The 43,829-nt window shown below is 64.3% G+C and carries 36 protein-coding genes; 27 read left to right on the top strand and 9 right to left on the bottom strand.

Going from position 1 to position 43,829, the window contains the following annotated elements; all coding sequences use genetic code 11:
• Positions 1-73: 73 nt before the first annotated feature.
• The 3 genes from RUW20_RS12450 to RUW20_RS12440 all read right to left on the bottom strand — a co-directional run bounded on the left by RUW20_RS12450 (position 74) and on the right by RUW20_RS12440 (position 4,898).
• Complete coding sequence (locus tag RUW20_RS12450; protein ID WP_313952551.1) at positions 74-1,411, bottom strand: TAXI family TRAP transporter solute-binding subunit; 1,338 nt, start codon at positions 1,409-1,411, stop codon at positions 74-76.
• Between the two features lie 121 nt (positions 1,412-1,532).
• Positions 1,533-2,507 carry a quinone oxidoreductase gene (locus RUW20_RS12445; RefSeq protein WP_313952550.1) on the bottom strand — a complete coding sequence of 325 codons (975 nt, stop codon included), beginning with the start codon at positions 2,505-2,507 and terminating at the stop codon, positions 1,533-1,535.
• A 207-nt stretch (positions 2,508-2,714) separates the two neighbouring features.
• On the bottom strand, positions 2,715-4,898 hold the full coding sequence (locus RUW20_RS12440) for a UvrD-helicase domain-containing protein (protein ID WP_313952549.1): 2,184 nt from the start codon (positions 4,896-4,898) through the stop codon (positions 2,715-2,717).
• 359 nt (positions 4,899-5,257) lie between these two features.
• Between RUW20_RS12440 and RUW20_RS12435 the strand changes: the two genes are divergently transcribed.
• The 8 genes from RUW20_RS12435 to RUW20_RS12400 all read left to right on the top strand — a co-directional run bounded on the left by RUW20_RS12435 (position 5,258) and on the right by RUW20_RS12400 (position 16,553).
• On the top strand, positions 5,258-6,037 hold the full coding sequence (locus tag RUW20_RS12435; RefSeq protein ID WP_313952548.1) for a FecR family protein: 780 nt from the start codon (positions 5,258-5,260) through the stop codon (positions 6,035-6,037).
• Positions 6,038-6,146: 109 nt separating this feature from the next.
• A complete protein-coding gene (locus tag RUW20_RS12430; protein WP_313952547.1) occupies positions 6,147-7,925 on the top strand; it encodes a CHASE2 domain-containing protein in 1,779 nt (592 codons plus the stop codon).
• 42 nt (positions 7,926-7,967) lie between these two features.
• Entirely contained in the window at positions 7,968-8,660 is a 693-nt protein-coding gene (locus tag RUW20_RS12425) for a DUF599 domain-containing protein (protein ID WP_313952546.1), read from the top strand.
• A 4-nt stretch (positions 8,661-8,664) separates the two neighbouring features.
• Positions 8,665-9,567: an EamA family transporter RarD gene (rarD, locus tag RUW20_RS12420; RefSeq protein ID WP_313952545.1), complete on the top strand. Its 903-nt coding sequence runs from the start codon at positions 8,665-8,667 to the stop codon at positions 9,565-9,567.
• A 194-nt stretch (positions 9,568-9,761) separates the two neighbouring features.
• Complete coding sequence (locus tag RUW20_RS12415; protein WP_313952544.1) at positions 9,762-10,379, top strand: MliC family protein; 618 nt, start codon at positions 9,762-9,764, stop codon at positions 10,377-10,379.
• 151 nt (positions 10,380-10,530) lie between these two features.
• Entirely contained in the window at positions 10,531-11,085 is a 555-nt protein-coding gene (locus tag RUW20_RS12410) for a plastocyanin/azurin family copper-binding protein (RefSeq protein ID WP_313952543.1), read from the top strand.
• 67 nt (positions 11,086-11,152) lie between these two features.
• Positions 11,153-11,779, top strand: a complete 627-nt coding sequence (locus RUW20_RS12405; RefSeq protein ID WP_313952542.1) for a LysE family translocator — start codon at positions 11,153-11,155, stop codon at positions 11,777-11,779.
• A gap of 73 nt (positions 11,780-11,852) precedes the next feature.
• Positions 11,853-16,553 (top strand): toll/interleukin-1 receptor domain-containing protein, encoded by a 4,701-nt coding sequence (locus tag RUW20_RS12400; RefSeq protein ID WP_313952541.1) that lies wholly within the window; start codon positions 11,853-11,855, stop codon positions 16,551-16,553.
• 66 nt (positions 16,554-16,619) lie between these two features.
• On the opposite strand, the gene nhaD is transcribed toward RUW20_RS12400, so the two are convergent.
• The gene (gene nhaD / locus RUW20_RS12395) at positions 16,620-18,080 is read right to left on the bottom strand and encodes a sodium:proton antiporter NhaD (protein WP_409559354.1); all 1,461 of its coding nucleotides are present in this window, start codon (positions 18,078-18,080) and stop codon (positions 16,620-16,622) included.
• 269 nt (positions 18,081-18,349) lie between these two features.
• On the opposite strand from nhaD, the gene RUW20_RS12390 reads away from it, so the two are divergent.
• Positions 18,350-18,496: a hypothetical protein gene (locus RUW20_RS12390; RefSeq protein ID WP_313952540.1), complete on the top strand. Its 147-nt coding sequence runs from the start codon at positions 18,350-18,352 to the stop codon at positions 18,494-18,496.
• Between the two features lie 221 nt (positions 18,497-18,717).
• Here the strand turns inward: RUW20_RS12390 and RUW20_RS12385 are convergent, their stop codons facing one another.
• Both RUW20_RS12385 and RUW20_RS12380 read right to left on the bottom strand, forming a co-directional pair.
• On the bottom strand, positions 18,718-19,320 hold the full coding sequence (locus RUW20_RS12385; protein ID WP_313952539.1) for a response regulator: 603 nt from the start codon (positions 19,318-19,320) through the stop codon (positions 18,718-18,720).
• On the bottom strand, positions 19,313-20,890 hold the full coding sequence (locus RUW20_RS12380; RefSeq protein WP_313952538.1) for an ATP-binding protein: 1,578 nt from the start codon (positions 20,888-20,890) through the stop codon (positions 19,313-19,315). Before RUW20_RS12380 ends, RUW20_RS12385 begins: the two co-directional genes overlap by 8 nt.
• A 267-nt stretch (positions 20,891-21,157) precedes the next feature.
• On the opposite strand from RUW20_RS12380, the gene RUW20_RS12375 reads away from it, so the two are divergent.
• From RUW20_RS12375 to RUW20_RS12325, 11 genes are read left to right on the top strand one after another with little or no spacing between them, the layout of a single operon-like run.
• Positions 21,158-21,637, top strand: a complete 480-nt coding sequence (locus RUW20_RS12375) for a Na+/H+ antiporter subunit E (protein ID WP_313952537.1) — start codon at positions 21,158-21,160, stop codon at positions 21,635-21,637.
• Complete coding sequence (locus RUW20_RS12370; protein WP_313952536.1) at positions 21,637-21,921, top strand: monovalent cation/H+ antiporter complex subunit F; 285 nt, start codon at positions 21,637-21,639, stop codon at positions 21,919-21,921. Before RUW20_RS12375 ends, RUW20_RS12370 begins: the two co-directional genes overlap by 1 nt.
• Complete coding sequence (gene mnhG, locus RUW20_RS12365; protein WP_313952535.1) at positions 21,918-22,313, top strand: monovalent cation/H(+) antiporter subunit G; 396 nt, start codon at positions 21,918-21,920, stop codon at positions 22,311-22,313. The genes RUW20_RS12370 and mnhG overlap by 4 nt, the downstream gene beginning before the upstream one ends.
• A gap of 8 nt (positions 22,314-22,321) precedes the next feature.
• On the top strand, positions 22,322-22,843 hold the full coding sequence (locus RUW20_RS12360; RefSeq protein WP_313952534.1) for a DUF4040 domain-containing protein: 522 nt from the start codon (positions 22,322-22,324) through the stop codon (positions 22,841-22,843).
• Complete coding sequence (locus RUW20_RS12355; RefSeq protein ID WP_313952533.1) at positions 22,840-23,265, top strand: Na(+)/H(+) antiporter subunit B; 426 nt, start codon at positions 22,840-22,842, stop codon at positions 23,263-23,265. Before RUW20_RS12360 ends, RUW20_RS12355 begins: the two co-directional genes overlap by 4 nt.
• A complete protein-coding gene (locus RUW20_RS12350; protein ID WP_313952532.1) occupies positions 23,262-23,636 on the top strand; it encodes a cation:proton antiporter subunit C in 375 nt (124 codons plus the stop codon). The genes RUW20_RS12355 and RUW20_RS12350 overlap by 4 nt, the downstream gene beginning before the upstream one ends.
• Positions 23,633-25,117, top strand: a complete 1,485-nt coding sequence (locus RUW20_RS12345; RefSeq protein ID WP_313952531.1) for a monovalent cation/H+ antiporter subunit D family protein — start codon at positions 23,633-23,635, stop codon at positions 25,115-25,117. The genes RUW20_RS12350 and RUW20_RS12345 overlap by 4 nt, the downstream gene beginning before the upstream one ends.
• Positions 25,114-26,586, top strand: a complete 1,473-nt coding sequence (locus tag RUW20_RS12340; protein ID WP_313952530.1) for a monovalent cation/H+ antiporter subunit D family protein — start codon at positions 25,114-25,116, stop codon at positions 26,584-26,586. Before RUW20_RS12345 ends, RUW20_RS12340 begins: the two co-directional genes overlap by 4 nt.
• 5 nt (positions 26,587-26,591) lie before the next feature.
• Entirely contained in the window at positions 26,592-26,846 is a 255-nt protein-coding gene (locus tag RUW20_RS12335; RefSeq protein ID WP_313952529.1) for a hypothetical protein, read from the top strand.
• Positions 26,843-28,525, top strand: coding sequence for a Na(+)/H(+) antiporter subunit D (locus RUW20_RS12330; RefSeq protein WP_313952528.1), 1,683 nt, complete (start codon positions 26,843-26,845; stop codon positions 28,523-28,525). Before RUW20_RS12335 ends, RUW20_RS12330 begins: the two co-directional genes overlap by 4 nt.
• A 52-nt stretch (positions 28,526-28,577) precedes the next feature.
• The gene (locus RUW20_RS12325; protein WP_313952527.1) at positions 28,578-29,087 is read left to right on the top strand and encodes a universal stress protein; all 510 of its coding nucleotides are present in this window, start codon (positions 28,578-28,580) and stop codon (positions 29,085-29,087) included.
• 137 nt (positions 29,088-29,224) lie between these two features.
• Here RUW20_RS12325 and RUW20_RS12320 read toward each other — a convergent pair whose 3' ends face one another.
• From RUW20_RS12320 to RUW20_RS12310, 3 genes are read right to left on the bottom strand one after another with little or no spacing between them, the layout of a single operon-like run.
• Entirely contained in the window at positions 29,225-29,530 is a 306-nt protein-coding gene (locus tag RUW20_RS12320; protein ID WP_313952526.1) for a hypothetical protein, read from the bottom strand.
• A gap of 13 nt (positions 29,531-29,543) precedes the next feature.
• Complete coding sequence (locus RUW20_RS12315) at positions 29,544-30,059, bottom strand: DNA mismatch endonuclease Vsr (protein ID WP_313952524.1); 516 nt, start codon at positions 30,057-30,059, stop codon at positions 29,544-29,546.
• Positions 30,053-31,645, bottom strand: a complete 1,593-nt coding sequence (locus tag RUW20_RS12310) for a DNA cytosine methyltransferase (RefSeq protein WP_313952523.1) — start codon at positions 31,643-31,645, stop codon at positions 30,053-30,055. Before RUW20_RS12310 ends, RUW20_RS12315 begins: the two co-directional genes overlap by 7 nt.
• A gap of 719 nt (positions 31,646-32,364) precedes the next feature.
• Between RUW20_RS12310 and RUW20_RS12305 the strand changes: the two genes are divergently transcribed.
• The 7 genes from RUW20_RS12305 to RUW20_RS12275 all read left to right on the top strand — a co-directional run.
• Entirely contained in the window at positions 32,365-34,791 is a 2,427-nt protein-coding gene (locus RUW20_RS12305; RefSeq protein WP_313952522.1) for a sigma-70 family RNA polymerase sigma factor, read from the top strand.
• Positions 34,788-36,293, top strand: coding sequence for an ATP-binding protein (locus RUW20_RS12300; protein ID WP_313952521.1), 1,506 nt, complete (start codon positions 34,788-34,790; stop codon positions 36,291-36,293). Before RUW20_RS12305 ends, RUW20_RS12300 begins: the two co-directional genes overlap by 4 nt.
• Before the next feature lie 11 nt (positions 36,294-36,304).
• Positions 36,305-39,172 (top strand): Z1 domain-containing protein, encoded by a 2,868-nt coding sequence (locus RUW20_RS12295; RefSeq protein ID WP_313952520.1) that lies wholly within the window; start codon positions 36,305-36,307, stop codon positions 39,170-39,172.
• Positions 39,156-40,160 (top strand): PD-(D/E)XK motif protein, encoded by a 1,005-nt coding sequence (locus RUW20_RS12290; protein WP_313952519.1) that lies wholly within the window; start codon positions 39,156-39,158, stop codon positions 40,158-40,160. Before RUW20_RS12295 ends, RUW20_RS12290 begins: the two co-directional genes overlap by 17 nt.
• Before the next feature lie 2 nt (positions 40,161-40,162).
• Positions 40,163-41,947 carry an AIPR family protein gene (locus RUW20_RS12285; protein ID WP_313952518.1) on the top strand — a complete coding sequence of 595 codons (1,785 nt, stop codon included), beginning with the start codon at positions 40,163-40,165 and terminating at the stop codon, positions 41,945-41,947.
• Between the two features lie 360 nt (positions 41,948-42,307).
• Positions 42,308-42,904 (top strand): DUF6088 family protein, encoded by a 597-nt coding sequence (locus RUW20_RS12280; protein ID WP_313952517.1) that lies wholly within the window; start codon positions 42,308-42,310, stop codon positions 42,902-42,904.
• The coding region (locus RUW20_RS12275) for a nucleotidyl transferase AbiEii/AbiGii toxin family protein (protein WP_313952516.1) at positions 42,897-43,829 on the top strand (933 nt) is incomplete at its 3' end. The genes RUW20_RS12280 and RUW20_RS12275, both read left to right, overlap by 8 nt.

Here is a 43,829-nt window from a genome sequence, read left to right as displayed (position 1 = left end):
AGGTGCCCGGCCAGATTGATCGCCAGTGTCGATTTTCCGGAACCCCCCTTGGGATTGGCAATCAGGAAGGATTTCATCCTCTATTTTCCTTGTCATGGGTCGTGTCAAGCTGTTGAAGCTTGTTGCGAACCAGGTTGATGTGCTCGCGCAAAGTGTAAAGCAGATCGGTGAAAGCCAGTGGGATGTTGCGTGTGTTGGCGTCGTCCTCGATGCGATCGAGGCGACCGACATACTCCGCGTGGCGTTGTCGATCGTACTCGTGGCGCAGATCGTTTTCGAGGAACTTCAGGTCACCATAGCAACGGAAAATCTTCGAGCGCACGCGCCACCTGTAGATCGCTGGCGCGAACTTCAGCAGCGGCAGCGACAGCATGACCAGCGGCAGGGCCATGACGAACAGTCGCTCGACCAGCACCGCCAGCCAGAAAGGCAGATAGCGCTGCAGCAACGGTGGCCCGGACTTGTAATAACGCTTGGCGTCGTCGGAGAGGGCCAGGCTCTGGTCCTTGTACGCCGGGAACTCGCCAGCCTGCTGGAAAAAGCCGCTCTTGCCGTTGACTTCGGTCATCGCCTGCAACAGCAGATTGGCCAGCGCCGGATGCAGGTCGTCGCGAACGACGACATTGGCGGTGGTCGCCAGCAACACGGTATCTTGCGGCGGCACATCCCGCACCAGATTCACCACTCCCTGCGGCAAGACGATCTTCGACAGGAAGGGAAACAGCCGCAGATAGGCATCGGCCTGGCCGAAACTGAGCACGCGCAGGCCAGGCGAACGCAGCAGTACCTGCACCACCGGCGCTTCCTGTGCGGCGACGATGAAGACGGCATCGATCTGGCCCTGCTGCAGGGCTTCGGCCGCGGCCAGGCTGCCCATCGACAGCAGCTTCGGGCTGCGCGGCGGAATGTCGTTGGCCGCGAGCAGCTGCAGTGCCAGCCCGCGGATGCCGCTCCCCTCCTCACCCACAGCGATGCGCTGCCCGGCAAGCTGATAGAGCTTGGTGATCGGCTGGGCAGCGCGATAGAAGACCCACACCGGCTCGTACGAAACGCTGCCCAGTGAGCGCAGATGACTCGAGTCGGGGTCGTTCGCCGGCGGCACGATACCGCCCTGGACGAAGGCGATATCGGCCTCACCCCGATCAAGCCGCGCGAGGTTCTCGAGCGAACCTGCCGAGGTCAGGATTTTGAGCGTGATTCCCTTTTCGGCCAGCAGCGGCGCGTAGCGCCTGGCATAGGCGTAGTAGGCGCCCGCTTCGCCGCCGGTGGTGATGGTCATCTCGCGCGGCGGCTCGGGCTCGACGAACTGATAGGCGACGACCAGGCCGATCGCCGTGATCAGGATGATCGGCCAGGCGGTGGCCAGCAGGTAGCGGACGGCAACCAGCCTCAGGCGCAGGCGCTCCATCATCCTGAAAACCGCTGCTGGAGGCAGTGCCGCTGCCGCCACCGTGGGCGCCGCAAGACCCCGAGACGCCAGCGAGTAGCCAGCTTGCCGCGCGCAAACGAGTGCTCAGATCTGGCCGCCAAAGTCACGGCTGCAGGATGGTCGACCCGGTAAGCTTTCGCGCTGCCAGGTCCCGGTGCGCGTCGGCCACCTCGGCCAGCGCGTAAGTCTGATTGATCTCGATCCGGACCTTGCCCGAGACCACGACTTCGAACAGCTCCGCGGCCAGCGCAACGAGTTCATCGCGCTTGGCCGTGTAGTGCATCAGGGTCGGCCGCGTCAGGAACAGCGAGCCTTTCTGCGACAGCAGCAGCGGGTCGAGCGGGGGCACCGGACCAGAGGCGTTACCGACGCAGACCATCATGCCGCGCGTGCGCAGGCTGTCGAGCGAACCGGCAAAGGTGTCCTTGCCGACGCCATCGTAGACCACCGCCACCCCGTCGCCGCCGGTAATCTCGCGCACCCGCGGGGCAACCTCCTCGCGCGTGTAATCAATCACCTGGTCGCAACCGTGGGCAGCGGCCAGCGCCGCCTTGGCGGCGCTCGAAACGGTGCCGATCACCGTCGCCCCCAGCGTCTTGGCCCACTGGCAGGCGATCATGCCGACGCCGCCGGCGGCGGCGTGGATCAGTACCGCATCACCGGCCTGCACGCGATAGGTTCGGCGCAGCAGATAGGCGCTGGTCAGTCCCTGCAGCATCATCGCCGCAGCAGTGCGAAAATCGATCGCCTCGGGCAATTTCAGCAGGCGATGGGCAGGCAGGCAACGCACCTGGCTGTAGGCGCCCACCGGGCCACCGGCGTAGGCGACCCGGTCGCCAGCGCGCAATTCCGTCACCCCGGCACCGACCGCTTCGACAACCCCCGCCGCCTCGAGACCGAGGCCGCTGGGCAGGGACAGCGGATAAAGGCCGCTGCGGTGATAGATGTCAATGTAGTTGAGGCCAACGGCCTGGTGACGCACGCGCGCCTCACCGGGCGCCGGATCGGCGTCCTGCACCTCCTCCCAGCGCATGGTTTCCGGCCCACCGGTCTGACGGATACGAATGGCAAAAGACATGACGATCTCCTTCCCTGACGTGGCCCGATAGTCTAGTGCGCTGCCCGCTTTTTGAGCAAGCGCAAAAAATAGTCGAACCACGCTGCGACTTGCCGCGTTGAGCGACAAACCGTCCACAGGCTTATCCACACAAACGGTGGGCAATTAACCATCGCGCCTGCGCGGCTGTGCACGGGGGCCGAAAACAGCCCCCGGCACACCGTCGTTTCAGGCCGGCGTCAGCTTGGCGTACTCCAGGGCCAGCCACTTCATGCCGCCACCGGAGCCAAAATTGACCTGCACCCGTGCTTCGGGTCCGGCACCTTCGGCCGCAACGATCACCCCGAGGCCGAAGCGTGCGTGGCGGACATTCTGGCCGATCCGCAGACCATTGGCCGACGGCGCCTGTTGCCAGCCACTGCCGGCCGCTGCCGGAGCCGTTGGCTCGCTGGCAACACCGCGGTTGATCCGGCGCAACAGTTCGGCCGGCAATTCCTCGAGAAAGCTCGACGGCAGGCAGTACCGCGTCTGTCCGTGCAACATCCGCGTCTGCGCGTGCGTCAGGTAAAGGCGCTGACGCGCACGCGTCACGGCGACGTACATCAGCCGCCGCTCCTCCTCGAGTCCTTCGCGTTCCTGTGCCGCATTTTCGTGCGGGAAAAGCCCCTGTTCGAGGCCGGTGATGAAAACGACGTCGAACTCGAGGCCCTTGGCGGCATGCACGGTCATCAACTGCACCGCCTCCTGCCCTTCGCCGGCCTGGTGCTCGCCGGCTTCGAGCGAAGCATGGGCGAGGAAAGCCGCCAGCGGCCCGCCATCCGGCACGCTATCGCCCTCGGCCAGGGGCTGGTCGTCCTCGTGCAGAAAACTGGTCGCGGCGTTGATCAGTTCGTCGAGGTTCTCCAGTCGATCCTGGCCTTCCTTGTCGACCAGGTAGTGCTGGCGCAGGCCGCTTTGCTCGATGATGCGGTCGATCACCTCCGGCAAGGGAAGGTCCCGGGTTTCGTTGCGCAAGGTTTCGATCAGGCGGATGAATTTCGCCACTGACGCGCCGGCCTTGCCGGCCAGACTGGCAGCCGCGTTATAGAGGCTCGAATTGACCTGTTGTGCCGCCTCCTGCAGCGCTTCGACGCTGCGCAGCCCGATCCCGCGCGTTGGGAAATTGACCACCCGCGCGAACGCCGTATCGTCGTCGGGGTTGGCGAGCAAACGAAGATAGGCCAGCGCGTGCTTGATTTCCTGTCGATCGAAGAAGCGCAACCCGCCGTGAACGCGATACGGCACGCCGAGCCGGAACAACTCGTGCTCGAGAACTCGCGACTGCGCGTTCGAGCGGTACAGCAGCGCCACCTGCTGGCGAGAAACCCCGTCGCGCAGCAGTTCGGAAATCTCCTCGACGATGAAGCGCGCTTCGGCGATGTCCGAATAGGCCTCGAAAACCCGGATCGGTTCGCCGGCGCCGGCTTCGGTCCACAGGTTCTTGCCAAGGCGACCGCGATTCTGCTTGATCAGCGCATTGGCGGCGTCGAGGATGTTGCCGTGCGAGCGATAGTTCTGCTCCAGGCGAATCACGTTCGGCAGTTCGAATTCACGCTGCAGATCACGCATGTTGCCGATCTCGGCGCCGCGAAAGGCGTAGATCGACTGGTCGTCGTCACCGACGGCAAAGAGGCAGGCACCGCCCGACTCCGACTTGACAGCAGCGTGTCCGGCGAGCAGCTTCAGCCAGGCATACTGCAGGCGGTTGGTGTCCTGGAACTCGTCGACCAGGATGTGCCGGAAGCGTGCCTGATAGTGATGGCGCAGCGGCTCGTTGCGTTGCAGCAGTTCGTACGAACGGAGCAGCAACTCGGCAAAGTCGACCACCCCTTCGCGCTGGCACTGCCCTTCGTACTCGGCATACAGTTCGACGCGGCGGCTGGTATAGCTGTCGAAAGCCTCGGCCTGCGCCGCACGAATTCCCTGCTCCTTGTGTGCGTTGATGAAGTGCATCAGCTCGCGCGGTGGATATTTCTCGTCGTCGATATTGAGATTCTTCAGCAGGCGCTTGATCGCCGCCAGCTGGTCCGACGAATCGAGAATCTGGAACTGTGCCGACAGCCCTGCCTCGCGGTGGTGGGCGCGCAGGAAGCGGTTGCACAGGCCGTGAAAGGTGCCGATCCACATACCGCGGGTATTGATCGGCAGCAGCGCCGCGAGGCGGGCCTGCATTTCCTTCGCTGCCTTGTTGGTGAAGGTCACCGCCAGGATGCCCGGCGCTCCGACCTGCCCTGTGGAGATCAACCAGGCGATGCGGGTGGTCAACACCCGTGTCTTGCCGCTACCGGCGCCGGCGAGAATCAGCGCGTGCTGCGGCGGCAGCGTGACGGCAGCCAGCTGTGGTTCGTTGAGATGGGCAAGCAGGTCAGACATGGGCGGGATTCTCTGGCGAGGCAAGCCCGATTATAGCCGGCGCGCTTGTCCACCCGCTGCAGCCATTGCCCCCGGGTGCCGCGAAGGACGTGAGCAAAATCCGGCGGCCATAGCGCCCACCTGCGCCGACTGCCCGGGCAAACTGCACCCGGCTCGGAAAAACGCGGCGTTTGTCTTTGCTGGCGGCTCTGAATATACTCGGGATGTCGTTCCGCAACTCTTCGGTCGACAACGTCACTCGCTGGCCAGAGAGATCAGACCCATTCGCCCCGGCCTGGTCGGCACGAGCCGCTGCTTACCACGTGCGTCCGGTAGGCAAGCGGTTTCGCAGGACTTTCAGCGCGATGGAGGGCGTTCTCATGGCCGCAAGCAGACAGAGCAGCACGACTTCCGACGGGCCCGCACTTGTGCACTGGCTTCGGCTTGCGTCGGCCCTCCTTTTCTGCCTGGCGGTGGGCGGCTGTGCCGGGATTACCCTCAATGTCGTTCAGAACGGTCAGTTGGTCGACAGCGGCACGATTGCCGGCGTCGATGTCATTCGCAAGGGTGTCCGCTCGCAGGCGAAACACAATATGCCCCTGGAAGCCGGCGACGAGGTCCAGACCAACGCGCAATCGACCGTCGTACTCAGCTTCGCTGACGGCGCCAGAGTCTACGTTCAGCCGAACACCCATGTCAGGCTGGGCTCGATTTTCGTCTTCATCGGCGAGGTTCTGGTCAAGGTCAAGGGCTACTTCGCGGTGCAGACCGAGTATGCGACGGCGGGTTCGGAAGGCACCGAGTACCTGGTTCGGGTTGACCCCGAGCAGCGAGTCAGGGTCGTCGTCGCCGAAGACCGCGTCGGCGTGACGTCCAATAGCGGGCGCTGGACCAGAACCTCGATAGGGGCCGGGCAGGCGGCGTGGCTGGCCGGCCCGAACCTGGTCGAAGTCGGGCAGGTGAGTTACGCCGAAGTCGAGGACATCCGCAAACGCATACGCGAGCTCGATGCACTGGCGCCCAACCGCTCCAACCTTGGCACGGCGGCGCTGATCGGAGGAATATTCGCCATCGGCGTCGGCGCAGCGACCATGGGATCGCCGGGAGACGATGATGTCGGCCGGCAACCCCCGGCGCGCGCACCACGCCGCGAGCAGTGATGATCGACCGGGGTGGCCAGCGCGGTCGGCGGCGACGCAGCGGCCGCTGTCCAGGCTGGCGGCGCTTCTCGCATCCACTGGCGCAAGGCTGAAAGCAAGCGCTTCGCCCGTGGAGAACGACGGCCCCAGGCTGTTCATCAGCTATCGCCGCGAAGACAGCGTCGCCTACGCCGGACGGCTGTACGATCACCTGAGCGAGCACTTCGGCGCCGATCGCGTGTTCATGGATATCGGCCAGATCGCACCGGGCGACGATTTCGTCGCCATCCTTGACGCCAGGATCAAGGCCAGCGATGTCGTTATCGCGCTGATCAGCCGGGAATGGTTGACCGCGCACAACGAGCAGGGCCGACGACTCGATCAGCCCGACGATTTCGTACGCTACGAACTCGCCGCGGCACTCAAACAGGGCAAACGTCTGATCCCCGTGCTGGTTGGCGGCGCGACGATGCCCGATGCGAAGGAACTGCCGGCGGCAATCGGCGCGCTCGCCCGCCACCAGGCGCATGAACTCGACGACACGCGCTTTCAGTTCGACCTCGACGCGCTGATCCGCAGCATCGAGCACCGACCCTCGCTGCTCGGCCAGTTCGCCCAACTGATGAACAGCGAACGCTGGCGCAAGTGGCGACGGGTTACCGCCGGCAGTGTCGCGCTGCTGATGGCGTTTTTCGCCTGGGTGCAGTTGTTCGACGCGCTCGGCATCGATACGCGCCTCGAGAGCTATACCATGGCCCTCGGCGACCTGATCGCCAGCGTGCCGGTGAGCAAGGACATCGTGATCGTCAGCTTCGATCAGAAATCGGAAGCCCGCCTGGGTAGCTTCGGACCGGGCTGGCGCCGCGAACACGCCCGCGTCGTTGACTGGCTGGTCGATGCCGGTGCCAGAGCCATCGTCTTCGACGTCTACTTCGAGCAGTCGAGTGCGGCCGACGGCGAGCTGGTCGCGGCGATCAGCCGCGCCCGCCAGCGCGGAACGCGGGTAATCGTCGGCGTCAATCGCCTGATCGACCAGCAGCCCGCGGCTATCCCCGGCCTGGCCGGGGCCACCGACACCTGGGGGCTGCTTTGTGTCGGTGGCCGGCTCGGCTATGCCTCGGTGGCGCCGATCGCTGCGCTGCGGCTCGCCGCCGCCAGCACGCTGGAGAAGCCGCGCGTCGATCCGGTCACCGGCAAGTTCAGCGCCATCGGCACGCTGGCGGCTGGCGGCATGACGCTCGCCGTGGACGACAGAATCCGGGAACTGACGGTGGTCAGCGACGCCGGCAAGGTGCTTTGGCAAGGGCCGCTGCAGCCCGCCAGAACACGCGCCGACCGCTCCGGACAAGTGCGCAATGATTGCCCGCTGCTGGCTGACGGCGACCTGGTGGCCGCGATGCTGATTCGGCTGGCGCCGATTCAGGCCTGGCGGGAGCCACCGCGACGTTTCGATTATGAGCAGATCAGCGGACCGGCAGCGACGATTGCCAGCGGCCAGTTCGCCGGCAAGATCATCCTGATCGGCGACGGGCGCACAGGCAGCGACCAGTTCCAGGTTCTCCGCGGGCTGGGTTCGGAATGGCGTCACGGCGTCGAGTTGCACGCGGACATGGTCAACAACCTGCTCGAGGGGGTGCACGTGCGCGGTCTGGATCCCCTGCTGCAGTGGCTGCTGATGGTCGCCATGGCCGCCGCGGGTGGCGGGCTTCGCCTGTTTCGGCCGGCCATGCGACCGCTCGGGCGGCGCTTGCTGCTCGCCGCCTCGCTACTGCTCTACCTGGCACTGACGGTGCTGATCTACGCCGGCCACGGCCTGCTGTTCAACAGCGCTTACCACATCGGCGCATTTCTGCTCAGCTACTGGCTACTCGGAAAACTCACTGCGGCCACAGTGGCCACTTCCGACTAGAGCGCAGCCTGTCGGCGCCGCATTCTGTGGCAAGATGAGTCGATGCGCGCGCTGCAGAATCTATCGACCGTCGACTGGCTGGCCCTGTCAACTTTCCTGCTTTGCTGGGGAGGCTACACCTGGTTTTCCGAGCATAGTCGCTGGTGTTGCAAGGGTCTGATCGGGCATCTGCACAGCTACCGGCAGGAATGGGCCAAGTGCATGCTCGAGCGCGAATTGCGCATGAGCGATGCGGCGCTGATCGGCAACCTGATGGGCAGCGTCTCTTTCTACGCCAACACCACCATCTACATCATCGCCGGCCTGGTTGCCGCGATGGGCGCAGCCGACAAGTTGCTGAGCTTTTCCGCCGACCTGACGCTCGGCAGTGCCGGCAGCCGCGAACTGCTCGAAATCAAGCTGATGCTGGTGCTGGCCAGCTTCGTCTACGGCTACTTCAAGTTCACCTGGGCCCTGCGCCAGTTCAACCTGCTGTCGATTCTGATCGGCGCGGCACCGATGGGCCAGCGCGAAGATCCGGAAATCAAACGCTACGCGCGCCGGGTGGCCGGCGCCCACAACCTGGCCGGTGATGATTTCAATCGCGGCATCCGCGCCTACTACTTCGGCCTGGCGGCGTCTGGCTGGCTGCTCAGTCCAGTGGCTCTCGGCGTGCTTTCGCTGAGCATCCTGATCGTTCTCTATCGGCGCGACTACCGCTCGGCAACGCTCGACATCCTGCGCCCGGAGCCCTGAGCCGATGAGCACCGACCGCCAGTTGTCCGGTATCGGGTTCGGGCTGCTGGCCTATGGCATGTGGGGCTTTTTCCCGCTCTTCTTCCGGCAGCTGTCGCACGTCTCGCCAATGGACGTGTTGAGCAATCGTGCGGTATGGGCCTGCGTTTTTGTCGGCCTGCTGCTGACCCTGCGCCGACAATGGAGCAAGGTCGGCGCGGTTTTCCGGACCTGGCGCCACCTGGCGATGCTGGCGCTTGCCGCGCTGCTGATCGGCAGCAACTGGCTGGTCTTCCTGTGGGCGGTCGCCAACCAGCAGGTCCTTGCCTCCAGCCTCGGCTATTTCCTGACCCCACTGGTCAACGTCGTGCTTGCTCTGGTCGTCCTCAAGGAGCGGCTCAACCGGCTGGAATGGATCTCGGTCGCCCTGGCCCTGCTGGCGATGGCCAACGAAATCATCGCCCTCGGCGAGCTGCCGTGGGTCTCGCTGATCCTGGCCGGCACCTTCGGTACCTACGGCCTGGTGCGCAAGCAACTACCGGTCGACGCCCTCTCCAGCCTGTGGCTGGAAACGCTGGCCATGCTGCCCGTCTGCGGCGCCTACGCCCTGTGGCAGGAACAGCACGGCCATCTCGTGTTCGGCGGCCACGACCCGGCCACCACGCTCCTGCTGATCAGCGCCGGGGCGATCACCGCCCTGCCGCTGATCGCCTTCGCCGCCGCCACCAAGCGGCTCGACCTGGCTGCCGTGGGCATGCTGATGTACATCAATCCGACGCTGCAGTTGGTCACCGCGGTGTGGATTTTTGGCGAGCCGCTACGCAGTGGGCAGCTGCTCAGCTTCGCCTTGATCTGGCTTGGCCTGCTCGTTTTCAGCTGGAGCGCCTGGGGGAAATATCGCGCGGTGGCGCAGTCCGTGCGTGGCTGATACGGAGCGAGGAGCAGACGCCAGCTTGTCAAACAGCGTCGCCTCGGCGGACAATCACCTTTCGTCCCGGCAAGCGCTTGGCGACGGCAGCGGCGGGCCCGCTTTCCGACAGCGAAAAGCGGGCGGCCGGTGCCGTCAAACGCATCGGCAGAGCGCGCGATGGCCGCCGGCAACAGGACTACGGGAGAACCACCATGAGCAGCTACCGGTTCAGCGTCATATTCAGTTCAGCGGCCCTCCTTTTCGCGCCTTTCGGCTGGGCCAGCGTCCCCGAACCAGCCCCGGTACCGCCCCTCGACTGCCGAAAACTGCCTAGCGGCAGTATCGACGAACTGGTCTGCAAGGACGAAGGCCTGTCCGCACTGAACAGCAAGATGACGCAGGTGCTTGCCGAGGCCCAAGCCAGGGCTGTCGACGAACGCCCATCGCTGTTGAAGGCATCGCAGCGCGGATGGCTGCGGGAACGCAATGACTGCTGGAAAAGCCGCAATCGGCAGCAGTGCGTCGACAAGAGCTACCGCTGGCGGATCGCCGAGTTGCAGGCGACCTATGGCCTGGTAGCCGCCAACGGCCCGGTCAGCTATCGCTGCGAAGGTTCACGGGCGAGCGAAGTCGTGGTCAGCTTCTTCCCCACCGACCCGCCGACCCTGATCGCCAAGCGTGGCGACAAGAGCACGCTGATGTTTGCCCAACCAAGCGCCAGCGGCACCAAATACCAGAGTCGCAACGAGTCGCTGTGGGAACACCAGGGTGAGGCGATGATCGTCTGGGGGCGCGGCCACCCGCCGATGCGCTGCAAGCCAGGGCCATGAGGACGCCGAGCTTGCCGGCAACTTGCCGGTGTGGCCGGGATCGGCATCAAGCCTCCCCGGTCGCGGGCAGTCCACGGCGCCAAGCCCGCAACCTTGCCCGGGGCACGATGTCCGAAAGCGTATCAGCACACCACAACCGGAGGTGAAAGACATGACCCAGCGCGAACTGCGGCAAGACCTGTTTCGCACCTTGTGCGCCCGCCAGCAAGCATCGGCCACAAGAGGCTTTCTCTTCGCTCGTCGAACGGACGAGAGCACGGCGCGAGCGCTGGGCCGGCGTTTTCTGGCAGCGCTGTGCCTGACTTTCGGCGTCGCCAGCGCGCACGCCGCCGACATCGCGATCGAAATGCTCGACACGTCGAAAGACGGTCCGCTTTCCTTCGAGCCAGTGTTCGTCAAGGCCCAGATCGGCGACACGCTGGTTTTCAGCCCGTCGAGCAAGGGGCATACGACGGAAAGCCTGCTCGTCCCAGCCGGCGCCAAACCCTGGAAGAGCGGCTACGACCGCGAAACCCGGGTCACCCTTGAGCAGGAGGGCGTCTACCTTTACACCTGCGAGGCGCACCGCCGGATGGGCATGGTCGGCGTCGTGCAAGTCGGGAAGCCGGTCAATCTCGAGGCGGCGAAGGCCGCCGCTGCCGCGGCAGGCGCGCAGTTCGTGATGAACAAGGATCGCTTCGCCAAGGCACTGGCGCAGGTCCGCTGATTGCGCCGCGCCGATGCGCTGCCAACCGGGCCGTGAGCCCGACCGTCATTGATGCACGGAGCGTCGCATGCCTGAAGCCACCTGGCTACTTTTCGTTGCCGCCTCGCTGCTCCTGATAGCGACTCCGGGGCAAGACATGATTCTCGTCATGTCGCGCTCGATCGCCCAGGGTCCGGCCGCCGGCATCGCCACTGCCGCCGGCGTAAGCGTCGGCCTGATTGGCCACACCGTGCTGGCCACGCTTGGCCTGGGCGCCATTCTGCGCGCCTCGGAATGGCTCTTCGTCGCACTCAAGCTGGTCGGTGCCGCCTACCTGATCTACCTGGGCATCGGGCTTATCCGAACCCGGAGCGCCGAACTCGTGGTCGCGGTCTCGGCGCGCCGTTCGATGGCGCGAATGTTCGCCGACGGCGCCTTGTCCAATATTTCCAATCCGAAGATCGCCATCTTCTACTTCGCCTTCCTGCCGCAGTTCGTGTTGCCGAACGCCACCCGGCCGACGCTGACCATCTTCGTGCTCGGCCTGTTGTTCGCCCTGCTCACCTTCTGCGTCAAGGGTCCGGTCGGTCTCTGCGCCGGCATGCTGTCCGGCTGGCTGCGCCGGCAGCCGACGGCCCTGTTGTGGCTCTACCGGTCCAGCGGCGTCATTCTCGTCGGCCTGGGCGTTCGCCTGGCGCTGGAGCGTCGCCAGTGAGGGCGATCGAATAGCGCTATGGCCGCAGGCAGCACGCCCGCTCCTGACAACTGACCGACAGCGATGAGGCCCGATGCCCGACACGCCCGTTGACCTGTTCATCAGCTACCGCCGCAGCGACGCGGCGGGGCACGCGCGAGCGCTCTACCGCGACCTTTGCCGACGCTTCGACAAGCAGGGCATATTCTTCGACCGTGCATCGATCGAAGCCGGCGCGGTCTTTCCCGAACGGCTGCGCGAAGGCGTCGACGCCTGCCGCGTTCTGCTGGCACTGATCGCTCCCGGCTGGCTGGAGGCGAAGGACGCCGCTGGCCGGCGCCGGCTCGACAGCGCGGACGATTTCGTCCGCCAGGAGATCGCGCACGCGCTGCAACTGGGGCGCAAGGTGATCCCGGTGCTGTTCGACGATACGCCGGTGCCCGAAGCGGCGCAGTTGCCGGCGCCACTGCAGGGCCTCGCCGCCTGCGACGCCCTGATGCTGCGCGGCAAGAACTTCGAGTACGAGGTGCAGCTCGACGAACTGGTCCGGCTGCTGGCCGCCGTGCCGGGGATGCCGGCAGCGCTGGCCCCGACCGCCGGCGTGCTGGTCGGTAGCGGTCTCGATTTCGACGTCTACCGTGGCCGCGGCTACCTGCCGATTCGCTTGCGCGCACCGTTGCGGGCGCTCTTCAAGCCGCTGATCGACGATCGCACGCGCCTCTTCGCCGGCCGCCGGGAAGTGTTCGAACGCATCATGCAGTTCGCGGCCAGCGACCACGGCGGCTACCTGGCGATCACCGCGCCGCCCGGCTTCGGCAAGACGGCGCTGATCGCCAACCTCGTCGCCGCCACTCCCGAGGCTTTCGCCTATCACTTCTTTGCGCCGGTCTACGGCGACCAGACGCTGGACGAGAAGTTCTTCCTGCAGAACGTCGTGCAGCAGATGGCCGCCTGGCACGGCCACCACGCCGAGCTGCCGGAAACGCTCAACGAGCTGCGCGCCCTGTACCAGGAGTTCGTCGACACGCCGCTGGAACAGCAGCAGGTGCTGCTGCTCGACGGTCTCGACGAGGTCACGCAGTGGCAGCTCGCGCCCTACCTCAGCCGCCGCCTGCCCGCCCATCTGCACCTCATCGTCAGCGTGCGCGACATCGGCCAGGACTGGCGCAGTGACTATGGCCTGCCCGCCGACCAGCTCACGGCATTACCCCTCGGCGGCCTCCAGGGCGACGAAATCCGCAGCCTACTTGCCGGGCTGGGCGAAGCCGGCGAGCGCATTGCCGGCGACCCGACGCTGATCGGCCACATTGTCGAGCAGGCCGCCTACCAGAATGACCCGGCGCTCGGCGCCGACCCGTTCTATGTCCGCTTCCTCGCCGAAGACGTGGCCAATGCGCTACTCTCGCCCGCGCAGATCGCCGAGCAGCCGAAAGGGCTCGACGCCTATCTCGACCGCTGGTGGAAGCAGATCGTCCAGCTCGCCGGCGACGCGCCGCTGCGCGATCTCTTCGGCACCCTGGCCGCCGCCGTCGGCCCGATCGCGCGCAGCGACCTGGAGGCGCTCAACGCCAGCCTGCGCGACGACTGGGCCGGTGATTTCTTCGAGCAGGTGCTGGCGCGCGTGCGCCGGCTGGTACGGCAGGACAGCGGCGGCCGCTACGGCCTGGCCCACCCGCGCCTGCGACACTACGTCGCCGACCCGCGGCGGATCGGCAAGATCAACGACTACCGCAGCCGCCTGCTCGACTACTGCCTGCGCTGGCGCGAGCATCGCAGCCCCTACGCCCTGTCGTTCCTCGCCAGCCACCTGGCCGAAGCCGACCGCCTCGACGAGCTGGTCCAGCTGTTCACCGGCGAGTGGATCGCTGCCCACTGGTCGGTATTGCGCAGCTTCGGCGCGCTGATTGCCGACCTCGACCGTGCCGCCCGAGCACAGCTCGCGGCGCCAGCACCTGACTATCCGCGCGTGCTGGCGCTGGTCGTCGCGCGGCAGACCGCACGCGAGCTGATGCTCGGTTTCCCCGACGAGATCTACCAGGCGTGGACGGCACGCGGCGAGATCGAACGCACGCTGGCCTGCCTCGCCGCCCTGGGTAAAGCCAACGGACGGGCGATCGACCCGCTGCTGGCGGTAGCGACCCGGCTGCTCGATAGGCACCAGGCCGGCGCCGACGAGCACGAGCTGCGCGCGGCGACCCTGCTGCTGCAGGTGATCGATCAACTGACGCTGGTCCGCCGGGTCAACGAGCAGTATCAGGTGCTGGAGAAGCTGGCGGCACTGTTGCCGGTCGGACGCGGCCTGCCCGAGCCGCAGCGCGCGTCGCTGATTCGCCAGGCGATAGCCTTCGCCGAAAATGCCGATGACCCGGTGCTGCGGGCAGCCGGCCTCGGCGCCATCGCCACTGCCTTGCGCACATCGGCGCCCGACCGTGACCTGGCCAGCGCCTTGCTCGCTCGAGCCCAGACGGCGCTGACGGGCATCGAGTCCGCCGCCGACCGCGCTTTCGTCCTTGCCAGCCTGCTGCCGGCACTGCAGAGCCTGGCGCCCGAGCAGGTCCTGCCGGCGCTTGAAGACCTCGCCGGGCAGGGATCGGTGCTGCTCGAGCACGGCTCGCTGGGCAAGAACCCCTTGATCGCACTGCTGCGCCGCTGGCGTCCGGAAGCGTGTGCGCAGCGTGCAGACGCGGTCGCGCTGCTCTGCCGCTTCGCCGAACTCTATCTGGCCGAGTCGATCGGCGATTACGCTGGCGTGGCGCTGTCGGAAATCGTTCCCGATCTCTGCCGCCTGGGCGACCAGGAGCGCGCGCTGACACTGATCGAACGCTGCTGGCAGAGCGACCCCGTCGAAGGGGCGCGCATCGTCAGCTACGCGGTCGACGCCCTGGGCGAATTCTTTCCCGCCGAGCTGCCCGGGTGGCTGGCCACCGCCAGGGATCTGAGCGACCCGTCGTATCACCAAATGGCGATCAATCGCGAGCTATTCACCGCGTCGCTGGCGAGCGCCTTTGCCGCCACCGGCGACTGGGACGGGGCGCTTGAGCTCACCGCGACACTGAGCGACAGCGAGCGGATCGATGCGCTGGTGACGCTGCTGCGCCAGACGGCAAGGGCTTTCGCGGCCGAGCTGCCGGCCCGCGACGCGATACGCGGGCGGATCATGGCCATGGCCCGGGAAGCCGACCTCAAGGCAGACAGCGCTGACCTGGCCCGGCTTGGCGCCATCGCTGCCCAGACGCAGGGTGCGGGTAGCGACCAGGGAGCCGACACCGAACTGGCCCGGGCGACCGCGCTGTGTCTCGCCGAGATGCCCGAAGGCGACGATGACGAACTGCGCCGTCTGCTGGCGATCGCCCTCTACGAGGACGGGGCCGGCGACCAGGCGCTGGCCGAGTTGCAGCGGCTGACCTGGGTCAGTGGCTTCGCGGCCAGCCTGGTGTTCGTGCTCGACGCCCAGTCGGGCGATGCCGGCCAGCGCGACGCCGGGGTGCAGGCGCTGATGAACGAGCTGGAGAAACGCCGAGACGCCAGCCTTTACGGCGACGCCCTGCGCGCAGTGGCACCGCTGGTCCTCAAGCTGGCGCGAGACGGCGCGCCGATCGCCACTCGGCTGGGGAATTTCGTTGCCGAGCGGATTGGCGAGCTGCGGGTCGAGGAGCAGATCGAGATCCTGGCCACGGTTTCGGCGAGCCTGTGCTACACCGATGTCGATCAGGCTGCCAGCCAGTACCAGCGGCTGCTGGAGTGGTTCGACGCGCTGCGTGCGCATGGCTACGCGATCAGCGCCAACGCTTTCGCCAGGGTCATCGTGCAGCTGGCCGAAGTCGCCGAGCCACTTGGCGAAGGTTTGCTGCCACTGGCAGAAGGCTTCCGCGACTTCGCCGCCGGCTTCACCGAGGCGCAGGACACGATCACCGTGCGCGGCGCCCTCTGCCTGCTCGACGCGCCACAGGGCTGCGAGGTGGTTCGCGCGGCGCTGGAAGAGCTGCTGCCCGCCGTTGCCACCCTGGCCAACGCCAAACCACAGGCGCTGTACATCAGCCGCATGTTCGCCGACATCGTCGGGCGCCAGGCCGGCAGCAACGAAGCGCAGGCCCGGGCGGCAACGGCGCTGGCCGAAGCGGTGGTGCGCTGCGCAGCCCATTGCCCGGCCGAGGCGGCCCAGGTGATGGCGGCCTGCCTCGACCAGGCGCTGGCGATCGGCAACGAAGGCGACCGCGCGCAGGCGCTGATCGACATTTGCGGCAAGCTGCCGGCCGGCCCGCGCGGTTGGCCACAGCGCCTCGAAGCCGCGCTGTCCGCCACGCTGGAGCAGGCGCAGCTCGACGACCCGGATCTGCTGCGAGCGGTCTTCGCCGCTGCCGTCGGCGCACTGTGCGCCGTCGATGATCCCGACGCCGCCGAGCGCCTCGCGCGCCAGACCGACAACCCGTCGCTGCTCGCCGAGCTGCTCGCCGAGGTCGATAGCGAGCGCGAACGGCTCGCCCTCGGCAAGCTGTCGCTGTTCGAGCGCGCCTTCGTCGCCATCGGCAACGGCCAGCTCGCCAACGCCGTGCTGCACTCGGTCAAGGTCGAGAACGACAGCGCCAACATCCTCGCGTATCTTGCGCAAACCCTGGTTTTAGAGCAGTGGGCGACCGAGCGGGAGCGGCTGTTAGCGGAGTTCGTACCGCAGTTCGCTGCACCCTTGCGGGCGCTGCACGGGACTGGCGAAATCAGGCGACTGATCGAGGCCGTGGAAGGACTGGATGACGCTTTCGTGGCGGCGGCCGCAATCGTCGGCGCGGGAAACCGCTAGCAGCTGGCAGGCGCCACAAGACCGTGCCGCCTGCGCCCGCCGGCCACCATCAACGGGCGGCAGCGATCAGGTGAACATCTTCCCGTTGAGCAGGAAGTGCACCCAGATACTGGCCACGTAACCCAGCGCGATGGCCCAGGTCCACTTGAGGTGGGAAAAGAACGTGTAGACGCCACGCGCCTGTCCCATGACGGCGACACCGGCGGCCGAACCCACCGAAAGCAGCGAGCCGCCGACGCCGGCGGTCAGCGTTACCAGCAGCCACTGGCCCACGTCCATATCCGGTCGCATGGCCAGCACGGCGAACATCACCGGAATGTTGTCGACCACGGCAGAAAGCAGACCGACCAGGATGTTCGCCGTCGTCGCACCGAGTTGGCCGTACATCAGTTCCGAACCGAGCGACAGATAGCCCATGGTGCCCAGTCCGCCGACGCACAGGATGACGCCGTAGAAGAACATCAAGGTGTCCCACTCGGCGCGTTCCAGTGACTTGAAGATGTTGTACTGGGCGACCTCGCTGTGTGTCGGCTTGGCTGCTTGCTCACCTTCCGTCGCCATTGCCGTGTCGGAAAAATCCTGGTACGAAACCTGCGGGAGGAAGTGCTGACGCCGTTTGAGATAGTAGCCGTAGAACTTCAGCACACCCAGGCCGGTCATCATGCCCATCACCGGGGGCAGGTGCAGGAAGTTATGGGCGCACACCGCCATGACAATGGTGAACAAGAACAGGCCGACGATGACAAAGGCACCATGCTGTAGCACTGCCTGTTCCTTGACCGGATCGGGTGATGAATTGCCGATGGCCAGGCTCATGATGGCCGCGGGAACCAGCCAGTTCACCACTGCCGGGACAAACAGATGGAAGAACTCGCCAAACTGGACCAGCCCCTTCTGCCAGACCATCAGCGTGGTGATGTCGCCGAAGGGTGAGAAAGCACCGCCGGCATTTGCGGCAACGACGATATTGATGCAGGCGACGCCGACAAACTTCTTGTTGCTGCCGCCGACGGCGATGGCCACCGTGGCCATCAACAAAGCGGTGGTCAGATTGTCGGCGACCGGGGAGATGACGAAGGCCAGACCGCCGGTAATCCAGAAGATGGTGCGCAGGGAGTAACCCTGCGTCACCAGCTTGACGCGCAGCAGATCGAAAACACCGCGCTCGTCCATGGCATTGATGTAGGTCATTGCCGCCAGCAGGAAGAGGAACAGCTCGGCAAATTCCAGCAGATTGTGGCGCACCGCCACCTCGGCGGTATGCGCGTCACCGTGCTGGGCATAGACGATCGCCACCAGGGCCCAGATGATGCCCGCTGCGACCATCACCGGCTTGGACTTGCGCAGGTGCAGGTTTTCCTCGGCGATGACCAGGGCGTAGGCAATGAAGAAAACGGCCAGACCGGCGAAACCGGCCCAGTGGCTGGTCAGGTCCAGCGTCCGCGAGTCGATCGCTCCGGAAGCGAGCGCCGCCAGAGGAAAAAAGAGCGCCATGATGGCCAACAACACACGGGACGACAGCGGCATGATCCTTTTCCTTCGGGTTGGCTGCAATGAACGGACTCTGCACTTTCTGGCGACCTTCCGGGCCGTCGCCAGGCGGAGCACATCACGTCGACGCGCAAACGCCGCACACGGCGACCGCTGCGGTGATCGATGAGCTTTGCGTACGGGTGTTCGTAACGATGAAAGGTGCAAATCCTAACCGAAACGTCATGCTTTGTCAGACTGATTTCAGCACAATCCGCCGCTGCAAGAGCAGTCACCTGGCCTGGACCGGCAGAATCCGCCCCCAGATGGCCGTAAAGTACTTTGACGCTGCTGTCGGTGTCGAGATTCCACGGCGTATTCAGGCCTTCGCAAGTGTTCTCGGCCAGGCGGCGAAAAGCAGGGAGATCGACCCGGAACGACCCTTGCTGCAACTGCCAATCACGTTGGTCTAGTAGTAAGACGCCCAGGAGAGCGATGCAGCCGCTCGCCGCGAACCAGCCACCCTTGTTGCAGGCGACACCCGACCGCGACCGCGAAACGAACGCGCGTCAGCTGAACTGGGCAAGAACCATGGTGGTGCATCTTGCTGCCTGTTCCCGGGTCGACCAGAGGGCCAGGCTGGCGCTCGGCTTCGGGTGCCAGCGACTCCGCATCGCGCCCAGAGAGCCCTTCTTCAGTCGCTCCCCAGGCTATACCTGACCAGTTGCGCGACGCTGTCGACATTCAGCTTCTGCATCACTCGCGCCTTATGCACTTCGACGGTGCGCGGACTGATGCCCAGCTCGTCGGCGATGTCGCGGTTGTGGCCGCCCGCGACGATCAGCTCCATGACTTCGCGTTCGCGCGGCGTCAGCGTCGCCAGCAGCCCGGCAAAGCGGCTGCGCTGGTCGCTCTCGTAGCTGCTCACGCGGAATTTCGACAGGGCGTCGTCGATCGCCGCCATCAGCCTGGCCTGATCGAGCGGCTTCTCGAGGAAGTCGGCGGCCTGTGCCTTGAAAGCGTTGCGCGCCGATTCGACGTCGCCGTGGCCGGTAATGAGGATGACCGGCAGGCTGCAGCCGAGTTCGAGCAGGCGTCGCTGCAGAGCCAGACCATCCATGCCCGGCATCCGGATATCGAGCAGAATGCAGCCGCGCCAGTCTGGCGACAGGGCCTGGAGGAAGCTTTCGGCGTCGGCAAAGATCGCCGTGCGATAGCCGCGCAGGCCCAGCAGCAGGCCCAGAGAATCGCGCACGGAAGCGTCGTCGTCGACGATGAACACCGTCAGATCAGACATGTGAAGGTCTTCCTTCGAACGGCAGCACCAGCCTGAAAACACCGTTATCACCGACCTCCGCCCAGAGGTTGCCGCCGTGCGCCTCGGCGATCGCGCGACTGATCGCCAGCCCCAGTCCGAGCCCGCTTGACTTGGTCGAGTTGAAGGGTTCGAAAAGCCGTGACGCCGCCTGGCCGCTCAAGCCCGGGCCATTGTCCTCGATCCTGATGCAGATCCGGTCGTCGCCTTCCAGCAGCGTCGTGAGACTTACCGTGCGTGCGCCGGTCGGCTGCTCGGCAACGGCGTCGAAGGCATTCGCCAGCAAATTGCGGAGGACGACTTCCAGCTGCGGCCGGTCGACCATCAGAACGCCTTCCGGGATCGACCCCAGAGTAAGCTTGACGCCGGCCTTGGCGGCACGCTCGGCAAACGGCGTGGTGGCGACGGCCAGCAGCTGTTGCAGGGGAACCGCTTCCAGCCTGGTGGTGCCGGAGCGGAAGAAATCGCGCAGTCGGCGCACGACCTCGGCGGCTCGATACGATTCGGCGACCATCAGCCGGATGGTTGCCTTCAGCCGCTCACCGGTTTCACCGCGGGCCAGCAGCTCCTCGCAAGCCGACCCATAGGCGGACAAGGCGGTGATCGGCTGATTCAGCTCGTGCGCCAGCGCCCCGGCCATTTCTCCCGCAGCGGCGAGGCGCAGGGTGTGGCGCAGCTCGGCACTGATGCGCTGCTGCTCGTCGACCACCACCCCGATAAAGAAGCCGGCGAGGACCAGGACCACGGTGACCACCTGGATCTCCAGTACCGTCACGGCGGAGAAACCCTGCAGGTGGACGACGACGATGATGCCGACCTGGATCACCGCCGCGCTCAATACCGCGCCCGCCAGACCTTCCCGCGCCGCCGCCCAGATGATCGGCAGGAACAGCAGGTAGAAGTACTTGAAGTCCGACTCGGCATCAACGCCGACCACCACCCACATGGCCGCCGCCGCCGCCAGCACATAGCCCAGCGTGTCCGGTCGCTTGACGGCAGCCAGCAGCAGCACCCGGCCGCGCTCGTCGAACAGCATCCACAGCAGCGGCATCGACACCAGAATCCCGACGCCGTCGCCGATCCAGTAGTGACCCACCGCCTCGCGCCACCCGGCGCCCGGTACCAGGTCGAGCCAGACCAGGGCAAGCACGAAACAGAGGCTGGTCAGCAGGGTGCCGGCGACGACGATGCCCGCCCACTGCAGCATGCCGGAGCGGTCCGAAAAGATGCCCAGCCCACCGATCCGCCGCCTGAGGATGCCACCGATAGCGCCATACCCCAGCGCCAGCATGGCGGCAATGGCGACCGAGGCGGGCCACGCAGCGGGCAGGCTGCGGACCCAGATTTCCGCCAGCAGCACCGCCAGGGCAAGCGGCAGCGCGGCTCGCCAACCATAGCGCAGCATGAACACCAGAGCCAGCGCGGGGGCCGGATTCCAGGGCGTGATGTAGGAACCATGCAGGGGATGGAAGAAACTCATCCAGTCGAGCGCGACGTAGCCGACGATCAACAGCAGCGCATCGCTCAAACCCAGTCGGCTTGCGGTGGTCATCGCGTCATCCCGCTCGATTCGCTCCAAGGAGCAGCCATTGTGCACCAAGACCGGCGCCACGGTAATTGGTCCGTCTGCGTACGTGAAACACCTAGCGACGTCGGGCGATCCGCGCCGGCACAGGGCTGCACAGGGACCCGCCAGGTGCGGGCAAGCGTACGCGGGAGCCCGAATTTTCAAACGCTGTTGCGCTGCTTAAGATGGGCTCGTCAATCAGGCGCCGCGGTCAACGGCGCGTCCCCCTGAACGTGGCGATGGAGATTCCCCGTGTTCTATTCCCTGAGTGCTTTCGTGGCCCTGTTTTCTTTCTGGCTGCTGCTGTCGGGCTTCTACACGCCTTTTCTGATTTCCGCCGGCGCTGTCGGCGCCTTGTGTGTGCTGCTCTTCGCGCACCGCATGGACGTCATCGACCGCGAAGGACATCCGGCACACCTCGGCTGGCGGGCGCTATTTACCTACTGGCCCTGGCTGCTCAAGGAAATCGTCGTCTCGGCCTGGGACGTCAGCCGGCGCATCCTTGATCCACGTCTGCCGATCTCGCCGACGCTGGTCCGCTTCCAACCTTCACAGACCAGCGAGCTGGGCCTGGTCATCCATGCCAACTCGATCACCCTGACCCCGGGTACGATCACCGTCGAAGTCGAGAGAAGCGAAATGCTGGTGCACGCGCTGAGCGCGGAAGGCGCCGCTAGCCTGGCAGGCAGCGAGATGGACCGTCGCGTTACCCGGCTCGAGGGATCCCGCTGATGTTCTCCGCCGTCACCGTGCTGCTGTTGCTTGCGGTCAGTCTGGCTTTGCTACGGGCGGTGCTCGGTCCGTCCGTCTTCGACCGCCTGCTGGCGACCAACGTCATCGGCACCTGCACGGTGCTGTTGCTGGCCGTGATCGGCTTTCTCACCGGGCGGCCGGAGTTCCTCGACCTGGCTCTGGTGTACGGCCTGCTGAATATCATCGGGACGGTTGCCGTGCTGAAGTTTTTTCGCTACGGCAATGTCGCCGACCCCAGCCGCGAGGGAAAGGCGAAACGATGACCAGCCTGCTGATCGACGGCCTGAGCTGGGCCTGCCTGCTCGCAGGGGGCCTGTTCTGCTGCATCGGCGCGCTGGGTTTGCTGCGCATGCCAGATTTCTACACGCGCATGCACGCCGGCAGCGTCACCGACACACTCGGCGCCGGACTGGTTCTGCTCGGGCTGATGCTACAGGCCGGCTTGACCCTGGTCACGGTAAAGCTGGTGATGATCGGGCTGCTGCTTTTCTTCAGCAGCCCTGCCGCCGGCCATGCGCTGGCCAAAGCGGCCATCAGCCGCGGCCTGAAGCCGCTGCTGGCGGACTCTGACGACACCTCACCGACTTCGCCGCCCCTGGCCACCGACGAATTCGGGGTATCCGTCGACCTGGAGAACGCGCCATCGAAGCCCTGATCATCAACGTGTTGCTGACCCAGATGATGGTCGCCGCAGTGGCGCTGACGCGTACCCGCAACCTGTTCGCGGTGATTGTCCTCTTCGGCCTCTACAGCTTGCTCACCGCCACCGTCATGGTTGCCCTCGATGCCGTCGATGTGGCGATGACCGAGGCCGCAGTGGGTGCCGGCGTGTCGACGGTGCTGCTGCTCGGTGCGCTACATCTATGCCGCAGTGTTGAAGAAAAGCCGGCCCACAAACCCTGGCTGCCGCTGCTGGTAACCATTGGCACCGGCCTCGTGCTGGTCTATGGCACCTGGGATCTGCCGGCATTTTCGGATCCCGAGGCGCCGATCCACACGCACGTGGCGCCGCGCTATCTGGAAGACGGACCCCGTGAGACCGGCATTCCCAACGTCGTCACCGCGGTCCTGGCCAGCTACCGCGCCTTTGACACCCTGGGCGAAACGACGGTGGTATTCACCGCCGGCATCGGGGTCATCGCTCTGCTGCGTCGGCGCCGGTACGTACGGGAGGGCAAGAGATGAAGAACGACATGGTCTTGCGCGTGGTCTGCAAGCTGCTCATCCCTTTCATCCTGCTGTTCGCGCTGTACGTACAGTTTCACGGCGATTTCGGACCTGGCGGTGGCTTCCAGGCGGGCACCATCGTCGCCGCGGCGATCGTTTTCTACGCCATCATTTACGGCCTGAACAGCGCACGCCGTGCGCTCCCCGACCGGATCGTCGAAGCGATGATCGCGGCCGGCGTGCTGCTCTATCTTGGCGTCGGTTTCGCCGGCCTTTATTTTGGCGGCAATTTCCTCGATTACTTCGTGCTCGACGCCGATCCGGTTGCCGGCCAGCACCGCGGCATTTTCTGGATCGAGTTGGGGGTGGCGATCACCGTCTGCGGCGTCCTGCTGAAGATCTTCTACCTCTTTGCGCGGCGCGGCCCGGACCAGGAATGAGCTTCTTAAGCCACTACGATTACGCAGTCATGCTCTTCCTGGCGATGACCGGGCTGTTCATCGTCATCGCCCGCGGCAATCTGATCAAGAAACTGGTCGGGCTGGCCATCCTGCAAACCTCGGTGTATCTGCTCTACCTGGCGCCGGGCAAGATCGTCGGCGGCACGGCACCGATTATCGACCCGGCCTTCACGGTGTACTCCAACCCGCTGCCGCACGTGCTGATCCTGACGGCGATTGTCGTCGGCGTGGCCACGCTGGCCCTGGGCCTGGCGTTGGCGGTACGTATCCGCGAGGAATACGGCACGATCGAGGAAGACGAGATCCTGCACAGCGATGAAGCACCGGCCAACGACGAGTCGCAACGATGAACTTCGTCGAGCATCTCCCTGCCCTGCAGGTCGCCCTGCCGCTGGCAAGCGCGCCGCTGGCGGTGCTCTTGCGCGACCGCCTGGCGGCCTTTCTGCTGGTGCTGGCGGCGACCTGGGCAGCGTTTGCGATCAGCATCCTATTGTGGCTGCAGGTGGGCGAAAGCGGACCGATCTCCTACGCCATCGGGAGTTGGCCGCCGCCCTGGGGCATCGAGTACCGCGTCGACGCACTCTCCTCGCTGGTCTTGATGCTGGTATCCGGTATTGCCGCGGTGGTCCTGCCCTACAGCCGCGCCAGCATCGAACGCGAGATCCGCCGGGATACCCACTATTTGTTCTACGCCATGTTCGCGCTGTGCCTGACCGGCCTGCTCGGCATCACGATCACCGGCGACGCCTTCAACCTGTTCGTGTTCCTGGAGATTTCCTCGCTCTCCTCGTACGTCCTGATCGCGCTCGGCAGGGACCGCCGCGCGCTGGTCGCCTCATACCAGTACCTGATCATGGGCACCATCGGTGCCACCTTCATCGTCATCGGCATTGGCCTGCTCTATCTCAAGACCGGCACCCTCAATCTGGCGGACATGGGCATCCGTCTGCAGGCGATGACCAGTCACCGCCCGGTGCTCGCGGCGCTGGCTTTTCTCACCGTCGGCATCTCCCTGAAACTGGCGCTGTTCCCCCTCCACCAGTGGCTGCCCAACGCCTACGCCTACGCACCCTCGGCGGTATCGGCCTTCCTCGCCGCCACCGCCACCAAGGTGTCGGTGTACGCGCTGCTGCGCTTCTACTTCTCGGTCTTCGGGGAAACGGCCATCTTCCAGCGGCTACCAATGGAGGATCTGATGCTGATTCTGGCACTGGCCGGGATGTTCGTCGCTTCGACGGTGGCCATCTTCCAGGACAACCTGAAACGGCTGTTCGCCTACTCCAGCGTCGCCCAGATCGGCTACATCGTCCTCGGCATTTCTTTCGACTCGGTGACCGGGCTGACCGCGACGATCGTGCACCTGGTCAACCACGCCGTCACCAAGGGCGCCCTGTTCCTGCTGCTCGGCGCGGTAATGGCGCACATGGGCGGCGTCACCCTGGCGCGCGTTCAGGGCATTGGCCGGGTCATGCCGCTGACCACTTTCGCTATCGTCCTCTGCGGACTGAGTCTGATCGGCGTACCCGGCACGGCAGGCTTTGTCAGCAAGTGGTACCTGATCCTCGCGGCGCTGGAGAAAGACCAGTGGTGGCTGGTGTTCCTGATCGTGTTGTCGTCGCTGCTGGCGGTCATCTACGTCTGGCGCTTCGTCGAAACCGCCTACTTCCGCGCCCCGCGCAGCGACCTCGCACAGTTCCGCGAAGCGAAGCTGGCGTTGGCCATCCCGGCCTGGATCCTGGTCGGCGCGACGCTCTGGTTCGGCGTCGAAACCTCGGTCACCGTCGGCTCGGCCGCCGCTGCAGCGAGGATGCTGCTCGGGGTGACGCCATGATCGGCGCCGAAAGCCTGATCGTCGCCGCGCTCGTGGTACCGACCGTCGGCGCGGCGCTGATCGCCCTCTGCCATCAACAACCGAACCTGCGCGAAACAGCGACGCTGGCCACCGCAGCGACGCTGCTGTTCTGCGTCGTATCCCTGCTGCCGACGATACTTGCCGGCGAGCGGCCCGGCGTGCACCTGACCGAGGTTCTGCCTGGCCTTGAACTGGCCTTCTCGGTCGAGCCGCTGGGCATGCTCTTCGCGCTCGTCGCCTCGGGATTGTGGATGGTCAACTCGCTCTACTCGATCGGCTACATGCGTGGCAACAATGAGGCCCACCAGACGCGTTTCTACGTCTGCTTCGCCCTGTCGATCGCCGCGGCAATCGCCATCGCCTTTTCTGCCAACGTGTTCACGCTGTTCGTTTTCTACGAGCTGCTGACGCTGATCACCTACCCGCTGGTGACCCACCACGGCACGGACAAGGCGAGAGCGGGTGGGCGTATTTATCTCGGGCTACTGATCGGCACCTCGGTGGTCCTGCTGCTGCCGGCGCTGGTGTTCACCTGGCACGTCGCCGGCACCACTGACTTTACGCCGGGAGGCATCCTGCAGGGTCGGCTCTCCGACTTCGCGCTCGGTGGCCTGCTCGCACTGTACGTGTTCGGCATCGGCAAAGCGGCGCTGATGCCTTTCCACCGCTGGCTGCCGGCGGCGATGGTTGCGCCGACGCCGGTTTCCGCGCTGCTGCACGCGGTGGCGGTGGTCAAGGCCGGCGTGTTCAGCGTGGTCAAGATCATCGTCTACATCTTCGGTGCCGAGACGCTGGTCGAGCAGGGCGGGGCGGACTGGCTGACGGCGATCGCCGGCTTCACCATCGTCGCCGCCTCGATCGTCGCCTTGCGCGCCGACAACCTGAAGCGGCGTCTGGCCTATTCGACGGTCAGTCAGCTGTCCTATGTGGTACTGGCAGCAGCGCTGCTCACCCCCTACTCGCTCGCTGCTGCGGTATTACACATCGCCGCGCACGCGGTCGGCAAGATCACCCTGTTCTTCGCCGCCGGGGCCATCTATACCGCTGCCCACAAGACCAATGTCAGCGAGCTGGACGGTATCGGCCGACGCATGCCGTGGACCATGGGCGCGTTCGCCATCGGCGCACTGTCGATGATCGGCCTGCCGCCAGCGGCCGGGTTCGTCTCCAAGTGGTATCTGCTGTCTGGCGCCATGGGGGCTGAGCAGTGGGCCATCGTTGCCGTCCTGCTGGCCAGCACGCTGCTCAACGCCGGCTATTTCATGCCCATCGTCTATCGCGCTTTCTTTCGCCCGCCGGTGGACGAGGGGAACGCGCACGGCCACGCCCACGGCGAGGCGCCACTGCCGATGGTCGCCGCCCTGACGCTGACCGCCGCCGGCACGCTGGCGCTGTTCTTCTTCCCCGATGTGCCGCTGGCGCTGGCACGTCAGATGCTCGGAGGCTGAAACTGATGAACAACACCGAGAAGCACTGGCTGGTACGCCCGCAGACGGTCACGCTGCTGTGGCGGGTGTTCATCGCCATCCTGGTGGTGACGGTAGTCGCCGAACTGGTGGTGCATCTGCACCCGCATTTCGCCTTCGACGGCTGGTTCGGCTTCCACGCCTGGTACGGCTTTCTCACCTGCGCGGCGATGATTTTTTTCGCCAAGGGCCTGGGCCTGCTGATCAAGCGGCCCGACACCTATTACGGTGACGACCAATGATCTTGCACCCCGCGCTGATCCTCGTTCTCGGCGCCCTGGTCCTGCCTTGGCTGCCGCACCGGGGAGCCCGGCAAGCCGCCTCGCTGGCCCTGCCGCTGGCGGCCTTATGGGCGATCTGGCAGGTACCGGACGGCAGTGCGTGGCAACTCCCTTTCCTCGACTACACGCTGACCCCGCTCACCGGCGACAAACTGACGCGCCTGTTTGCCACCATCTTCGCGCTGATGGCTGCGACTGGCGCCCTCTTCGCGCTGCGCCAGGAAAGCCGCGTGGAAGTGCCGGCGGCACTGTTCTACGCGGGCTCGGCAATAGGCGTCGCCTTCGCCGGTGACCTCATCACGGTGTTCATCTTTTGGGAACTGATGGCCATCGGTTCGACCCTGGTGATCTGGAGCGCGGGCAGCCGTGCGGCCTATTCGGCCAGCATGCGCTATCTGTCGATCCACCTGCTCGGCGGCGTCGTGCTGATGGCCGGTATCGCCGGCCACGTCGCCGATACCGGCTCGGTTGCCTTTACGCAGATCACGCCCGATTCCTGGGCCAGCTGGCTGATCCTGGCGGGCTTCCTGATCAACGCCGGCGCCCCGCCGCTTTCCGCCTGGCTGCCCGATGCCTACCCCGAGGCGTCGTGGAGCGGTACCGTCTTCCTCTCCGCGTTCACCACCAAGACGGCTGTTTATGTCCTCTTGCGCGGCTTCCCCGGCACGGAAATCCTGATCTGGATCGGCATGTTCATGATCTTCTACGGCATCGTCTATGCGCTGCTCGAGAACGACATGCGGCGCATTCTTGCCTACTCGATCGTCAACCAGGTCGGTTTCATGGTGGTCGGCATCGGTATCGGCAGCGAAATGGCGCTCAACGGTGCCGCCGCGCATGCCTTCGCCCACATCATCTACAAGGCGCTCCTGCTGATGTCCGCCGGCTCGGTGCTGTACCGCACCGGCCGGCGCAAGTGCACCGATCTTGGCGGCCTCTTTCAGAGCATGCCGGTCACCGCCGTGTGCGGCATCATCGGGGCACTGGCCATCTCTTCGTTTCCCTGGACTTCCGGCTTCGTCAGCAAATCGATGATCTCGCAGGCAGCAGGCGACGAGCATCTGCAGTACGTCTGGCTCGGGCTGGCGGCGGCCTCGGCGGGAGTCTTCCTGCACGCTGGCATCAAGTTCCCGTGGTTCGTTTTCTTCCAGAAGGATAGCGGACTACGCCCCGCCGATCCGCCAGCAAGCATGCAGATACCGATGATTCTCTTCTCCGCACTGTGCATCGGCCTGGGCCTGTTTCCGGCGCCGCTCTATGCCCTGCTGCCCTTCGAGGTCAACTACGCACCCTACAGCGGCGCTCACGTGGTGACCCAGCTGCAACTTCTGCTGTTCTCGGGCCTGGCATTCTTCGTCATGCTCAGCTTCTTGAAGCGCACGCTGACCATCTCGCTGGATGTTGACTGGTTTTACCGCATGTTTGCGCCTCGCCTCGTCAATCTGCTGGCGCCGCTGCTTGCCGGTGCCATCGCCGGCCTGGAACGCACTGTCTCGTCACTGGCTGAGCGCGCCGGTAAAACTCTGCGCCGTCACCACGGCGCGCAAGGCGCATTGGCCAAGACCTGGCCCACCGGCAGCATGGCTCTTTGGACCGTGGTGATGCTGCTGGCCTGGCTGGGCCTCTACTACCTGCCCTGAGCCGATGAACAGCTCACCGATTCCGAGCGGATTAAACGCGAAAGGAGAGATCATGAGCCCGCTCCGTGCCGATCAACCGCTTGCGCAGGGTGCACGCACCAAGCGACTGCTGATCCCGGTCGACCCCACCGAACGCTCGCGCTGGGGCCTTCGCTACGCCATGCGTTTGCAGCGCCGCGGCGAGCCGGTGCAGGCCGTGCTGCTGTTCGTCTCCGAAGCCGTCACTGCGCCGGAAGTACTGCGTTTCCGTACGCACGTCGAGATCGCCCGCTTGCAGGCCGAATGCGGCACTCACATCCTGCACGACGCGGCGCAGCCGCTGGCAGCGGCAGGCGTGTCCTGCCAGGAGATCTACCGCGAAGGCGACATCGTCGCGCAGATCAGCGACGTCGCCGAACAGCTCGGCTGCGACGAAATCGTTCTGCCGCTGCCGCACGCCCGCATCACCAAGCTGCTTTCACGCGACGTGGTGCGGGAAGTGATCAAGCATGCACAGGGCGTGCCGGTGGTGACGACGGATGCGCAGGGTGTTGCCGAGAAGGCTCAGGACAACTGGATTTAGGCCTGAGGGAAGGCACGACATAGGCGCACGAAATGGCCACGGTGGAATGCTGGATAGGCGTTCAGCGGCAGCGATAGTTGGCGCGAACCGATTCACACACCAAGGCCGTGCGCTTCAACTTCCAAGGAGTTCCCGGTCTACCTTGGCCGGAACCAGAATTGCTTCTGCTTGGCCAGTTGCCACACGTCATGCCATTCCTGGCAATGACGACTGACACCCCCTTCAGCCGTTACGTCCATCCCATGCTTCATGAACACATCGTGCAGGGCCATGTTTGCATCGCAGAAATCATGGCTGTGGCAGATGTTCGGCTCATCCTCGTCCCTGTTCCGGGAAACTACCTTCTTAATCTGCTCGCGAGAAAGCCACCTCTTCAGTTTCGCACTGAATTCAATCGCCATCGTCTCAATTCTGTCCTGACCTTGATTTGTCTGCGTCGCCATGGCTACTCCTCAGTCAGCGCAACAAATCCACCGTCGAAATGGTGGAATGATGCGCGGGTCCAAGTTTACCTTCTACCGTGGGCCATTCCAATATGCAACCGGTAGAGTGCCCAGTCCTGATGCTGTCGAGCAGCCAAAGGAGGTTTCGCTTGCCCGCCTTGACTTCTCTCAAACCGCATTCCCACAGGATGATAACTGTCCACCCTCTGGTCACAAGCTCGCTGATGTTCCGTCGATCACGCACGGTGTTTTCCTCAAACCGGCTGTGCCAGTGCCCGACGTTGCTGTCTGGTGACGTGCTAAACCTGCAGCCTTCATGACGATGCCAAAAGCACCCGTGAACGAAAACGGCGACCATCCATTTCCGCATCACGATGTCTGGACTTCCTGGCAGGCTCTTTGAATGCAGCCGGTAACGAAAGCCGTGCCCATGCAGGAATTGCCGTACCAGTATTTCCGGCCGCGTATTCTTTCCCTTGATCCCCGACATCATGCGAGAACGCGTCGCCTGATCCACTACATCTACCATGCTGGCAATTCGGCGACAGGCTTTGCGTCCACTGTCCGGCTCGCTTCGTCCGTTGATTCAGCCGCCTCTTCGCCGCCCTGAAGCAGCTCGGCTACGATGCCTGCAACCTGCCTGGCCAGGAACGGAGGGACGGCGTTGCCGACCTGCCAATATTGCTCCGTGCGGTTGCCCTCGAAGAAGTAGTTGTCGGGAAACGTCTGTAAGCGCGCAGCCTCTCTAACGGTCAGACTGCGGCACTGGGCAGGATCGTAGTGAATGTAGTAGTGACCATCCTTTGAGATGTGCGATACCACAGTAGTGGATGGTAGCGTCTCAATCTGCACGCGGAAACGATCGCGAAATGGCACTTTCTCCGAATGTACATTCACGTGTTGCGGCAGCAACTCTGGAGGCAACTCATCAACTTTCGGCGAGCAACCATTCCGCTTGGCATAGCAGGCGTAATAGAGATAGCGGTGCAGATCGGACCGCATGTGGGCGCGGGCCTCATGCTGGATATATCCCCCCTCCAGGCGTTCATCACGTAACCATTCTGCGAGGTTTGCAGGCAATCGATCAGCTCTGCCTTCCCAGTCACGCATATAACGCCCCCCCGCGCTTGTCGGTATCACCCGGCCTGCACGTGACAGTTCGAGCTCCTGTTTCACGAAACTCAGGGCATCTGGCGCCGTTCTGGCCAGAACTACCAATAGCTCGTCAAAGATGGTTTGCCAACTTTCGGGGGAATCCTTACCGCGAGAGAGACGACTCCGGACGCGAGGCAAATCATGAATCGCTTGGTTAACCGAAACCGACCCTGTTCTTGTGAGCAGCTGATGCTGTCGGGCCCGGATGTCTTCACGAACACCAAGGAGCATCACCCTGTGACGGGCTTGCGGCAGGCCATGGTTCTCGGACTGGACCACAAAGTTCATGGGGTTCGTGGTCCGCGCATCACCGGAGCAATTGAACGAACGTATTTCGTAGTGGAGCCCCGGAGAAGGGCTTGAGAGGTCGTCCAGAATTCTCTCGAAGATCGGACTGCCTCCATGTGTCGACGATAGTACTCCCCGGACGTTCTCCATTACGAAGACGGCAGGCTGGAACTTCTGGATGATCCGCAGATACTCCTTGTAGAGAAAATGCCGGTGGTCGCCTTCGAATTTCTCAACATTGTCCCGACGCCAGCGAGACCGCCCAACCACCGAGTAGACCTGGCAGGGCGGGCCGCCAATCAGGACCCACGGCATGTTACCCCGGAGTGCTCGCGCGATCGTCCGGTCGACCTCCTCGGCTGGAGTGAGGCCCAGCTCACGGCAATGCGCCTCTTCGAGCGCCCTGCTGGTCTGGGCATGAAAACGAGGATTTCCCAACAGATCTTCCCGGGAAATTCTGTCGCGAAGGTATTGGTAGTACTCGCCGGGCACATCACTCGGATGGCCAAAAGCCCGGTAAAAGGCCCTCAGAGACAAGGTGCGATGGGCAACCGGTTCCTTTTCGAAGGATGAACGGATGTCGAAAACGGGTTCATCGGTGCTGTCACGAAATGAGCCAAAGCCTTCTCCAAGACCACCGGGGCCCGCAAAGAGGTCAACTACTGGGATCATTCTCGTGTGGTGCTTTGTGAGCACATTCTGCCGCCTGGGGCTGTCTTTGTCATATCTGTCTCCGGCCTTCGGAGCGAATCATGGAGCGAGCACCTTGCTTACACGATTCAAGGCTGGCACGGCCCCCATAAGCTACAGGATGGCTTTCGTCCGCCGACCGCGTCCTCGCTCGCCGAACTACTAGCCCTCACGCCGACGCGCGAGCCGGTACTCTTCTTTATCGTTGTGTGGTGGGAAGCGTGGGGGTTGTGTTGCCGGCTCCTGGATACCAATGCGCAAAACGCAAAGTCGGCACACTCGCTGCAGGATCATCCAGCCTAACACGGCAAGCAGGCTCAGGCACCCTCGGCGTATCGCTGGCAAGACCAAACGCCTGACGTGACGAACGCCCCTCGGCACTGCTGCGGAAGATCGCGCCGTGATGCGCTCGCACTGTTTGGGCCTGCTTACAATCCTCAAGTCGGGTATCCAAAACAAGACGTCGCCTGTATTATCACTTGTCATCACAAGAATACAACAGGCGACGACGTGGTTTCGGCAATTCCATTAGATCTTGGGCCGATCCAAGGGGAGTGCATGGCTTTTCACCTCTGTTTTTTGGGTGAAGTGTCCGGGGCCAATCCTGGCACGCGCCAACGGTGTTTTTGGCCACAGATGCGGGGCAAGGGCTTGCTGCACGAGATAGGGCTGCCCAGGATGGAGCGGACGAAATCAGCACAATGTCCGACAACGGCACTCTAAACGCCCTTCTCAAGATGGCCGTTCTCGCCGGCGTGGAGACGGCTGTCCGTCTCCACATAAGGCGGGGTGACAACCTGAACGCCAGAGACGCGGCCGGGATGACGCCGCTGATGCTTGCGGCCTCCAAAAACAGAGCGGCTGTGTGCTCCTTACTGCTCGGCGCCAGTGTGGATCCCGGCCTGACAGACACTTCCGGTAGGGACGCCTTGGCGATCGCAAAGGCGTCCAGGGCTGAGGGGGTCATCGCCGTGCTAGAGGCTGCTTTGGCTCTCGCCCCCGGGCCTGTCCAACCAAAGCCAGAGCCATCAACGGAACCCGGGGATGAACCAGAGCCAAATTCGACGAAGCTCATTCGCACGGACCTACGTCTAGTTCCCGATTCCGGCTGTGAGTCCCCGTCGGCGTTGCCATCCGCGGTGCAATTCGATGACGAATGGGACGCGTCCGACCTGTCGGGCTGGGAGCCCGATGATGACGGCCCGCCCCCAGAGGGTGACCCGACCATCACGAAAACGGCCGCCGCAGTGCAATCCGCCATCTCGGCACATGATCCCGTGGACGACTCCGCAGGCTGGGATGATTTCGAGGCGTTTCTACCGGAGCGCGCGGCCCCCTTGCCGGGAATGGAGGGGGGGGAGGAGTCCGCCGGCCTGCGGCGCCTATTGCTAAGGGCTATTCGTGAGGGCAGCGTCCCCGACGATGACCTCGTCGAGGCCTGCAAGGACAAGTACGGCTCGTTGAACCCTGCTTGGGAGTCGCTCTTGCGACTTGTCCTTGGCGAGCTTGGCGCCGAGACGGACGAGCGCGTCGAATACGGAGACGAGCCTTTCATGGCCGAGGGGCGCGAGGACGAGGACGTGTCGGTTTCGGAAGCCCTGGCCTTCATTGAAGACGTCGCGTCGGGCCGCAACGACCCTGGGCGTTTCTACTCCAAGGAGATGCGCGTCGGGGCGCTGCTCACCGCCGACGAGGAGGAGCTACTTGGCCGCGAGATGGAGGAAGGGCTGGCAGACGCCTCGGGCGCATTGGCGTCATGGCCTGAGGGTGTCGCCTCCGTCCTTGAGGCGGGCGAGCGTGTCCGGGCGGGCAAGTACGGACTGAGTAGCATCTCCCTTGGTTCGTGGGATGCGCAAGGCGAGGAAGCCGAAGTTTCACCTGAGACCGACGAGGTGGAGTCAGACTCGTCCGACGCGGACGCAACCCTTACCGACCGGGTGGCGGACTTTCTGGAGACAATTGACGAGATCGCCGCGCGGTCGCGCGCAAGCGCGGGCAACCCGGTCGAGCGCGAGGCCTTGGCCGGGGCTATCGCCCGCGCAAGGCTCTCACCCCTCTTCCTTGGCGGGCTGGACGTACACGAATGGAGCGGAGCAGCGGCAGATACGTTCCGATCGGCGTTAACCCGTTACTACAAGGCGCGGGAAACAATGGTTTTGCGCAACCTGAGGCTTGTTATCTCGGTGGTAAAGCGCTACCAGGGGCTGGGCCTACCCTTCGAGGATTTAGTCCAGGAGGGGAATATTGGTCTTTTGAAGGCGGTCGAGAAGTACGACTACCACAAGGGTTTCCGCCTCTCGACATATGCCTCGTGGTGGATACGTCAACAGGCGACGCGGTCCATCGCGGACATGGGTCGAACCATCCGAATCCCGGTCCATGTTCACGAGAAGATGTTGTGGCTAAGAAGGGAGATGAAGGAGGCCGAGCGCAAGCACGGCCAGAGCCCCAGCGACGCATGGCTGGCCGAGAAGATGGGCATGGCCGTCGGCAAGCTGTCCGCCATGCGAGCCCGTATCGATGAGCCGACACCGTTGCACGAGCTGAACGGGTCCGGGCAGCAGTTCGCGGCCGACACGCTCGCCGAGGACCAGAGCAACGGACCCGAAGCGCGGGTGGAGCGGGCCTCTCTGATAAGAACCCTGTGGAAGATGCTTGCCGAGCTTGACCCCCGAGCAGCAGAGGTCATGGTCCTGAGGTTCGGCCTCGACGGGACCGACTCACGCACCCTTGAGGAGACAGGGGAGCATTTCGGGGTCACTCGGGAGCGCATTCGACAAATCGAGGCCAAGGCCCTGAAAAAACTCGCGCACCCTTCTCGCTCGAGCGTTCTTGCCGACTTCCTTTGTTCCCACCGGAGTGCGGCCAAGCGGGTAAGTGACCCAGCGCCGCGGCTTCCTCTCACCCCGGAGGAAGCCTGCGTGTTGGCTCCTGAGCCCGACGCAACTGACACGACCTTGGTAGCTTTCGCAAGATCGTACGGCGCCGCGGTGGAGGACCTTCGCGCCGAAGGAGGTGGAATCGAGTTGCGCCTCCCGCACGAGAAAGGTGAGGCGATGAGGCTGCTGGCGCCCATCTTGCTGGCTGCCGGTTTCTCGCCATGCCCAGGAATGACCTTTAGAAAATGACAGCGAAAACCAGAAACGTGCCGCCGAGGGCTTCGGCGATGATGGAGGCTCTGAGGGGGTTGGGGTACTCAACGGCCGCGGCGCTTGCCGACATCGTGGACAACAGCGTGTCCGCCGGCGCTTCCGAGGTGAGGATCAGCTTCGCTTGGGAAGGTGAAGGTAGCCGCGTAACCGTTCTTGACGACGGCCGTGGCATGAATGACCTAGGGCTTGAGGGCGCAATGAGACTGGGCGACAAGAACCCGCTGGATGAGCGGGCTCCTGGAGATCTTGGGCGCTTCGGGGTGGGCCTCAAGACCGCCTCGTTTTCCCAATGCAGGCGTCTGACTGTGGCCTCGAAGGCGATCGGAGGTGATCTCTGCTGCTTGCGCTGGGACCTAGATGCCATCGCCGCAAGGCCAGAGGACGGCTGGCTACTTTTTGAGGGCCCAGCGGACGGTTCCGAACGGCACCTCACCCCGCTGCAGGAAATGACGTCCGGTACGCTAGTCCTCTGGGAGCAGCTCGACCGCATCGTCACGGACGGCTACACAGCCGACCATTTTGGGGATCTCCTGGACAACGTTGAAAAGCGCTTGGCGATGGTCTTCCACCGACTGTTGCAGGGGCCAGGCCCCAGACTGTGCCTCCGTTTGAACGGCAGACCGATCACCCCATGGGATCCGTTCATGTCGGGCCACCCCGGGAAGCCATGGAACTCCCCCGTGGAGAGGCGATTTACCCCTTCCGGGGTTGTCGAAGCCGAATGCCACGTGCTACCCCACCGGGACCGGATGACGCTGGATGAGCATGACGCAGCAGCCGGCCCCGAGGGGTGGACCTCCCAGCAGGGCTTCTACGTCTACCGAAACGGCCGGCTTCTCCTGGCGGGCGGCTGGCTGGGCCTCGGGCAGGGAAGGGCCTGGAACCGCGAGGAGGCGCAACGCCTGGCACGAATCCGCCTTGACATTCCGAACACTGCGGACGCCGACTGGAAAATCGACATCCGGAAGTCCACCGCCCGGATACCCGTCTCCCTCCGCCCCTGGTTGACCAGGCTCGCCGAGGACACGCGGGAGAAAGCGCGCCACGTTTTCGCGTGGCGCGGTGCCCCGATGGCCGTCGCGGGGGATGGCGCCGTTGAACAGGCCTGGCGGCTGGACCGCACGCGGGCAGGAGCCAGGTACCGAATCGACGAGAACCATCCCGCTGTGGCGGTGGCGCTCGATGCGTCCGGCCCGGCCAACGCCCTCGTCAGGGCCATGCTTCGGGTGATTGAGGAGACCGTCCCCGTGCAGAGGATTTGGCTCGACACAGCCGAGAACAGGGAGACCCCGAAGACCGGGTTTGACGGGGAACCGCCGGAAAACGTGAGGGCCGTTCTGGCCACGCTCTTCCAAAGCATGGTGGCCAGGGGCGTCGAGCCCGCCGCCGCGAAAAGAACACTTTTGGCCACCGAGCCGTTCCACAACTATCCGGCCCTTGTCGGGGAATTGCCGGAAGGCGGCGGTGCCGCCCATTGAGAAGAGGCCACATGTCGGACGAAAACGGTAAACAACTTCAAGGCGTCATCAGTATCGCCCAAACGCTCCTTCTCGCGGAAGAGGACAAGAGCGCGATAACTCCGGCGCTCATCGCGGAAAAGGTGGCAGTCGCGGCGGGGATGTTCCCGGAGGGGGGTGCTCTCGCGCAGGCGGCGACAGCAGAGTTGATCAGGCGCTTTAGCCTGTGGATCGGCCAGGACGCCACCCTCGTCGACTACGAGGGGCACGTACCCTGGCTGGTTTCGACCCGGAAAAAAAACTGGCGCTACTGGCAGCGTTACCAGTCGCTTCTAGAGAGGAGGATGTCGGACACCGCAGTTGACGCCCTTGACAAATCCACCGACAAGATTCTCGGGCTCTTGGAGGATCCAACGCGCGAAGGCCCGTGGGACAGGCGCGGGTTGACCGTGGGGCACGTGCAATCGGGGAAGACGGCGAACTATTGCGGGCTCGTCTGCAAGGCGGCGGACGCAGGCTACAGAATCATCATTGTGCTCGCGGGACTGCACAACAACCTCCGATCGCAAACCCAGATACGACTTGAGGAGGGTTTTCTCGGCTACGAGACGCCGATGACCGGCGACAGCATCCGGCCCATCGGCGTGGGCGAGATTGACAGCGACTCGCGCATACTTCCGAACTGCGCGACGAACCGCACGAACAACGGCGACTTCACCACGACGGTGGCCCAGCACTGCTCCATATCGCCGGAGCAAAGGCCATGGCTGTTCGTCGTCAAGAAGAACAAGACGGTGCTTGAGCGGCTCCTGGAATGGATTCGGAACCACGTCGCCGACTCGACCGACGGGATCACCGGCCGCCGCTTCGTCTCGGCGCTGCCGCTGCTCCTGATTGACGACGAGGCCGATCACGCCTCGGTGGATACCGGCGAGCAGCTGTTCAACGAGAACGGGTCGCCGGATGAGGAGCATGAACCGAGGGCCATCAACAGCCGCATCCGAAAGATTCTCCACTCTTTCGCGAGATCGGCGTACGTGGGCTATACGGCCACTCCTTTCGCGAACATCTTCATTCACCGTCGCAACGAGACGATCGACGAGGGGCCCGACCTCTTCCCCCAGGCATTCATCATCAATCTCGCGGCGCCGTCGAACTACGCGGGTCCTGCCCGGCTGTTCGGCCTCCGGTCGCCCGAGGGGCGCTCGGGGGGGCTGCATCTGACGCGGGAGGTTTGCGACCACATTGACGCGACCGCGGTGGCCGGCTGGATGCCGCCGAAGCACAACAAGGAGCACGTCCCCCTTCACGGTGGGCTCGACGCCATTCCACCATCTCTCCGTGAGGCAATTGGCGCGTTTGTCCTGGCCACCGCCGCCCGGTCAGTTCGAGGGCAGGGCAAGGCGCACTCATCGATGCTGATCCATGTCACCAGGTTCAACCTCGTCCAGCGCGAGGTCCACCGCCAGGTGGACCAGGTCGTCACGCGCATGCGCCAGCGGGTAACGAGGAGCATTGATGACGAGGGGACGCTGGCAGAGCTCGAGGCACTTTGGAGAACCGATTTCGAGCCTGTCTGCGCGGAAATCGCCGAGAGCTTGCCTGAGCCGGACGGCGCGCCCGTGGTTCCGTCCTGGGAACGCATAAGGGAGGTTCTCCCCAACGTTCTCTCCGACATCCAGGTCAGGATGATCAATGGTACGGCGAAGGACGCTCTCGACTACGACGAGCAGTCCGGGAAGGGCCTCAAGGTCATCGCCATCGGTGGCGACAAACTGGCCCGGGGCCTCACCCTGGAGGGCCTCTGCGTCAGCTACTTCGTCCGCACCTCCAAGATGTACGACACGCTCATGCAGATGGGCCGCTGGTTCGGCTACCGGCCCGGATACATAGACCTGTGCCGCCTCTACACCACTTACGACCTTGTCGAATGGTTTGGGCACATCGCCGACGCATCGGAGGAACTGCGCGAGGAGTTCGATGCGATGGCAGCGAGCGGCGCGACCCCTCGCGACTACGGGCTCAAAGTACAGTCGCACCCGGTCCTCCTAGTGACATCGCCCCTCAAGATGCGCTCGGCCAAGAACCTTCAACTGTCCTTTAGCGGCGAGCTCCTGGAGACGGTGGCCTTCCATAAGGACGCGGCCATACTCAGGAAGAACCTCGAGGCGACGGAGCGCCTCATCGTCGCCATGGGCCAACCCGCCGAGCGGGATGAGATCACTCGCGTCCGCGACGGCGGAGACCACGTCTGGCAGGGGTTCCTGTGGAACGGCGTCCCGGCCGAGCTCGTCACTGACTTCTTCTCGTCCTACGTCACCCACCCGAAGGCAAGGAAAGTCAACAGCGCCCTTTTGACCGAGTTCATCAGGGCCATGGCGGCCGGAGGAGAGCTGACGTCATGGACGGTCGCGTTGGTTGGCGGCGGATACGGCGAGGCCCGGGCGTTCTCGGGCGGGCTGAAAATAGAGCGCATGCCTACGCGCCGCCCCGACACCGATAGCAAGGACCGCTACTCCATCGGACGCCTGCTGTCCCCCAGGGACGAGGCCATAGACCTTGACGGGAAAGCCTGGGCCGCCGCCATGGAGATGACGACGCGTTCCTGGAACCCGGACTCCACGCGCCAGAAGGACGGAGTCGAACCAAGTCCGCCGCAGCGGCCCAACGGGCCGTCAATCCGCCGCGTGCGCGGCTTCGGCGCTAGCGGGGTGCCGGCAGCGCCGAAGCGCGGGCTTCTACTTCTCTATCCGCTCGACCCCGTCACGGCGGGGCTGGAGAACGCGGAGACACCCGTAATGGCCTTCGGCGTTAGCTTCCCTAGCAGTATCTCAACGACGAAGGTCGTTTACCAGGTTGACCACCTTCTCTGGGAGACCGAGTATGGCCCGGCCGATTGACGAGTTCGTCCTTGCCTGGAGCGCACTTTCGGGGGACGCCGCGGTCGAGGGGTGGCGCAGCATCACGGTCACGCGGGCGGGGCCGTGCGCCCTCAGGGCTGGACGGCGCTTCCCCGGCAACGAGGAGGCGCTCCTCGCGGGCTTTCGAGATGCATCCCTGCCGAGCGCGGAGAGACTCCCGGAGGGGCACGGCTTCGAGGTGTCCAGGGCCGATCTCCACGGCGATGGAAAGACGTGGATTGCCCTGACCCGTAAGGAATCCGGTAGCGTCGAGCTATTCGCCGAGATGGTGGGCGACGTTGCGGGGGCGATGGACGCGGCGGCGGCCGGCGGGGACGAGGCTGTTCTGCGGGCCCTCCTGACAAGGGTGAGGGCGTGGCAGGAGTTCATGCGCAGAGGCGTACAGGCGCTTTCGCCGGAGGCTGAGCTTGGCCTCGTTGGTGAACTCGCGGTCATTGAGGGTCTTCTCGCGGCCGGCCTTGCGCCCTTCGCGGTGATCGAGGCATGGGTGGGTCCCATTGGCGGGGTGCAGGACTTCAACCTCGGCGAAGGGGCGATCGAGGTGAAGGCCACACTCTCCCAAAGCACCTTTCCTGCAAGAATAGGCTCCCTGGAGCAGCTTGACGATGGAGCACGCAGGCCACTTTTCCTGGCTGGCGTGCGGTTTTCACAAAGGGAGTCGGGAAGGAGTCTGCCGGACATCGCGGCGCGACTTTCGGAGTTTCTGGGGAGGTTTCCGGAGACAGGGCAGGGGTTCTCCGACCGGCTTCTCGCGGCGGGATATCATGTCTCCCACGCGGCGAACTACCGCAGGCGCTTCTCGCTGGAAACGGTCAGGGTTCTTGAGGTTGGAGAGGATTTCCCTCGGCTGGTGAGGGGGGACATTCCGGATGCAATAGCACGGGTCAAATACGAAGTAGACATCGATCGCATTCCCGGGCAGAACCTCGGTCTGGGCGTCGCGTTGGGACAACTGGGAGTGGTGTGAGCATGGCAGAGCTGCTGGATTTTCTGAGGGAAACGCAGGCCGAGGTCCGGGCGCAAATGAGCGAGGGTGCACCTTATGCGGAAATGGTGTTTTCGGAAGTCGTCATGCAGCACATGGCCGAGATAGGAATGACCTTCGAGCCGAACGTTTGCCATTGGCAGGGCAGGATGGGGAACGCGAACCTGCGTCTGAGTGGTTACGCAATGTCGGATGACGCCGACCAGCTTGATCTGTTCGTCAGCCTGTACGAGAACGTCGACGAGCTTTCTTCTGTGCCAGACAGGGACACGATGCAAGCGGCCGTACAGTGCCTTCGTTTCCTCGAGCTTTGCGCGTTGGGGAAGATGGCTCCGAGGCTTGATCCCTCGACGGACGTCTATTCGCTCGCGACGACCGTTCACGGCATTTACGACGGGTTGGATCAAATCCGGGTTTTTGTTCTAACCGACAGGGTTGCCAAGGCGAAGAGCTTCAGGACCCGAGAGATAGGCTCCAAGAGCGTCCGCCTCGAGGTGATGGACATCGAGCGGCTGCACCGCCACTGGTCCGAGGGAAAGCCCCGCGACGAGCTGGTGGTCAACTTCAACGAAGTATCGGGCTCGCCCTTACCGTGTGTTTACGTGCCGGGCGACGCGGGCGAGTACGACTACGCCCTTACGGCGGTACCGGGTGAGGCCCTGCGGTTCATTTACGAGAAGTACGGCGCCAGGCTTCTGGAGGCGAACGTCCGCTCCTTCCTCAGCGTCAGGGGCAAAGGGGTGAACGCCGGAATCCAGTCGACGTTGAGGACAGCTCCGAAGAACTTCATGGCGTACAACAACGGGATTGTTCTCATCGCAGACGAGATGCACCTTTCGTCGACGGCGGGAGGCTCGCCGGGGATCGTCTGGCTGAAGGGAATGCAGATCGTAAACGGTGGCCAGACCACCGCGTCGCTCTATTTCGCCAAGAAGCGCTTTCCGGAGACCAACCTTTCTGCGGTACGCGTGCCAGCAAAGATCATCATCCTGAAGGAGCCCGATCCTGTGAGGGAGGAGGCTCTTATCTCGGACATATCGCGGTTTGCCAACAGTCAAAACGCGGTCAGGCAATCCGACCTCTCGGCTAACAAGCCGTTTCACGTCGACGTCGAGCGCCTATCGCTTAGCGTCTACTGCCCTGATGGAGCCGGTCGCTGGTTCTATGAGCGCGCCGCCGGTAGTTACAACACACTCCTTGCGCGGGAGGGCACGACCCCAGCGAGGCTAAGGGTGTTGAAAGAGACCATTCCGCCGGCACGGAAGATTACCAAGACCGATCTTGCCAAATACGTCGTGACTTGGGACGGCCTGCCCGACGTCGTGAGCCTCGGCGCCCAGAAATGCTTTGACCGTTTCATGTCATCAATGACCTTGGTGGAAGACAATTCGTCTTATGTATCCCCTGATGTATTCGCCTACAAAGCGATGGTGGCCAAAGCTATAGTGTTCAAGGCTGCTCACAGGCTCTTGCGCGCGATGTTCCCGGCCTTCCAGGCCAATGTCACCACCTACACGCTTTCCGTCCTTTCGAAACGCTTTGGTGACCGCTTTGACCTCGCGAGGGTCTGGGAACGACAGTCGGTATCCCAGGAAATGCTGAACCAGCTTGGCGTGTGGGCGCGTGAGGTGAACACCGTTCTGCATACCACGGCTTCGGGAAGGATGGTCTCCGAGTGGGCCAAAAAGCCGGAGTGCAGAGAGGCAGTCTTCGCCGCTCGCTACTCCGAGCCGGCGCCGGGTATCCCCGAGCTGAGAGCCGCTTCCTGAATACGGCGGGCGCGAGAGGCATCCCACCTGAGCTTTCAATCGGTGAAATCGTCACCCGGTAGGGCGGTGCTGGGGTGATGTCTGGAAAACGGCCAGTAGCGCCACGCGGGGAATCGCCATCCAGCGCAGACTGCCCGCCGCCAGGCTTCTACGGGAATGCGACGCCGATAACAGCCAGCGAGCAAATCATCACTGCGAAAACGGGACCCGGCGATGACGAACTCGCCGACACCAAGGTGCCGGCCTGGCCCTTGCTCGCGCGCCCGGTCTCCCTGCTGAGTCGTCTCGCCATCAAGGGGCCTCAGGACTTGCAGAGTGTCAGAAATAGCGTGATGATTCTACCAATCTGGAGATGTCACCATGCAAACTCTCGCCAAACAAGTTCTGGAACGGGCCGCCGGATTGCCGGAGGGCACGCCTTTGGTCGCCAAGGAACTGTTGCATCTGGGCACTCGCGCCGCCGTCGACCAGGCCTTGTCCCGCCTGGTGCAGCGTGGCGCGCTGCTACGCGCTGGCCGCGGCATTTATGTCCTGCCCGTCGAGAGCCGCTTTGGTACGCGTGCGCCTTCGGCCGTGCGAATGGTCCAGGGCTTGGCAAACCAGCGTGGGGAAACCATCGTCTCGCACGGTGCCGCCGCCGCCAACACGCTGGGCCTGACCACCCAGGTGCCGATGCGCGCGGTTTATCTCACGTCCGGCCCCAGTCGCCGTTTGAAGTTGGGCGCGCAGATGGTCGAGTTCCGCCATGCGCCGATCTGGCAACTGCTCTTTCCCGGACGGGCCGCCGGCGAAGTCGTGCGGGCACTGGCCTGGCTGGGCCCGGAAAAAGCCGGGGAAGCGATCCGCCAGCTGCGTGCCAGGCTGCCGCCATCTGAGCTAAAGGAGGTTGTGTCGGCGCGCTCACGGCTGCCGACGTGGATGGCCCAGGAAGTCAGCGCGCTGGTAAGCGATGGCTGAGTTTTTCCAGCTCTCCACCGCCGAACGCCTGGAAGCGCTCGACACGGCAGCCAACACATCAGGCCTGCTGCCCCACCTGCTGGAAAAGGATGTCTGGGTGGTCTGGTTGCTACGCCACCTTTTTGCCGGCCCCTACGCCGAGCACCTGGTATTCAAGGGTGGCACTTCCTTGTCAAAAGCCTACGGCGTCATTCGGCGCTTCTCCGAAGACGTGGACCTGACCTACGACATTCGCGCCATTGCCGGTGATCTGGTGGGCGACGCGGGTGCCTTGCTCCCGACCAGCAAGAGCCAGGAGAAGCGGTGGAGCAAGGAGATTCGTGCGCGCCTGTCGGACTGGCTCGCCACCGAGATCGTGCCCCGCCTCAGGCATGACCTTGAACAACAGGGGCTACCGGCCACCGTACGGGCCGAGGGCGAGAAGGTATTCGTCGACTACGCGCCACTGACCACCGGCACGGGCTATGTTGCGCCCACCGTCCTGCTGGAGTTCGGTGCCCGCTCAACGGGCGAGCCCAGCGCAGAACGCCCTGTCCGCTGTGATGCGGCCGCATGTCTACAGGGGGTTGAATTCCCCACCGCGACACCGCGGGTGATGCGCGCTGAGCGCACGTTCTGGGAGAAGGCCACCGCGATTCACGTCTTCTGCGTGCAAGGCGAGTTCCGCGGCGGTGACCGCTTCGCCCGCCACTGGCACGACCTGACAAGGCTGGATGCCGCTGGCTTCGCCGATACTGCCATCGCGGACAAGGCCCTTGCGCGCGCGGTTGCCGAACACAAGAGCGTCTTCTTTGCAGAGAAGGACTCGTCTGGCGATGTGATTGACTATCACGCTGCCGTCACCGGTGGGCTCCAGCTGGTGCCTGATGACAGCGCGTTGGCCAAACTGGCTGCCGACTATCAGCGCATGATCGATGACGGCTTG

Source organism: Accumulibacter sp. (genome assembly GCF_032229525.1).
GTDB lineage: Bacteria > Pseudomonadota > Gammaproteobacteria > Burkholderiales > Rhodocyclaceae > Accumulibacter.
This window is presented reverse-complemented; position numbering and strand designations above follow the sequence as displayed.

Excerpts from the sequence above, each read along its gene's own strand:
- RUW20_RS12295 (WP_313952520.1), top strand. The coding sequence starts at position 36,305 with ATGTCGGACGAAAACGGTAAACAACTTCAAGGCGTCATCAGTATCGCC.
- RUW20_RS12320 (WP_313952526.1), bottom strand. The coding sequence starts at position 29,530 with ATGGCGACGCAGACAAATCAAGGTCAGGACAGAATTGAGACGATGGCG.
- RUW20_RS12330 (WP_313952528.1), top strand. The coding sequence starts at position 26,843 with ATGATCTTGCACCCCGCGCTGATCCTCGTTCTCGGCGCCCTGGTCCTG.
- RUW20_RS12405 (WP_313952542.1), top strand. The coding sequence starts at position 11,153 with ATGCCTGAAGCCACCTGGCTACTTTTCGTTGCCGCCTCGCTGCTCCTG.
- RUW20_RS12290 (WP_313952519.1), top strand. The coding sequence starts at position 39,156 with ATGGCCCGGCCGATTGACGAGTTCGTCCTTGCCTGGAGCGCACTTTCG.
- RUW20_RS12435 (WP_313952548.1), top strand. The coding sequence starts at position 5,258 with ATGGCCGCAAGCAGACAGAGCAGCACGACTTCCGACGGGCCCGCACTT.
- mnhG (WP_313952535.1), top strand. The coding sequence starts at position 21,918 with ATGACCAGCCTGCTGATCGACGGCCTGAGCTGGGCCTGCCTGCTCGCA.
- RUW20_RS12300 (WP_313952521.1), top strand. The coding sequence starts at position 34,788 with ATGACAGCGAAAACCAGAAACGTGCCGCCGAGGGCTTCGGCGATGATG.
- nhaD (WP_409559354.1), bottom strand. The coding sequence starts at position 18,080 with ATGCCGCTGTCGTCCCGTGTGTTGTTGGCCATCATGGCGCTCTTTTTT.
- RUW20_RS12285 (WP_313952518.1), top strand. The coding sequence starts at position 40,163 with ATGGCAGAGCTGCTGGATTTTCTGAGGGAAACGCAGGCCGAGGTCCGG.
- RUW20_RS12425 (WP_313952546.1), top strand. The coding sequence starts at position 7,968 with ATGCGCGCGCTGCAGAATCTATCGACCGTCGACTGGCTGGCCCTGTCA.
- RUW20_RS12410 (WP_313952543.1), top strand. The coding sequence starts at position 10,531 with ATGACCCAGCGCGAACTGCGGCAAGACCTGTTTCGCACCTTGTGCGCC.
- RUW20_RS12450 (WP_313952551.1), bottom strand. The coding sequence starts at position 1,411 with ATGATGGAGCGCCTGCGCCTGAGGCTGGTTGCCGTCCGCTACCTGCTG.
- RUW20_RS12355 (WP_313952533.1), top strand. The coding sequence starts at position 22,840 with ATGAAGAACGACATGGTCTTGCGCGTGGTCTGCAAGCTGCTCATCCCT.
- RUW20_RS12400 (WP_313952541.1), top strand. The coding sequence starts at position 11,853 with ATGCCCGACACGCCCGTTGACCTGTTCATCAGCTACCGCCGCAGCGAC.
- RUW20_RS12440 (WP_313952549.1), bottom strand. The coding sequence starts at position 4,898 with ATGTCTGACCTGCTTGCCCATCTCAACGAACCACAGCTGGCTGCCGTC.
- RUW20_RS12345 (WP_313952531.1), top strand. The coding sequence starts at position 23,633 with ATGAACTTCGTCGAGCATCTCCCTGCCCTGCAGGTCGCCCTGCCGCTG.
- RUW20_RS12315 (WP_313952524.1), bottom strand. The coding sequence starts at position 30,059 with ATGGTAGATGTAGTGGATCAGGCGACGCGTTCTCGCATGATGTCGGGG.
- RUW20_RS12350 (WP_313952532.1), top strand. The coding sequence starts at position 23,262 with ATGAGCTTCTTAAGCCACTACGATTACGCAGTCATGCTCTTCCTGGCG.
- RUW20_RS12325 (WP_313952527.1), top strand. The coding sequence starts at position 28,578 with ATGAGCCCGCTCCGTGCCGATCAACCGCTTGCGCAGGGTGCACGCACC.
- rarD (WP_313952545.1), top strand. The coding sequence starts at position 8,665 with ATGAGCACCGACCGCCAGTTGTCCGGTATCGGGTTCGGGCTGCTGGCC.
- RUW20_RS12280 (WP_313952517.1), top strand. The coding sequence starts at position 42,308 with ATGCAAACTCTCGCCAAACAAGTTCTGGAACGGGCCGCCGGATTGCCG.
- RUW20_RS12380 (WP_313952538.1), bottom strand. The coding sequence starts at position 20,890 with ATGACCACCGCAAGCCGACTGGGTTTGAGCGATGCGCTGCTGTTGATC.
- RUW20_RS12415 (WP_313952544.1), top strand. The coding sequence starts at position 9,762 with ATGAGCAGCTACCGGTTCAGCGTCATATTCAGTTCAGCGGCCCTCCTT.
- RUW20_RS12370 (WP_313952536.1), top strand. The coding sequence starts at position 21,637 with ATGTTCTCCGCCGTCACCGTGCTGCTGTTGCTTGCGGTCAGTCTGGCT.
- RUW20_RS12445 (WP_313952550.1), bottom strand. The coding sequence starts at position 2,507 with ATGTCTTTTGCCATTCGTATCCGTCAGACCGGTGGGCCGGAAACCATG.
- RUW20_RS12390 (WP_313952540.1), top strand. The coding sequence starts at position 18,350 with ATGGCCGTAAAGTACTTTGACGCTGCTGTCGGTGTCGAGATTCCACGG.
- RUW20_RS12335 (WP_313952529.1), top strand. The coding sequence starts at position 26,592 with ATGAACAACACCGAGAAGCACTGGCTGGTACGCCCGCAGACGGTCACG.
- RUW20_RS12310 (WP_313952523.1), bottom strand. The coding sequence starts at position 31,645 with ATGATCCCAGTAGTTGACCTCTTTGCGGGCCCCGGTGGTCTTGGAGAA.
- RUW20_RS12385 (WP_313952539.1), bottom strand. The coding sequence starts at position 19,320 with ATGTCTGATCTGACGGTGTTCATCGTCGACGACGACGCTTCCGTGCGC.
- RUW20_RS12305 (WP_313952522.1), top strand. The coding sequence starts at position 32,365 with ATGTCCGACAACGGCACTCTAAACGCCCTTCTCAAGATGGCCGTTCTC.
- RUW20_RS12340 (WP_313952530.1), top strand. The coding sequence starts at position 25,114 with ATGATCGGCGCCGAAAGCCTGATCGTCGCCGCGCTCGTGGTACCGACC.